Origin of the sequence: Mucilaginibacter sp. (assembly GCF_025362475.1) — a bacterium.
Taxonomy (GTDB): domain Bacteria; phylum Bacteroidota; class Bacteroidia; order Sphingobacteriales; family Sphingobacteriaceae; genus Mucilaginibacter.
Window position 1 is genome coordinate 115,343 of record NZ_JANYGH010000023.1, and the last position, 57,671, is coordinate 173,013.

The window sequence follows — 57,671 nt, forward strand, 5'->3', positions numbered from 1 at the left end:
TATTACGCGCAAAATGCAGGGTTTAACCAAACAGAATACCAAAACTTAACTAAGGAAGAAAAATCATCAAGGCAGGTGCGCGGTTATGGGCAGGAGCGGTTATTGCAACAAGCCCTAAATTACCAGGAAGCTCATAATGATAATTTTAACGGCAATATAGTAGGCGATGTTAACTGGCTGATTTTTGATTATAAAAGAGGCTATGCCACAGACATCGAGATGTCTGGAGTAATGGATATTTTCAGGATCCCCAAATTTGCCTATCATTTTTACGAAAGTCAGCGTAATGCTGATGAAAGCCAGCCTATGCTTTTTATGGCCAATTACTGGAACGACCCATCTGATACCGCAGTTAAAATTTATAGCAATTGCGATGAGGTTGAACTAAAGCTAAATGGCACTCTTATCGCCAGGCAAAAACCAGATACCGGGATAAATACTAATAATTTAAAACATCCGCCATTTACCTTTAAGGTTGCTAAATATCAGCCCGGAAGTTTACAGGCAACGGGGTATATTAATGGCCGAAAAATGATTACTTCAACATCGGCTACCCCAGGAAAGCCCTATAAAATTATATTAAAGGCAGATTATAGCGGCAAACCCTTTAAAGCCGGAGCCAACGATGTGATATTTATTTATGCTTATGTAACCGATAAAAACGGAATAACAGTTTCTGATGCCAAAAACCTGTTGAAGTTTTCGGTTAATGGCAGTGCAAAGATTATTGGTGACAAAACAGGCAATGCGGAAGCCGGAATAACACCTGCATTGATAATGGGGACGGATAAACCCGGGAAAGTTTTGATAAAAGCAACTGGCGATCAACTTGTTTCGGGCAACCTATCGGTGATTTTGCATTAACTTAGATAAACCTTTAAACCCAATACATTTATATGATAACGTGGAATAAATTTTTACCGGTTACCCTGGGTATTTTAATAAGCGGGATTACCGCGGGTTATGCCCAGGCTGCAAAACCATTGATGACAACAGAGCAGATTGATCCGCAGTTTAGGACTTTAGTAAGTAAAACAGCAAAGGCCAAAATTTTAGCCGATGGCTTTATGTGGAGCGAAGGGCCTGTATGGATAGAGCGCCATAACATGTTCCTTTTCTCTGATGTTAAAAAGAATGTCATTTATAAATGGACCAAAGAAAAAGGTAAAGAGATTTATCTTTCACCTTCGGGTTATACCGGTAAAATATCACGTGGAGGAGAGTTAGGCTCAAATGGTTTGGGTGTAAATTTAAAAGGGCAGTTGGTTATATGCCAGGATGGTGATAGGGCAGTATCCATAATGGATGCCCCTTTGGATAAGCCAAAAGCGAAATTCATCAAGCTGGCCGTCAGCTATCAGGGCAAAAAATTTGACAGCCCTAACGATCTGGCTTTTTTGAACAATGGTGATATTTACTTTACCGACCCTCCTTACGGCCTCGAAAAAAACGTGAACGATCCCCTAAAGGAAACCAAATACCAGGGTGTTTACAAAATTTCGGCGAATGGAAAAATAACCCTGCTTACAGATACACTTACACGACCAAATGGCATCGCTTTTTTTCCTGGCGGTAAAACCGTACTAATCTCAAATTCTGACCAGGGAAAAGCCAACTGGTATGCCTATGATTTGGATAGAAATGGTTTGTTTACGCACGGCCGGATATTTTACAGCGCAAATTCGGCAACCAAAACAGCTACAGGTATGCCCGACGGGATGAAGATTGATAAAAAAGGCAATGTTTTTGCTTCCGGGCCGGGAGGCCTATGGATATTTAACCGTACCGGTAAATTGCTGGGAAAAATGATATTTAATGATGTAGTATCGAATTGCAGTTTTTCTGCTGATGAAAAGACCCTCTATCTGACGTCCAATCACCGTGTTTTGAAAGTAGATTTAAGATAGGTAAAACGGTTACTCTTATCGAATTTGACGAGCAGGGTACTTTAAATTTGGCAATGATTAATGGTGTCGGTACAATTAACTAAAAAACTATAATAGTAAACAAAAATGGTTCAATGAACTTCCCGTCGCCCTTAATAAAACAGGCAACAACTTGTAAAGATGTTGCCTGTTTATATTGACCTTAATGCTATCAATCTGGTATAATATTAATAACCAAATATTTCCGCTAATGTTAATTTTTAAACCTCTCCACACTGCTTTAACATTTCACGCGTGATCTTTTTTTCTGAACCTAAAACACAGTAGATGTAATGTTTATCTCTGCCATATAACAAAATCAATCTTTTCATGCAACCTCAACAAATTTTGAAAAGGTCATTAACGTTGTGTTGGTAACGAATTCCATCAAACACCGATGAAGACACCTGTTATTGCTTTATTATCAACACTTTAAAACCCCCGGGCATATTTACATCTTTCAGTAACGGCTGTAAAACCTTGTTCATAATAATAGCCGGCGATTGATTTACAGTTGGGATAGTAATTTTATCCAGTTTTAAGCCATTTACATCATCAAATACCAAAGCAGGCCTAAAATCTTTTGTGCTCACTGTAACCTTCATGTTTTTAATTGTAATTCCGGCTGCATGCCTAACATAAAAACCCCAGGCCGGCAGTTCGCCAAACATGGTAAACTCAGGATATCCGGCCGCATTTTCGGTAACCTGACCCAGGTTATCGGTGCTGATAAAAGCTATATTTTTATCGGCACCACCAGCATAATTAAGCTCAATATTTTCCAATACCACATCCTCTACCGGGTGGCCGGGCAAGCCGGTAATAGATGCCGGAACAACGTTATGCGGTGCTACTTTTGGCGGAGGCCCCTCCATCGGATAGCCGATATCGGGCTTACCGGCAGGTATCTCTGCTTTAACATTTGCAATGTACACCCGGCGTAAAGTACTATATCGATTATCGGTATTACGGTGGCCCAGGCGTATAAATATAGCGTTGCCTGTATTGGTTGCCGTTACGTTGCGGATATCAATATCTTCCAGCACAGCGCCATCCACGCTTTCAAGCGCAATTGCCGATCGGTAAGTATTATAAACCTTTATGTTATTAACCCGGATATGTTTAAACCCACCTGTAGAACCGGTGCCTAATTTAAACCCACTTGCGCTTGAACGCAGGATACAGTTTTCAACCACAATATTGTTGCATTCGTCATTGGGGTCGTCTGATTTTAAACAGACAGCATCGTCAGCAGCGTTAAATGTGCTGTTGATAATTTTTACATTTTTACAATCAGTAATATCAATTCCATCATTATTCCAGTAAGCAGTGCTTTGTACCAATATGCTATCAATTAACACATTTTTGCATTTATTATAACTTTGCACCCATCCCGAAGCATCTTTTAAAGTAACGCCTGTTACTTTAACGTCATCGCAGTTGCTAAATGAAATTAGTGTAGGTCTGTTTTTTTCACCAGGCCTTTTAACTTTCCATTGAGGATCTGTTATTATGCCTTTGCTTAATAGTTCCAGTACGTTTTCAACTAATTCGCGCCCCTGCCCGTTGATGGTGCCGCTGCCGGTCATGCTTATATTTTGCTGGCCCCCGGCGCTAATTAACGCCATTAACTTATCGTTAAAATCCATCCTGTTAGTTGATCCTAACAACACGGCGTTATCTGTTAAATGGAGTTCAACATTTGATTTGATAATAATTGGGCCGGTAACATAATTACCATCCGGAATTATAACCCGCCCTCCCCCGGCATTATTTGCGGCATCGATAGCTTTTTGAATAGCAATGGTATTGAGATGATTTTTATCAGCCTTTGCACCATAAGCTATAATATTATAATCCTTTTTTTGTGAAAAAGCGGTAGTTACCACTAATAACAACAGTATGCTCGTAAAAATATTTTTCATCATTTTAAACGGTTAAGCTTTAAAAAGTAAACATCGCGCGGCAAAAATCCTCCGGACCAAGCCGGAGGATCATTGTTCCTTTCAAATTAATACCCCGGATTTTGTGGAAAAGTTTCGCGGTTTAAATCAATAACCGCCTGCGGGATGGGTCTTAGTAAATGGAACGCCTTTATTGCATTTGCAGCTTTAGCTTCATCGTTATAAGTTAACACCCGCGCTACCAAAGTACTTGTGCGCTTTAACTCAAACCATCTGAATTCTTCGCCGGTAAGCTCTCTTACTCTTTCGTCAAGTATATCGTCAATAGTTAAAGTTGATGCCTGCATTTCTGTACTATAGGCAATCCCGGTAAGCGGATTGTTCCCTGGCTTGGCTGCCCTTACGCGAATGGCGTTAAAATATTGTAACGCTTTAGGCAAATTACCTGTTTTAAGGTACGCTTCAGCTGCTATTAAATAAGTTTCTGCAAGACGGAAAACATAAGTATCGCGGGTGCCTCCGCCATCAACATACCCCGGTACCCCAGGGTCGCGGAATTTTTTAAACTGCGGATAGTTACGCTGACCAGATACAAATGGCGAATTACGATACTCATCCGGATTGATAACAACATACTTTTTCTCCGCTTTTTGTGCTGCCGTAAACGGCACTGTAGGGTAATAAATTAAGGTATCGCCTACTGCAAAAGTTTTACTGTTATAAGATCCTGCAACCTGTACATAAACCACATCATATACATTAGCTAAATAACGGCTATCGCGCGTTTTGTCAAACAAGCTAAACCAGTATGGATCCAGAGAGGCCGCGTTATTTGTTTTTCCGTAAAATGTACTTCGGCCAACCAAACCTGTATTTTGTGTATCCCACATAAAATATTGCTGTAAGCTGTTGCCTGATCCATTTGCACCTGCGTTGGTGTTGGTGCTGTACTGTACAGAAAATATCACTTCATTGTTTACCTGAAAATTGCTTATAGCAGGATCAAACAGATCGGCATATTTAGTTTTTAAGGAATAAGGACCCGCAATTACAGCCTCGGCATTGGTTGCCGCCAACTGAAAATCGGCATTACCGCCGCCATAGCTTTTATAACCCCGTGTTAAATAAACTTTTGATAATAAGTGTTGCGCAAAACCTTTGGTTACACGGCCAAAATCTGTAGTTGTAGCAGGCAATACGGCCAAAGCATCATTCAAATCCTGAATAATCTGGGTGTAAACGTCTTTTTCGGGAGTGCGGGTAAATATGAAGTTAATAACTGTAGTACGGGTTAAAACTACAGGCACATCGCCAAATGTTTCGGTTAGTAAATAGTAATAGTAGGCACGTAATGCTTTAGCCTCGGCCACGCGGATATTAATATTTGCGGCATTACCGTTGGTTACCTTTGTTGCCCAGTAAATACTGTTATTAGCAATATTAATTGCCGAATAAATCTGCCTGAAATAACCGTCTACATCGCCATTAAAAGAGTTGAGATTGGTATTATAGAGGTTTTCGCTATTATTATCATTAATGCCGGGTGACGAAAAAACATCGGTTCCGATAAAATAAAGCCCCCCAAAGTTAACTATGCCTCTTAAAGTACTATAATTGCTTTTTACCAGGTCCTCAAAGCCAGCGGGCGTATTATAATAGGTTTCGGCTGTTTGCCCTCCCAGGTTGTTTTCATCAGTAAATTTTTTACATCCGCTTATACTGAATAGCACAACAGCAAGGCTAAGCAGCAAATGTTTTTTATTTATATATTTCATAACGAGTTATGTTAAATAATGATCAATAATTATAAAGTTAAATTTAAGCCCAGCATAAAGGTGCGCGTTTTGAAATCCTGATTTAAAGCTGAGGTACTGCTTGGATTTTCGGGATCCCAACCTATAAACTTACTGAAGATGAAAGGATTGAATGCATTGGCGTACACTCTTAAATTGGTGATTTTCACCCTGCTCAACAGCTTTTTGGGGATGGTATATCCTAATGTGATATTGCTGATCTTAGTATATGATGAGTTTTGCAATACTGCAATACCGCCATATTGGGTTTCTAAAGCTGTGTTGGCCCATTTGTTACTTGGGTTGGTGGGTGTCCAATAACTGCGGTCAAAGGCGCCAAAGCGCGCCCTGCGCTGGTCGCCGTTCATAGCCTGGTTTAAAAACTCACTGCTCTCAAGCGTTCCTTGCCGGGTGTATACGGTAAAACTGAAATCAAAATTGGCAAAATTCATGGTGTTGGTTAAGCCACCAAACCAATTTGGTATATCGCTACCTAACACCTGGCGGTCGCCTGCATCAATTTTATTGTTGTTATTAAGATCCTGTATTTTGTATGTACCTGGCTTTTGTCCATAAACGGCAGCCTGAGCAGCTTCGTCGGCTTGCCACACGCCAATTATTTTATAGTTGTATTGTACGCGTACTTTTTGACCCAAAAACCTGGCTGCTCCAACGTCATCCTTACCAGTTCCATACAGATCAACAATTTTGTTGGAGTTAGCTGCAAAATTGATATTGGTAGTCCAGCTAAACTTACCCGACCGTACATTCACCGTATTCAGACCAATTTCTATTCCTTGATTTCTTACTGATCCAAGATTGGTGGTTTGGGCCGAATAACCATTTTCGGGAGGCACCGGCTGTGACAAAATCGACCCATTAGATGTTTTGCGATAAAGATCGACTGTTAAATTTACCCTGTTATTTAAAACGCCTAAATCAAGTCCGGCATTAAATTCGTCAGTTTTTTCCCAGGTAAGATTCTGATTGCCAAAATTTGGTGCAAACCCACTGGCCTGGATGCCATTGAAATCATAAGGTGTTTGATAAATAGTAGATTGGGTAACATACGGATAGAATATAAGATTTTGCAATGCCGCGTTGCCCGATTTACCATAGCTTAACCTTATTTTTAATAGATTAATAGGGGTAACATTCTTTAAAAAATCTTCTTCACTGGCTATCCAGGCAAATGCTCCCGATGGGAAATAACCCCATTTGTGGCCAGGTGCAAAAATAGAATTGCCATCAGCCCGCATAGTAGCGGTAAGCAGATACCTGTTATTGAAGGTATAATTAGCCCTGCCAAAATATGATGCAATAGTTTGTTTGGAGTAACCGCTGCCTATACCTACAATTGGTATTTGGCCTAAAACGTTTTGATAAGTACCTAAATTATACCAAAGCGACCTGTAAGGCAAACCAGTAACCGATATAGAGGAAAAATCCTGCTGATGATATTCAAATGTGTTACCTAAGGTAATATCAAATTTGCTTTTACCTATCTCTCTATTATAAGATAGCAGGTTTTCCCAGGTGTAGTTAACCCATTTGTTTGAACTGCTTTGCCCCTGTGCCGGCTTAGTGCCCGCCTGTTGTTTAGTAAAAGTATCATCATACTGCCCCTGGCGCTGGAAGGTAATATCCGGGCTGAATGAGGTACGTACCTTTAACCCTTTTATGATATTTGCCTCGGCATAAACGTTTGGCAATACATGTACATATTGCTGCTCTCTGATCTCGTTTTTAAATTCAAACAAGGGGTTAGTGATCTGGGCTTCGCTTTCATAAGCAAAAAAACGCGGAGAACCATCAGCATTATAAGCACTGCCGGTAGGGCGTAAACGGTAAGCCGAACGAAAAACTTCGGCGCTACCTAAGTGATTGTTTACAAAAATACTATATATTGAACCACCCGCTTTAAACGTGTTGTTAATAGTTTTATCTAACCCCGCTTTTAAAGTATATTTTTTAGAATCCTCGGCCTTAGTTGTACCCTGGTATACCTGATACCCTCCGGATAAAAAATAGGTAGTTTTTTCATCCCCCCCGGTTATAGAAAGGTTGTGGTTGGATTGTGAACCATTTCTTTTGATCAGGTCTATCCAGTTGGTATAGGTTCCGTTTTTAATATTGGTTAATTCAGTTGCCGAAAATATTTTATCATCTGCAATCGGGATAGCCGGATAACCGGATAAGGCATTATAATAATCACGTGCGTAAGTAACAAAAGTTGGCCCATCCATTACCGGAGGTAAATGATAAGGATTTACCACGCCGTAATAACCATCATAAGTGATCTTAGTATTACCCTTGATTCCCCTTTTGGTGGTTACCAATACTACGCCATTGGCACCACGTGATCCATAAATTGCCGTAGATGATGCGTCTTTTAATACATCAATCCGCTCAATATCGGCAGGGTTAATATCATTTACCGGGTTGGTAGCGCTACCGTTTTGACCAACGGGAATACCATCAATTACATAAAGCGGTTGTGTGCTTCCGGTTATTGAATTGGCGCCCCTGATCTCGATATTGAAATCAGACCCCGGTTTACCCGATCCGCGTTTGATATCCACACCTGCTATACGGCCCTGCATTGCTTCCTGCGTACCGGAGGCCCTGGCCCTAACAATTTCGTCAGATTGTAAAGAACTAACAGTTCCGGTAAGGTCAATCTTCTTTTTTGTACCGTAACCAATTACTATTACCTCATTAAGTGATTTTTGCTCGGCAAGCATCTGCACAGCCATTGGTTGGTTAAGGTTAACAGGCACCTCTAATGTTTGATAACCAACATACTTAAACACAAGTATATCGGTTTTGCTGTTAACGTTTATTTTAAAGCTACCGTCAATACCAGTTATAGTGCCGCTGGTTGTACCTTTAATGGTAACACTAACGCCTATGAGTGTTTCATTTTTTTCATCAATAACTTTACCGGTAATTGTAATATCTGCATCAGCATCCTTTTTTGATGATGCAGCTGTTTGCTCGGCATCAATTAAGATAATTTTGCTCTTAAAAACTTCGTACTTAATATGATATTGGGTTAATAATTTATCCAATACATCTTTAAGGTTTGTATGATTAAAATCAACCGAAATTTTATCGGTGGTTTTTATAACATCCTGGTTGTAAATAAATTCAACATGGTGTGTTTTAGATAGTGTTTTCAAAACGTCGGACAGTGTTTTATTCTGAGCCGTAAGACTAATCTTTTTATTAAGTACCCCCTGCGCCCTAATCGGCTTTGAGTAAGTGACACCAGCCATTAATACGATGATCAATAACTGAACAAATGTGATTCTCATAATCTTGTACCAGAAATGCGAATGTTGTAAACAAAAAATCATAAATTTGAGTTAGTTGTATTTTGTGAAAAAATATAATAAACGGCCCTATCACCAATTTTTATTGATGTTATCCGAGGGCTTTGAAATTTCCTGGTACAAGAGTGTTACAGCACTCTTGTACCTTCTTTGGAATAATAAAGTAGCTTATCGCTTTAAGATGGTTTGGGTTTTCTCATAAGTTTAAATCTTTAGGGTTATTTACTAATTTAATTGGTCTTTTTTAGTACAATGAGATTGTTGGAAATCTCATAATCGAGTTTCATTGAAGCCTTCAATACTTCTAAAACTTCGGGTAAGTTTAAATCGGTCAAATCTGCGGTCATTACCGCTTTATCCAATTCGCCAGTCCCGATCCTGATGTTTACCTCAAATTTTTTATTGAGCACCAATACAATATCTGCCAGTTTAGCATTATCAAAAGACAAATCTACGTGCCTGTAAATCGTCAAATCAGATATATCGGCTTGCTTACTGGTAATAAGTTGGGTATTTTTAAGAATAACCTGTTCTTTAGGATACAGTATCACTTCGCCGGCCATTAATTGCGCGCCGGCATTTGCCGCTTCGCTTCCTTTTTTACTTACCGATACCTTACCGGTAACCACCGTAACGGCGGCCGTACTAACATACTTGCTATCAACCACCCTGAAGCTGGTACCCCAAACTTTAGTTACAATATGCTCGCTGCTGATAATAAATGGCCGGTTTGGATTTTTCGTCACTTCAAAAAAACAATCGCCCTTCATAGCAACCTCCCGCGATTTAATCCGAAATTGCTTGGGCCAGCTTATACTGGCATCAGGACTAAGCCATACCACGCTGCTATCGGGCAACAATTGCTTAACAATATTGTGGGTGTGATTACTGAAGGTATTATCTAAACTTGCCACTTGTGCCTCTTCTACAGGCTTTAAAGCCTTATCCAGAAAAAAGAATTTAACAAAAATGAGCAATGCTGCCGCAGCCGCAACCCCTATCCACCATTTGCGGTACATCGGCCGTACTACTGCTGTTTCTTCGGCAAAGGTTTGCTGGCGAATGGCATTAAACATTTTTGCTTTCAGCAGCTCTTTTTTATCGTTTGATAAGTTTTGGGTATAACCGGCCTTATCGGTGTATTGCCTGTACCACCGGTCAATCGCTTCCGCTTCTTCGGGCGTACAAGTGCCGTTAAAATACTTATCCAATAATTCAGAAAGTTGAACTTTATCCATGGTAAAGAAAGTTTATAATCAGGCTTATAAAAGGTAAGTCGAAGCAAGGAGAGACAACCCTTGCTTTTTTTTGAAAAAAAAATTATTTCAGTAAAAAAAACACCAGGAGTACTAACATATCGCCGACAGCTAAACGAATATGCTGCAATGCTTTGGTAAGGTGCCACTCCACCGTTTTTTCGGATATATTTAAAATTACAGCTATCTCTTTATTACTTTTATGTTGTAACCGGCTTAATTCATAAACATTGCGGCATTTAGGGGGTAATGTGTTTATGATACCTTCCAGGTGTTTTTTAAGGTCGTTAAGAAAAATACTATCTTCCGTTGCATTATCCATATCGGGATTATGCTTGCTGGCAGATGCAAAAGTATTTTGCAGCAGTTCTTTACGATAATGATCTATAACCTTGTATTTTACTGCAGTATATAAGTAGTTTTTTAAGCCGGTAGTTAAATTCAAAACAAACCGCTTTTCCCATAGCTTAACAAAAAGATCCTGTATAATTTCTTCGCAAATGGCTGTATTTTGCAGCCGCTTGTAGGCAGAGTCAAATAACTTATCCCAATAGCGTGCATAAATAGTTTCAAAAGCGCCTACCTGGTCTTGCTTCAATAACGAAACAAGGTCTTCATCAGTATGCATTAAATAATTGCCCATTTAGATAAGCTACTTACACTGATTTTTAAACCAGGTTAATTGGTTAATGATTTCTAAAGTACTTTTTTATATAAACAAAGGTGGTATAATATTTCCTGAAATTAAATTAATTCGATTTTCGATCAGGTACTTTAACTGCATATTAACTAAACGATATTTAATTATCCCTGATGAGACAAGCAGCAGCAAAACCTACTCAGAACCCCTCCTTTTCCATATCATTTTCCCAAAGCCCCCGCAGGCTGGTATTGTGGTTGGGCAGCCCATTTCTTATCCGGTTTATCCTGCATGAAAATATCAAGGCTTCCTCCCGCCATCATGTTTTTATAATTAATGTAATTGTTTCCGCTTAATTTCCCGTTCCATTTCACCTGGTGGATGTATGCCGAACTTTTACTTTTTTTGTGGCACGTTATTACCAGCTCCTTCCCTTTCGGCAATTTCAATATTACCTTATCGAAAATAGGGGCACAAATAAGATATTCGCCCGATATGGGGTTCACCGGGTAAAAACCCATGGCCGCGAACATGTACCATGCCGACAATTGCCCGGCATCGTCATTGCCGCCAAGGCCACCCGGGCCATCACTATACTCTGTAGCAAGTATCTGGCGAACCTGCTGTTGGGTTTTCCAGGGCGACGGGGTGTAATTGTACATAAAAGGGATCTGATGGCCAGGTTCATTACCATGCCAGTATTCTTTTTTCAAAAACAAACTATCCAATGCAGATTCCAGCCGGGCGGGGCCTCCCATCAATTGTGTAAGGCCCGGAATATCCTGTGGAACATAAAATGTATATTGACGGGGCGTGCCTTCTGTAATATAGCTTTCTTTTTTATCGGGGTCGTAATCTGATATCCAACTACCGTTGGCATAGCGGCCCCGTACCAAACCCGTAGTAGCATCAAATACGTTTTTATAATAGCCGGCGCGTTTTAAAAGTGATTTATAATCTGCTGTTTTATTTATCTTTTTGGCGAATTGTGATAGCGCATAATCGTCATAAGCATACTCCATAGTGCGGCTAACCTGCTCTTTTTTATGAAAAGCATCGGGCACACTATCTTCCAGGGGTATGTAGTGATATTTTAAATAGCTATCTAATGCCCGGCGGCCTTTACCTTCTTCATAATCACTTTTATTTGCGGGTATGTCAAACGCGTTGTGCCGCAATAAGCTATAGGCTTCGTTTACATCATAATCCCTGATACCTTTAAGATAAGCCGAACTAATTACCGAGGCCGTATGATCGCCTATCATTTCTGATGTGTAATTGTTCCAGCACGGAAATATTGGCATCCAGCCTCCCTGCCTGCCCTTAATAATCAACGACCTGACCAAATCATTCACAAAAGCGGGTTTCAATATTTCATACAAAGGAATTTCGGCGCGGTATATATCCCACATCGAAAAATCATCATAATAGTCGCCTTTGGCCAGCTTTGCTGTTTTATAGTTGCCGGCAAACATAGGATAGCTGCCGTCCGCATCATTAAACAACCGGGGTTGCTGCATGGTGTGGTAATAAGCTGTGTAAAAAATATTTTTATCCTTAAGATTATCGGTGGTTACACTAATTTGGCTTAAGGCTTTTTGCCATACCGCTTTACAAACGGCAACCGCTTTATCAAAATTAAACCCGGGCATTTCTGCCTCTAAGTTCTTACGGGCGCCATCCAGGCTGGTAAAGGATGTGCCTATGCGCATCACCAGCTTATCGCCCCTGTTCAGTTTAAAACCTGCAAACGCACCTATTCCCGGCTTATCTTTTACACTTGTGGCAGTTAAAATCTTATCCCCTGTAAAAGTTCCTGCCCTATCGGCAATTTTTTCAAACCGGATCACAAAGTAGCCGCTAAAGCCAGCGCTTTTACCCCAGCCCTGGTAAATACGATGGGCAGGATTGTAACCACTAATTTCGCCGCTTTTTTCATCCACTTTTATGTAACCCTCATGCCTATCGCTGTTGGGCATAATTAACAAATAAAGGCTATCTGCTTTATCCATTGTAAACTGCATCATACCACAGCGTGGCGTTGCTGTTACAGCGGCATGTAAGTTATATTTAGCTAAATTAACCTGGTATAAATATGGGGTTAGCAGTTCGTCGGTATGTTTAAATGGAGTTTCGTAGCCCCTGGTGTTTAATTTACCGGTAAGGGGCATAATGGTAAAACTACCATAATCCTGCGTACAGGAACCACTTAGCCAATGCGAACCGCGAATGCCGTAAAACAGGCTATCTTTATAAAGATAGGGCGGCACACACTTATTTTCAGTAGCCTGGGTCTCGGGCGTCCACTGTGTCATTGCAAATGGTGTACTCACCGCAGGTATAGTATTGGCCTGTGACGCTGCATACCCCGAGCCATGTTTTAGTGCCGATGCTGTTGTAGCAACAGCGGTACCCGCCAAAGGCTGCACATATTTAACTACATCCTGCGCAAATATGGATGTGGTTACAACCGACAATAATAAAGTAATATATAAGCGTAACTTTTTATAAAGTATCATATCATTCATTTAACCCAGAGTGTATTTGATAATAAAATTCAATATTAACATCACTTTGGGCCATTGCATCTCTGTATTAAAAAAAATATTTTATTTCGGTATAAAAAGTACCACGGGGGTACGCTGTATAAGTACTATTGTTTCAGTTTTTCCAGCTCAGCCGGTGTGATTTTGATAATAGTACCGTGCCTGATGCCTTTAGGAAGATTGATCTGATCAGAAATATCTGTCCATTTCTTCAGATCTGTAGAAGTGATGGCGCCATATTTATGTTCGGTGTATTTATCAAAATAAACAATCCACTTATTATCAATTCGCAAAGTAGTTGGTCCTTCGGCCCAATATTTACCGGTTATAGGGCCCTGGGGCTTTGAGTAAGGGCCGGTTAAGTTTTTAGCATAAGCTATTTTGATATTTTTTTGCACAGGATGCAGGGTTTCATCTTTAAACACCATTACAAATCTCTTTCCATCGGGCACAATGGTTGCATCAATACTGCTAAAACCCGGATCGAACAGCATTTTTGCCGAAGTATAGGTTTTAAAATCCTTAGTGGTGATGTAATAAATACGATGGTTATACTTACTCTCGGCAAGACTATCCGTTACCGGGAACAAACCATCAACAGAAGTAGCCCAATAGATCATATATAGCCTGGTGACTGCATCATAAGTAATTTCTGGAGCCCAGCAGTTACGTGCACCTGGCTGTTGTTCCATAACTGGTAATTGTTGCTGCCCTGACCAATGTACCAGGTCTGGTGAGCTGGCATAGCCGATACCTTTATCTTTCCAGCTATCCGTCCAAACCATATGGAATAAGCCATCGGCACCGCGGATGATGCAGGGATCGCGCATCAACTTATCATTGGATACCATCGGCGTTAAAAATGAGCTGTCATTTTTTAAAGCCGACCATTTAAATCCATCATCGCTATAGGCCAGATGTAGTCCATCCTCGCCGTTATTTTTAAAATAGGCAAACAAATAAACCTCTTTTTTTTGATGAACCTGGGCATGAACAAATGCGCCAAGCAACATCAAAACAACAAAAACGATTCTTTTAAATATCATGGTTAGGGAATTTAAACTTAAAATAGCTGATAAGATTACAATAATGCACTTTATATTTCGGATCATTTTAAATCGTGACAGGATCATCTGATTAGTTGATAGGATTTACCGCCGACAGTTGCAAAAACAAGTTCGAAACCACCGGCAACCTTTTTTGGCTTAACAGCGGCGTTTTTTAACGTTAAAGGGGTTTTGGAATATACGCGGCATTCTCCCCCGTTTCTGGAATAAACCGAGGCACTGCTTACCTGGTTGTTTTGCCAGTTAATATCTACCACATATCCGCCCCTGGCAACCAAGCCTTTTACCCTGCCTGTTTTCCAGGCATCCGGTATGGCAGGCAACAAATTAACTGATCCATCCTGACTTTGTAACAGCATTTCGGCAAGTCCTGATGTTCCACCAAAATTTCCATCTATCTGAAACGGTGGGTGGGCATCAAACATATTGGGGTATAAACCGCCGCCTTCGTTATAATTATAACCACTTTCGCCGGTAAGCCTTAAAAGGTCTTGGTATAATTTATAGGCATGGTTACCATCAAGCAAGCGTGCCCATAAATTCACTTTCCAGGCCAAACTCCATCCGGTACTTTCATCCCCCCTGAGTTCCAATGACCTTTTTGCCGCTGCAGCAAGATCTGGCGTTTTTGATACCGATATTTCATTTGCCGGGTAAACGGAATATAGATGAGACACATGCCGGTGATGCGGATCAGGTGATTCAAAATCTTTAAACCACTCCTGTAACTGGCCCTTGCTGCCAATTTGATAAGGTATAAGCTTTGCTTTTTTAAGCGTTAAGGTATCCCTGAAAGCCTTGTCAACATCAAGCACCTTGCTGGCTGCTATTAAATTATCAAACAAGTCCCTTATAATGCCCATATCCATGGTGGTTGAAATGGAAACATCTGCAACTTTGCCTTTGCCATAAATAAAATCGTTTTCGGGTGACATGGACGGAGCAGTGACGAGGTGACCGCTGCTATCCGGGATCAACCAATCAAATGTGAACCTGGCTGCGTTTTTCATAATCGGATATGCCGTGTTTTTTAAAAACTGCTTGTCGCCTGTATATAAATAATGCTCCCATAGGTGCCGAGTAAGCCAGTCGCCCCCCATAGGCCAATTAGCCCATTTTGGATCACCGTGCCCAAAATCGCCAACCGGGTTAGCCAACGCCCATATATCGGTATTATGATGTGTAACCCATCCGCCTGCATGATAAAAATCTTTTGCAACAGAGGTACCCGTTACCGATAATGCCTTTATAAGATCAAACAAAGGCATGTGCATTTCGGTCAGGTTACAATCTTCGGCCATCCAATAATTCATTTGAACGTTGATATTACTGGTATAATTTGAACTCCATGGCGCGCGCAATTCTTTGTTCCAGATACCCTGGAGATTTGCGGGAACGCCAGCCGTTCTGGAACTGCTGATCAATAAATAACGGCCATATTTAAAGTACAAAGCTTCAATTCCAGGGTCTTTCCCCATTTTTGTGTAAGCGGCAAGTCTTTCATCGGTAGGAAGATCAGCCCTGCTGCCCTCATTATTATTCAATGTTAATGAAACACGATTGAAAAAACGGTGATAGTCTGCAAGATGAGCAGCCAGTAACTTTTGATAAGGCTTTGCAGCGGCTTTATGGAGGTAATTTAACGCGATAGCGTGCTCGTCGTTATCCGGGCATTTATCATAGCCGTTAAAACTGGTTGCGGCCGAAAGGAACAGTGTAACTGCGGAAGCTCCTTTAATTGTAATTCCGCTTGTATCGGCTGTTATTTTCCCATCATCACTTACGGCTTTTGTCAACAATTCATAACGCATTCCCTTACAAGGATCGTTATCGTCATAAACGATAGGTTCCTGTTTGTAATCGACATAACTTGGTTCAACGTGGGATGGTGCTTTTCCTTTAAGTATTAATAGGTTATTTTCTGTCAACTCCTTTTTAAAACGAAGCTGGCTTGAAGCAGTGATCTTTAAGTTTAACTGTTTAGGAACACTCGCTGTTATTCTAACTACAATAACCTGGTCGGGTGCTGATGCAAAAATTTCTCGTTTATACTTTACACCGTTAATGGTGTACACGGTGGTGGCAACGGCATCGTCAATATTTAAGTCCCTGTAATAAGCATTTGTTTTAGATGTATTTACATCTTGTTTGATGCGCAGATCTGCCAGGGGTAAAAAACTTTCAGAATATACCCCCTGCATTTTTTTGTTGAGATCATGTGCCAGGTTGTAATCGCCCTTAAAGAGGGCAGATCTTACCTTTTCCAGGTAACTGAAAGCCCCTGGGTTCGGGTTTTGTTTAGCAGGCCCGCCAGACCACAACGTGGCCTCGTTCAGCTGGATAAGTTCATCACCGGGATTCCCGAATACCATAGCACCTAAACGCCCGTTTCCTAAAGGCAAAGCCTCCGTCCACAATTTCGCCGGTTTTTTGTACCATAATTTATTACCCTGAGCAAAGCAATCAAAAGTTATTAATTGAACGGCAATAAAACAGACTAAAGTAAGCGTGCGCCTGGTTATCAAATATTTCATATAAGTTGAATTTTATTTAAGCACTTTAAATGTTATTTTGAATGCAGCCGCATTTTGCGTGGGATAAACCGCGCTATTATTGATTATCAGCGCATTCTTATTCTGTTTCCATTTAACTTTAACGTTACTGCCCAGAAGCTCAACTCCCGCTACAGTTCCATTTCCGGTATCGGATCCCAGCGAAGTGATAGACACCGTTTCGCCTGGTGCAGGTAAGCCAAGTGTTATGGCATAAAGTTTATCGCCCTTTACTGTAAACCGAATATCTTTTGAACTAAAAGGTATTTTTTGATCTACAAACTGGCCGCTGGCCGACCTGGTTGGTCCCTCCCCATAAACTTTCCACGGACGAGTGCCATAAATAGCCTCGCCGTTTACTTTAAGCCATTTGCCTGTGCCAAGTAACACCTGCGTTTCTTCGTCGGTAATACTACCATCAGGCCGGGGACCAATATTTAATAAAAGGTTGCCATTTTTACTTACAATATCTATAAGGTTGGTTATTACATATTGAGCCGTTTTAAAGGTATTTCCGTTTGCGTATCCCCATGAGGTGTTTCCGATGGCGTCGTCTGTTTGCCAGGGCAGTTTGTGTATCCCATCCAGCTTTCCGCGCTCCATATCAAATACAGCTGTGCCCTCCGGGAAGGCTACGTCATTTTTATAATTTAGTACAACGCCCTTATTCCATTCAATCCCCTTATTGTAATAATACGATGCAAATGATTTACGATAAGGCTCAAGTTCCGGTTGTTCTATCCACCAGTCAAACCAAAACAATTGTGGTTTGTACTTATCGGTCAATTCAATATTGCGCATTAACCAGTCGTTCATAAACTCGGTGCTCATTATTGGCCTCACATTATCGGGGCTTTTGCTAAACGGGTCATACACTTTTGCAGGGCCGTAAAAATCAGCAAAATCGGGATCTCTCACATCCGAATTAAACTTTGTCCCTTCTCCCATAAACCACCAGTGTTCTATCCTGTGAGATGAAAGTCCGAAAATCAGTCCATTTTTACGTATTGCGGCTGCCAGTTCACCTATAATATCCCGTTTGGGGCCCATTTCTGCCGCGTTCCATTTAGATAAAGCTGTTTTATACATTGCAAAACCATCATGATGCTCGGCAACCGGCACTACATATTTGGCTCCCGCTTTTTTAAATAAAGCCACCCAGGCATCGGCATTGAATTTTTCGGCTTTAAACATTGGTATAAAATCCTTGTAACCGAATTTGTTTTCCGGGCCATAAGTGGCTACCTGATGTTTATATTCATCACTCCCTTCACGATACATATGCCTCGGGTACCATTCGTATTTATATGCTGGAACGGAGTATACGCCCCAATGAATAAATATACCAAACTTGGCGTCTCTGAACCATTCGGGCGTCTGGTATTTCTTTAACGAGTTCCAATCGGCCTGAAAGCGTTCCTGGGCATTGGAACGTGTAATACAACAAATAAAAAAGCAAATAAATGCCAATGACGTTAGTAATGTCTTGTACATATTGGTAGATGCGTAAAATAGTTATAATTTATTTTTAATTTGGTTAGTAATGGCTGCTTCTGAAGGTAAATGAACTTTTTTTATTTCCATCCTTTACACCCTTGCGTTGTATACAGTATTCTTTTTTGATGTTAATTGTCTTTAATAAAGCCTGCATTGCTTTATTCTTAAACTGATTTCATTTACTAACTGCACTGTACTTACAAACCCTAAAATTTAGCTGGCTTGTTCATAATGATCAATAAGGACGAATTACTCACTGGAAAACAATTGGTTATTACCCGGATAGGGCTAATACATGTTAAAAAAGGAGTACAGCCCTAAAGCTATACTCCAACCAACTATTAACCATTGTAAACCAATTATCAGTACCCAGGATTTTGTTTAAGCTTGGGATTTATATCTATCTCTGTTTGGGGTAGCGGAAATATTAACCGGGTTTGTGTAATGTTTGTATATGCTGTCGTAGGAAGGTAAGGCTGCTGCTGCTTAATCTTAGTTCCAAAAGCTGTCATTACATTTATAGCCTGCCCGGTACGTACCAAATCAAGCCAGCGGTGATTTTCAAAAGCCAGCTCAACACGGCGCTCTTTTGCTATGGCGGTACGCAAATCTGCCTGGGCTACAGCGGTAGTAATGCCCAGCCCTGCCCTTGCCCTTACCTGATTAAGATAAGGAATGGCCTGGCCTGATTTACCTTCTTCGTTTAAACACTCGGCCAACAACAGTAAAACATCGGCATAACGGTAAACTATCCAGTCGTCGCCGGTATTGTTAAAGTTTGCATACGGCCCGTGAGTGTATTTTTTGCAATAGGTATCATTAACTGTATTGCCGTCGCCATCTACATAACTAAAGGCAATAGATGCTGCTTTACGGGTATCTCCTGTTTCATAGGCGGCAATCAAATCCGGGGTTGGCTTGTTCCAACCTCCGGTTGTTTTATTATCTCCAGACGGGCCTAAAATATTTTTTATGTTTGAAATATTAGGCGCAAACTGAAATGCGAAATTACTTTGCTGTCCTTGCGGCCCCTCTAAATACTGCACTTCAAAAATAGATTCGGCTGTATTGCGGCTGGCAAAAATATTTGCGTAATTGGGCACCAGGCTATAACCCAAACCGTTAACATCTGTCAAGGCGGTTTCGGCCTCAGGATATCGCTTTAACGTCATATAAACGTAGCCAAGCAATGTTTTAGCCGAACCTTTGGTAACCATACCAATAGTAGTTTGCTTTGCCGGCAATAAACCGGCGGCGCTGGTGGCATCAGCAATGATCTGTTTGTACACATCATCTGCAGTTGAGCGTGGTAAAGAAGCTTCTGCTACCGAGGTAACTTCTTTTAAATGCAGGGGTACCCCACCAAAATACTGCACAAGCTCAAAATAATAATAGGCACGTAAAAACTGCGCCTGCCCTTTTAAATTGGCTTTTACAGCAGCATCAATGGTTGAATTATCAATACGATCTAAAATAGCATTGGTACGGGCTATGCCAACGTAGCAATTCGCGTATTTGTTAAGGCCGTTCATATTGATAGTTATATCCAAAAAGCCCGAAATGTTCCATTTATCGCTAAACTGGCCACCCTGCAAACCGGGGCTGGCAAAATAAGTAGCATTGTCTGATCGCATTTCGCCCATTACATAGGCATCACTGTATATATTGCGCAAAGGCACATATGATCCTACAACTGCCTGGGTATAATCATTGGCTGTTTTAAAGTAAGTTGCTTCGGTTACAACCGTTTGGGGCACTAATTCAATGAAGCTTTTTTTGCAGGCAGATAAGCTTAATGCCAATGCCGCCGTTAATAATATCCTGACTCTCATAATTATATGATTATATCTTTTATTTTAAATTAACATTTACACCAAAACTGATAGTGCGCGGCACCGGGTATGAGGTATTGTCGATACCGATATTCAAAGGGCTGCTACCTTCAAGTCCGCTTACTTCCGGGTTGGCACCCTTGTATTTTGTAAATACAAACAGTTGCTGGGCGCTGGTGTAAACCCTTATACTTTTAATATAATTATTGCTTTTATTAAGCGGGATAGTGTAGCCTAACGTTACGTTTTTAACGGTAAGGTAACTGCCATCGGTTACCCATCTTGAATTGGTATACCTTGCCAAAGCGGTACCTACAACAATGCGGGGATGCACACCGGCACCAGGGTCTGTTGGCGATTTCCAGCGGTTAGCAACATCTTTGGTTACGTTAAATACACCATCCAGATTCTGAGTATACTCCAACGTACGGTTTTGCAGATCGCCACCATAAGCGCCAGATACGGTAACACCAAAATCGAACTTTTTGTAATACAGGTTATTTGTCATACCGTAGGTAAAATCCGGGTTAGGATTACCGATAAAGGTTTGATCTTTAAGGTCAATTACACCGTCCTTATTGATATCAGCATATTTAACGGTTCCAACCTGCGACGGAGAATCGCTGCCAAGGTATTTTGCCGAGCTATCAAAATCTTGCTGGTTTTTATAAACACCAATAAATTTATAGCCATAAAACATTCCTAATGGCTGGCCTATCATTTCGATATTTGAACCATTTGTATTTCTTGGCAAATAACTGCCGTAAGGGCCTAAATTCAGGATCTTGCTGCGAACAAAACTGATATTGAAATTTGTTGTCCATTTTAAATTGCCAACTAAATTTTGGCTGGTAATGGAAAATTCATGGCCATGAAACTGCAATTTGGCAACATTGTCAGATATATTGGAAAATCCTGATTCCTGTGGCACGTTAATCTGGTACAACAGCGAAGAGGTAATTTTACGGAAATAATCGTAACTAACACTTATGCGCCCGTTAAGCAAATTAAAGTCGGCACCAATATCCAGCTGCCTGGATTTTTCCCAGCTTAAATTATTATTACCGATGTTGGCAATAGAAGTACCTGGGGTTAAAGTTCCGTTAAATGTATAGTTACTTGTTTGGGTATTAGGTATGAACCCGTAGTTCCTGATATTAAAATTACCATTAACACCATATCCAGCTCTCAATTTAAGGTCGGATACGAAGGAGACCTTCTGCATGAAGGGCTCTTCAGAAACATTCCAGCCAATTGATACCGCCGGGAAATTTCCGTATTTGGTGTTCGGCGCAAAACGGGATGATCCATCCCTTCTGAATGAAGCAGAAACCAGGTACCTGTTTTTATAATTATAATTTAAACGCGAAACAAACGAAGCCAATGACCATTCCTGGATATCCGTTTGAGGATTATTAAAAAGCGTGGCGGCTGCCAATGATGGTATGTTATCATTAGGAAAACCATAGCCAGATATATAACTATTATCCTGGTGATATTTTTGGGCTGTATAACCTACCAGTACATCAAAATTATGATCCCCGAAAGAATGTTTATAATTCAGTGTATTTTCAGTAAGCCATGAATAATAAATGTTGCTTCTTGAAGACGCATTGGCCTGGTTTGGAGGTGGGGCAAACAACCCGCCGGATGTAGAAGGATTCCAGACTTTATTTTGCTCATTTACATAATCGATATTTAAAGAGGTCCTGAAATTCAGGTCTTTTATTATTTCCACGTTAGCATAAGCGTTGGATAATAAACGTCCCTTTTGCGTGTTATTCTTTGCTTCTGTTGCTACACGGTACCAATTGGGGTTACCAAAAAGACCAGGCGACTGTGAAGTTAAAGGCAAAGAACCATCGGCATTTTTATAAGGTGATAATGGCGAGCTGGTTATCGCGTTTTGAATGATACCGCCGCCAAAAATATTACCATCACTATTGCCGTTAGCCTGTTTTTCATAAGTTGGCGCTACGTTTAAACCAACTGTAATTTTACTATTAAACTTATACTCGGAATTAACACGCAGAGAATATCTTTTATAATTTGATGCGATGAGTACGCCGTCCTGGTTCAGCATGCCAAGGGTGGCGGTAGTGGTTGATTTTTCGGTACCGCTGTTTAAAGCCAGGTTGTAGCTTTGAATAGGCGCGTTACGTAATAAAACATTATACCAGTCGGTACCTTTACCTGCATATTGCGATGGATTTTGGTATTCAACAGGGATGCTTGTAGCCTGCCCGAGACGAATTTTTTCTGTAAACACATCTTGCTCATATTGCGCAAACTCCTGTGCATTCATCACATCCGGCCGCCCCTTTTGCGGAACACTCTGCACACCATAAAATGCGTTGAAAGTTAACGAGTTTTGGCCTGGCTTAGCATGTTTAGTGGTAATGATAACCACACCATTTGAAGCCCTTGAACCATACAAGGCGGTTGAAGATGCATCCTTCAATATGGTAAAGGTTTCTATTTCTTCCGGGTTAAGGTTATTAATATCGCTAACCAAAGGCACACCATCAACCACATATAATGGCTGGGAATTGGTGCCAAAAGATGCCGCGCCACGAATTCGGATCTGTATACCCTGACCCGGTATACCGGTTGTTTGATTTACCTGCACGCCCGGCGTTTTTCCCTGTATCATTTGCGTAAACTGGGTTACCGGCTGGTCCTGTACATCAGTAGCCTTTATAGAAGTTACCGCGCCCGTTATATCTCCTTTTCGTTGCGATCCGTAAGCCACAACCACAACTTCATTGAGGCTCTTGGAACCGCCTGTTAATTGAATATTTAATACAGATGCGTTATTAACGGCAACCTCTTTTGTTACATATCCAATGTACCGTACTATTAAAACAGCACTGCCGCTGCTCACTTTAAGCTTAAAATTGCCGCTTACATCGGTAGCAACACCGTTTGTTGAGCCCTTTTCGGTAACTGTTACGCCAACCAGGGCTTCGCCATTTTTCCCGGTTACCTTACCAGATACTTCAAAAAGTGGTTTACTATTTTTTTCGGTAGCTATCGCCATTGGGGATGCGGCGCCTACGAAAATCAAAACCAGCATCGAAAAACAGAAAAAGCGATGCCTGCCTCCTAAAAAAGAGGGTAAATTTGTAAAAAAAGTCATAATTTTGAATTAGGTTAGTTATTTAATTGATTGACTAAATGATTGTATTATCTATTCGACCAGGCAATAAAATCATTTAACTAAGCGGGGTATTTCTAAAATATCCTGCTTATGTTTTTTTCTTTTCTTTTTTCAAATTATCTTACTAAGGGTTAGCGTAGTACAGTAACAATTATTATTGAGTTACCTATACTGCGACAGGTTAAAAATGAATTCTATTACAATTGGTTTATGAGACGATTTTGAGGAAGGGACCTCATAATCATCTTTATCAAAAGTATTGCAGATCACATCTAAAAGGATATATAAAATGACATTTCTCTTATCTAATTTGATATAAATAACGATCCTGAAAAACAGTAAGGCTCTGATGTTTAGCTTCCTGATTACCGGATAATCCCCCAAAACAAAATCAGGAAGCTAAATTTAAAAATCAGGCGAATTATCCATTGTGCCTTACACCTGATTAACATCAGACACATATAAAACCTTTGGAGATTGAAAGAAATAAAAAGGACAGCTGAGTGTTTAATCACAAACTTGAGGAAGGAAGAGGGGCCGGTAATATCTGACGCCCCCACGGTTTAGAACCCAAAAATTGCGCTTACTAATCGCTTTTTTAGTTGGATGTCGCGATTTTGTTGCGGTTTGAAAAACATAACAATTATTAATTTACTGATTATTAAAAAGATGCAATCCTTTGCTGTTTCATCTGTTGTGCAACACAACGGTTTTTAAATTAACAAACCTTCACCACATCTAGCCCAAGCAGCTGACCAAGTTTTTGTAGTTTGGAGCTAATGTGACCTATACCTACGGCACAATGGTGAGCAGGCCCATGGCTGTTCCAATCGTTAACAAACCTCCTGGCCCCGATGGGGAATTTATAACGGCTGTTTGTATTGCCGATTTCTAAAATTGGCCCGGCAACCGATTCCCCCTCTGCCACCAGCAGCATCAATTTGCCACCAGCCTGTTCAACTACCGAAAGCAACGTAACAGGCCCGTTCTTTACTGACATTTCTACCGAAAGCCCCTGCCCCACCTTGCCATGGTAAACCAATAATGGTCTTACTTTGGTTTTTCCTTCTGCTATGGCTATATGGCCCGGGCCATCGTGGCCCATTAATACAACGTCTGCGTTAAAATCCATCGCGTAATATTCAGTAAACGAGCCACCGGCTCCAAAACTGTCCATAATTTTCATGGCCTGCGCATTTTTTATTTCATACTCACCCGCCACAGGGATTCCCCTGGCTGTAAGGAGGGAGTTACCCAGGATGATAGAACTGATGGTATCCTCGTTATCAAAATTCCCTGTCCCCTTGTAGTAATACGCCAGCGAACCAAGCTTATGGTTTTCTACCAGCTTATCAAGTGCCAATGAAGTGCGGGCAGCACGTTGCAATTCCACTACTGTACATCCCTCCTGCACATCAAACTGATCTTTAAATAACAGTACCCTTTCTTCAATTGCCTCGGATGATATGTCTTTACGCAAACTGGCCAGCTCATCTACCTCCAGCAACTCTATGTGCCCCCCAAAAGCGGCGTATTGCTGCGTAAGATCTGTATATATATCAAGCATCCCGCTGTAATAATGCCCCATGCATCCCAGGCGGTTAAAAGCCATGATGTTGGCAACTCTGGCCGCTTCAACCCATTCTGTTACTTCATCCCAACATTCCGGGTCGTTATGCAACATGCCTGTGATCTGGTGAAATTTGATGCCGGTACGTTTAAATACATTAGCAAGCTCAGGTACAGGGCAGGCAGAACAGAAAGCCAGCCACTCACCAGTCATACGGGTACGATCACTCATGCTGTTAAAAGCTGCGTAATCAATTGCAGCGTCCGGTGATAAGTTTAAGATGATCACCGGCACTTTGGCCCGCTGTACTACCGGTAATACTGTAGATGAAAGCGCATAGGTAGTAACGTATAAAAAAATTATATCTACATCCTCTCTGCGGAAAGCGCTACCGGCAGCAAACGCCTTTTCCGGAGTATCTATCAATCCAAGATTGATCACCGATGGATGTATATCGGCTATTTTCTTTTCTACCACAGATAAATAGCCTTCAAGGCGCTCTTTTAATTCATTAAACTGCCCCCAGTAAGCATCCAGGCCAATACCAAATAATCCGATTTTTAATGAGCTTTGCTGCATGTAATATATTTAATACTTGTTATTTTTAATTGATTAATCACTTTTACGCTATATGTAGCGCACATTTCTACTATTTTCCAGTTGTTTGAGATTCATTACTAACAAAAGAAAAATGATAGCTGCCAGATGCAATTTCGCATTTTAACCTGTTATTGCTAGCGCCAAGCAGTTTAACTCCTTTAACACTTGAGATTGGCTTACCTCCCTCTTGAACATCCCGCTTATTAATTGTTGGCAAATAAACTGTTGCCGTGGTATTTACAGGTACTGTAATATTAAGCGTCAGCTTTTTGCCCGCTCTTTGCCATTCACATTTAATGTCCCCGCTAACGGATGAATAGGAGCCTTTTACCCAACTCAGGCTATTTAACATTTCGGGTTTTATAATAAACCGCCTAAAACCCGCTCCCTGTATATCCGGACTTATTCCTACCAGGTCATTGAAAAACCATTCGTTGATCTGGCCAGACATAAAATGATTTTGAGAGCCGAAATTACCAACTCCAGCATCCCACTTTTCTGTAAGGCTGGTAGCTCCCATTTTTAGCTGGTAACCGTATCCGGGACGTTCTGATTGATTATTCATATCATAAACCACATCCGACCGGCCTTCATCGGCTAATGCACGCAGCAAAAACCGGTAGCCAACCTCACCCGAAGTAAAGCTATTGTGGTTTTTACGGATATCATCTACAAGCGCGGTTAAAAGTTGATGCCTGTTTTCGGTATCGGCTATATCGAAAAATAAAGGCATCGCGCTGGTAGTTTGCGAACCGGTTGCGTATAAACCTTTTTGCTTGTTGTAAAACGTTTTATTAAAAGAAGCCCGTATCGCTTTACTGGCCTGATCAAAGCTTTCAGCATCCTTTTGATTGCCCAATACCCGCGCAATTTTACTCATGATCCAGTTATCGTAATAGTAAATTGCAGTACCTGTAAATGAAACAGGCGTTAGCTGCGATCCCCAGGGTTCTTTAGGACCTATATCATACCAATCTCCAAGTCCGGTATAAATGATGTTGTCTTTTGCTTCGCCTGATAAAAAAGCCATGTAGCGCTTCATCCTGTCATAATAGCGTTCCAACAATGAAATATCTCCCGAAAACAGGTATTGCTGCCAGGGCACAATGATAAATGAACTCCCCCACTCCGGCGAATTGCGAAACCCGTTTGTCAGTTCGTGTGATCCGGCGATAAAATACTCGGGAGCTATATTGGGTATCAATCCATTATCTAACTGGGCATCAGCCATATCGTTCATTGTTTTCCTGAATAGCTGCGCCATATCAAAATTGTATCTCAAAGAAGGCCCGTTTAAATGATTTTCTTCCAGCCACCCCATTTTTTCGCGTTGAGGGCAATCTGTCATAAAGCTCATCATATTACTCCTTTGAGCCCAGCGCACCAATCCGTAAATGTTGTTGAACAATTTATTTGAGCTGGCAAATTTCCCTATTGGCTGGGATGCGGAATGAACAACTATATAATTTAATTCTTCAACTTCAGGATATACACCATCAGCTGAAGGATACAACACAACCTGCAGATACCTTGCCCCCTGGTAAAAGAATTTTGGGAACCATTTTTCTTTGCCCTCGCCTTTGAGTGTATATTGCCACCAGGCAGGCCGAACGCCATCCTGGGTTGCCGAACTCCTATCCGCAAGTCCATTTGCGCCCAAAAGTTCTGACGGAATCATCCTTACCGATGAACCCTTAGGACCACTCACCCTAAGCTCTGGCATCATCGAAGCATTTTGGCCAAAATCATATATGTAAAGCTTATTACTTATCCTGTTTATTTTAGCCGGCGCAATGGTATCTATTGCAACAACCGGCGGTGCCGCACATGATAAACCTTTTAGGCTTCCCCCCGGGCCATCGGTTTCTATAGCAGAAACCCATTTATCTCCCGTTGAAAAGCCTGCCTGATCCCACCGGTCGGGTTCAAGACTGGCATTATAATCTTCGCCACCATAAAAATTTGAATATGTAACGGGGCCGGATGAAACATGCCAGCTTTTATCGGTACAAACGGTCTCTACAGTATTATCGTCATATACCAGCCTGAGTTGCGCGATAGCTTTTGCCGGCCCGAAAGTATTTAAAAACTTAACATACCTCAGGGTATCCGGCTGAATATTGTACATGCCATTCCCTAAAATAATTCCCAGGGCATTATCACCGTTTTTTATTTTATCGGTGATATCAAAAGTATCATATAGAACTGTTTTCCCGTAATTCGTCCAACCGGGGCTAAACAGGTAATTACTCGCTTTTTTACCGTTAATGGTTAGTTCATATGCCGATAAACCACTAACGGAGATCACCGCACTTACCAGGCGCTTTTTCACTTTGAATTCTTTTCTTAAAAGCACAGAGGAGTAATTGGGTATGGTTTTATAATCCTGTGGCCTATCTGTAAGATTGCTCTTTTTAAAGCCTTCACTTTCATAGCTGTCTGATGCTTCAACTTTTTGGCCCGCCGCTATATTTTTGCCGTTGTAAATAATTTCTATTTGCCTTAAAGCAAAGGCGTATCCCGCCCCTTCAGCCGCAAGTTTACTTACTGCTAATCTTACATACCTGCCGGTAGTATTACCCTTATAAATTCGCGCCGGGGCATACCTTTCAGCTTTAAAATCGCTGGCGGTATAATCGGCAATGGTAACTGCATTTTCAAATGACGATTTATCTGATACCTGCAATTTAAACCTGCGTGGAAAGGCATGTCCTCCCCTATCTGCATAAAACAAAGGGTATAACGCTACCTCAGAAAAAGGCTGGGACCGGGCAAGGTCAATCTGTACCCATTTTTCCGCCCTTTCAGATTCGGCGTTTGCAGATTTGTAACCAACTGAACTTAACGCATACTTATCCGCGCCATCGGCACTTATCCATTTGGCTTGCCAATCACCTGCTTTTAATATGCCCATCGTCCAACAGGCAGGTTTACTCCATGCAGAAATTTTACCCTGCTGATCCCATACCCGAACTTTCCACCAACATTTTTGATTAGATGTCAAAGATTTTCCTGCATAACTGATATACGCCATCCGGTCACTAATCACTTTCCCCGAATTCCAGAGGTCCGAGCCCTGCTTAAATTCCGGGGTGCCAGATACCATGATCTGATAGGCTGTTTGCCTTGTCCCCCGTTCATTTATGTGGCTATTGATCAGCATATAGCTTAAACCGGGTTTACCAACATCTATCCCCAGCGGATCATGACGAAGCTCGCAAGCTAACTTTACCGGGAATATTTGAGCATAAGCCGCCAATCCTATTATATTAAGAAAACATAAGACCATTATTTTTTTTCCCGGTAATTGCATTTACTAAAATCTGTTGATGAATATAAAAAAACAGTTTGTATCATAAAGATACATGGCAACAATAAGTTACCATGTATTTGATATTTAAATTAAAAATAGGGGATTAAGGGCAGCCTCGGAATTAGGTAATGGAACAACCCTTTTTGAGGAAAATCATCTTTTAATAGATTCATGATCTGGAACTAATTATGATTTAGGATAAAGGTTTTTTTGTTGGCCAGCCGGGCTATACGGCATTACACTTATTCCCGGTTTAAAGAGGTAAATTTTTCTCATAAATTTAAATTGGCTTTAATTGGCTTATAACTACCTGATATTCAATAATAGATAACTACCTGGTTTTACAAAATCAAATCTATCGTGAAGTGAGCGTTCAGAATTATCCTTTTTGATAAATAGGTTATACTTTCTGACAAAAAGATCGGGATGCTTTATTTTCAGCTTATTTAACCTTTTATTTGTATTGCCCAACCCAGCAAAAAAAGGGAACAGGATAAAACAAATCGTACTGTTTTTTCACAAACCAATTATTCAAATGACAAATTATTGTAAATACCTGCCCGTAAATCCGGAAGATGAAGCATGGGGTTTAACAATATTGAATGCGGGGTATACTCACATCCCTAAAGCGGCTATTTACCCAAGCAAGGACCATCCTTCCAATTATTATTTTACCTGGAAAAATGGCCGGGTGTTGCATGAATATCAAATCATCTATATAACCCAGGGCGAAGGAGTTTTTGAATCTGAGCATTGCAAACTAAAGCCTGTTGAAGAGGGTAGTATAATTTTACTATTCCCCAATGAGCGCCATAGGTATAAACCAAATGAAAAAACCGGCTGGCATGAGTACTGGATTGGCTTAAAAGGTCCTATTATGGAAAACATTATGCTAAATGAGTTTTTCAGCATCAATTCGCCAATAATAGATATTGGGCTTAAAGACCCCTTATTTAACCTGTTTACAGACATTATTGAGAAAACCAAAAGTGAAAAGCCCGGATATCAGCCTGCTATATCCGGCGCGGCAGTCCATTTGCTTGGAACCTTGTTTGCCGAAATTAAACAAGCCTCATTTGCAGACGAAGATAATATACAGCTCATCGTTGATCGTGCCCGTTTTTTGTTACGCGATCATATGAACCAACGCATTACACCCGAAGACGTTGCTAAAGAACTACAGGTAGGATATTCCTGGTTCAGGAAAGCTTTTAAAAAGTACACGGGGATGGCTCCAAATCAATACCTTATTCAACTCAAAATTCAACAGTCAAAAGAGTTGCTGTTAGTTCCTGAAAACTCAGTTAAAAGTGTTGCTTACCTCTTAAATTTTGAATCAATACCTTATTTCTCCAAGTTATTCAAGATAAAAACCGGGCTAACACCGCAGGATTACAGAAACAATGGCTTGAAAAAATACGGCACATAAACGAACCTTATTTTACAAAACCTTTTTTTGGGATGATTTTCAGATAGCAACCAACTAACGGTTTTCTGTTTATATGCGACCACAAAATTCAATACACCATCCTTTGACAACGAAGGACGATATACATTTCTTAACTTTCTATTAATTATGAGGCTTATAAGGAGCACTTTAACTTTTTTTATTTTATGCAGCGCTATATCCTGCCTACATGCCCAGGACATCAAATGGAACGAAATTGAACCTGGAATTTGGAAAGCAACTGTTGGCAAACCAGAAAGCTTTAATCTGCTAACAGCTTCGGGCGCTATTGCGTATCATGCCGGGTTAACAGATATGGGAGGTACGCCATTTCCGCTTTTGGAAACAGATATTTATGCTAAGGTAACTGATGGCAAAACGTACCTGCGTTTTCCGTTGGACCGGACCGAACAGTTGTACGGTTTTGGCCTGAATTTTAAAACTGTACAACAACGGGGCAAAATATTAACACTACACGTAGATAACTATGAAGGACGGGATAACGGGCGAACCCATGCCCCTACCCCATTTTATATATCATCAAAAGGGTACGGCGTTTTTATAAACAGTGCAAGGTATATTAAAATTTACGCCGGTTCGGCAGTAAGAACAGATAGTAAGAATCCTCCCGAAGTGCAGGACAGGAATACGAATGAAAACTGGTCGGCACGCCCCTACTCTGACGGCGTGGAAATGTTGATACCTGCCGAAGGGGTAGAAATTTATGTTTTAGGAGGTCCAACCATGCTTGATGCTGTGCGCCGGTACAACCTGCTTAACGGCGGCGGGTGCCTGCCGCCGCGCTGGGGACTTGGCTTTACACAACGGGTACAACGTTTGTCAAACGCCTCCGATGTAGCTAATGAAGCGAGGGCATTCAGTGAGCGTGGGTATCCGCTTGATTTTATAGGGCTTGAACCAGGCTGGCAAAGTAAATCATACCCATGCACTTTTGAATGGGATAAAATCCGTTTCCCAGATCCCCGTGCATTTGTTCAGGGAATGCTTAAACAGAAGATACGATTAAACTTGTGGACCAATCCATATATTTCGCCCGAAGCAACTATTTACAAGCAAATAGCGCCATATACAGGTTCGCATAGTGTTTGGGTAGGCGCAGTTACCGATATAACAATGCCCCAGGCCAGGAATATTTTCTTTGGCGAAATGTCAAAAAATAAGATAGATATAGGTATCAGTGGTTATAAAATTGATGAAGTTGACGGCGGAGACGAATACCTATGGCCCGATGTTGCTACCTTCCCTTCCGGACACAGCGCCGAGCAAATGCGACAAACCTATGGTTTAATGATGCAGCGTTACGTAACGCAAATATATCACGAGAAAAACGAGCGTACTTTCGGGCTTGTAAGGGCCTCAAATGGTGGTGGCTCATCGTTCCCTTTTGTTATCTACAATGATTATTATGATCATCGCGATTTTATTACAGCGCTTATTAATAGTGGTTTCGCCGGCGTGCTGTGGACTCCTGAGGTTCGGGATTCCAAAACAGGGGAAGAATGGCTGAGAAGATTTCAATCCAATATATTCTCGCCTATGGCTATGATTAACGCATGGGCAAGTGGCACCAAACCCTGGTCATTCCCGGAAGTTGCAGACCAGGTAAAACAATTGGCAACCCTGCGCATGAAAATGATGCCTTATTGGTACAGCGAATTTGCAAAATACCATTTTAAAGGTACCCCCGTTTTTAAGGCCATGGTATTGGAGCCAGGCTTTGCAAATAGCGAACAAAAAAATAGTGTAGATAACACAAACCTTAAAGAAAACCCTTACGGCAAATTAACAACAGAAGAAATTAAAGACCAATATATGGCAGGAGAATACCTGCTGGTAGCGCCAATGTTTACAGGCGAAACCACCAGGAAGGTCATTTTACCAAAGGGTAAGTGGTATGACTTTTATACCGGCAAATACGTGGGCAACGGCGAGGTGATCAGTGTTACTCCGGGTTTGGATAAGATCCCCGTTTATGTAAAAGATGGCGGAGTTATACCCATGATGCCGGTTATGTTACACGCGCCATCCAAAAATGAAAAGGTTAACCTGGAGATCCGCTATTATGGGGAAAAGCCAGGGCATTATTTATTATATGACGATGATGGCGAAACCTTTGACTACGAGAAAGGCGCATACTCTTTCAGAGAGATCAACATAGTTTCCAAAAATGGCATTTTAAAAGGTACACTTTCAGCACCCGAAAAAGGAAAACCTAACACTATTGGAAAGGTAACTTTTAAAAAGATGGAGTAACCTGCTGGTTCTTGATCATTAAAAAGAGTTTACAAGGGCTATTGAACAAATTGTTGTACGTGGGATGCTTATTAACATAGCTACATGCTATTTTGATTACTAATTATCAAAACAGATAAGCTAAATATCAAAATGGGTAATATGAAATATTGCAATCCACTTAGATTTGGCATCAGGTACCGTTATAACCAATAATAACCTATTTAATTCCACATCAAACCACTTTGTTCATTTTTTAAGCCCATAATCATTCCATGAGTTTTTTTAAACCTTTAAAATGCCTTTTGTCCGTATTTTTTGTTTTTTGGGGACCGATCACCCAAGCACAGCAGGATAAACCAACTACAGGCGGCAATGTCCAAAAGCAATCGTCCAACCCGGCAGAGGTATTTTTGTCTCCTCCGTTAAGTGCAAGCCCTGGAGTATTATGGATGTGGATGGGATCTAACCTAAGCAAAACCGGTATAACCAAAGACCTGGAGGCATTGAAAAAAGAAGGATTTAACAGCACAACGATGTTTAGTCTTGCTGATGCTACTACTCCCTGGGCAGGAGAAATTAAAAAAAGCCCAACTCCCGAAATTATTTCGTGGACCGAACCCTGGTGGAAAATGGTGCGTCACGCGGCAGAAGAATCAAAAAGGCTTGGAATGGACTTCGGGATGTTTAATGGACCTGGCTATGAATCAAGCGGTGGCCCATGGATAACTCCGGAAAACTCGATGCAGGAAATTTGCTGGTCAACAGATACAGTAACAGGTGGAGTATCTGATCATATTAAGCTCGCCCGCCCAAAAGTAAACCCACGAGGTCATACCCCCTACCCGGTTTATAATGAGGAAACTGGCCTTGTTGAAATTCCTAAAATCGCAGCGCGAAGTACCTATTATAAAGATATAGCTGTATTGGCTCTGCCAGTTAGCGGCATTGTACCTGCTGATAAAGTAATAGACCTTACCAGTAAAATGCAACCCGATGGTCAATTAAATTGGGAAGTGCCCGCCGGAAAATGGATTATATACAGGTTTGGCCATACTACAACTGGCACGTTAATACAACCCGCCCAATGGAAAGCAACCGGACTTGAATGTGATAAAATGAGCCGGGAGGCTGTAACCTTTCATATTGACCACGTTGTAGGCGAAATAAAAAAACACCTTGGCGACCTGATAGGTACAGGATTTAAAAGTGTTCATTTTGACAGCTACGAAGCTGGTTATCCTACCTGGACGCCAAAAATGAGCCAGGAGTTTGCTGCCAGAAGAGGGTACGAAATTACTAAGTACCTGCCAACATTTGCCGGCAGGATCATAGGGACAGACCGCCGCGATTCATCATTATTTGTAAACGATTTTAATGTAACTGTAAAGGATTTGTACAGGGATGTTTACTTCGCCATTATAGCGAAAAAACTACGCGAAGCAAACCTTATATTTTTATGCGAGCCCTATGGCGGCCCCTGGAGGCAGGATGAGGTGATGCCCTATGTAGAGCGGGTGATGACCGAGTTTTGGACTTTCGGCGGGAGATATTCACCTTATGAGCTTCAGCCAACTGTAGCCGCGTTAAGAAAATCAGGACAGAATATTATTGAGGCAGAAGCGTTCACCAGCGATCCGCACGATAGCAAATGGGATGAAACACCGGAATGGCTGAAACCAATGGGTGATGCCGCATTTTGCGACGGCGTAAACCGCATGGTAATACACCGCTTTGTACAGCAGCCCTGGGATGACAAATACAAACCAGGACTAACTATGGGAGAATGGGGTACCCACTTTGACCGTACCCAAACCTGGTGGGAACCCGGCAAAGCCATGATAAAATATTGGCAGCGTTGCCAGGCATTATTACAATGGGGTACAATTGCACTCCCATCGGCAAATGATTTTTTGGTAAGTCAATCTACCGGGAATATAGTCGTTAAGCACATTCATCGCAAGCAAAAGCTTGTTGATGTGTATTTTGTAGCCAACGTTTCGCGCAATGCGGGCAAAGCCGTTTGCAGCTTTAATGTGATGGATATGCAGCCCGAGTTGTGGGCCCCATTAACAGGTACCATCAGAGATTTGCCGAATTTTAAAGCAAATGGCGTTAACACAGAAATCCCTCTTGATTTTGATAAAGCACAAAGCTTTTTTATAGTATTCAGAAAAAAAGCAGTTACTAATACTGCAGCCTATAAAGAAAATTTTCTACCAAGAAAGGAAGCCCTTGCTATAAATGGACCGTGGGAGGTTAAGTTCGATAAACAATGGGGTGGTCCTGCAAAGCCGGTGACTTTTAAAACGTTGCAAGATTGGACCCAACAACCAGAAAAGGGTATTAAATACTTTAGCGGTACAGCTGTTTATAAAAAAACATTTGATGCGCCTTTAAACAACAGCACAGATTCGTTATACCTTGACCTGGGTGTGGTAAAACATCTTGCCCGCGTTATTTTAAACAATAAAGACCTGGGTGTTTTATGGACCGCCCCCTGGAGTGTAAAACTACCAGCCAATTTATTAAAGCCAAAGGAAAATACACTTGTTATTGAAGTTACCAATGTATGGGCCAACCGTCTCATTGGCGATGAGCAGGAACCCGCTGACACAGAATGGCTGCCCGGCCACCGCGAAGGTCATTTTTTAAAAGAATTTCCGGATTGGTTCCTTAATAACCAAAGCAGGCCATCAAAAGGGCGTTACTGTTTTACAACCTGGAATTATTTTGATAAAAACTCGCCGTTGATATCCTCGGGTTTGCTTGGCCCGGTAACTATTACCAGTGAATAATTTTAATTCTTTTTAATAAATAAAATATATGAGCCGAAGTGTTAAAAATGTTTATGTATGTGGTTTATTGCTATTCGCGTCGCTAAAAATATCCGCCCAGGTCGCAGTATCGGCTTTACGGTGCGAATACAGGGATGCGCCTATGGGCATCAATACACCAAATCCGCAGCTTAGCTGGCTTTTGTCATCTAAAACCCAAAATGTTAAACAAACTGCCTATCGCATATTGGTTGCTGATGATCCATTGCTGTTGCAGAAAAACGAGGGAAACATTTGGGACACCAGGAAAACGGCGTCCGATCAATCCATACAAGTTATTTTCTCAGGCAAAAAATTAACAGCTGCAAAGGTTTATTACTGGAAATTGATGGTTTGGGATAATCATGGTAAACCATCGGCCTGGAGCAAGCCTTCAGCATGGCAAATGGGTTTATTAACTGCCGATGACTGGAAGGGTGCAAAATGGATTGCCTATGAAAAAATCCCCGATTCATTGCGTATTGTGCCCGCAATAGCTAACCCGGATGATAGCAGGTGGAATAAAGGCAAAGGTATTTTACCCTTGATGCGCAAGGAGTTTAGCGTAAACAAGGAAATTAAAAAGGCGACTATATTTATTACCGGCCTTGGTCAGTTCGATTTGAGTATCAACGGCAAAAAGGTTGGCGACCATTTTTTAGACCCAGGCTGGACCCAGTATGATAAGCATGCTTTATACGTTTCTTTTGATATTACTAACAACCTGGTAAAAGGCAATAACGTGTTTGGAGTGATGCTGGGGAATGGTTTTTATTACATCCCCGGCGAGCGCTATCATAAACTGAAAGGTGCTTACGGCTATCCCAAAATGATATGCCGTACATTAATTGAATACAAAGACGGTACAACAGAGAATATGGTGAGTGATGAAACCTGGAAGACTGCTCCTGGCCCCGTTACGTTTTCGAGCATTTATGGCGGCGAGGATTACGATGCCACCTTATACCGCGAGGGTTGGGATAAAACGGGGTTTAATGATACGCAGTATAGAAAAGCGGTTGTGGTATCTGGTCCGCCGGTACTTGAAGCACAGGCAGAGGAACCGTTAAAGATATTTGATCAGTTTACAGTTAAAAAAATTACGCAACCCAAGCCAGGGGTTTGGGTATATGATATGGGCCAAAATGCATCGGCCATTCCGCAAATAACGGTAAAAGGCAAGCGTGGAGCTGTTATAAAAATTACACCTGCCGAGTTATTGGATGATAACGGATTGGTTATGCAGGCACCCGTTGGAAGCCCTGTTTATTTTAATTATACGCTTAACGGCCAGGGTACAGAAACATGGCATCCGCAGTTTATGTATTATGGTTTCCGCTATGTTCAGGTTGAAGGCGCGCTGCCTGCAGACCAGGCCGGGAGTTCGCAACTGCCTGCCATTGTAGAAATCAAGAGCCTCCATACCCGCAATAGCGCTGCTACAATTGGATCATTCAACTGTTCAAATGAATTGTTTAATAAAATATTTAAGCTGATTGATTGGGCTATAAAAAGCAATACAGCCAGTGTTTTTACCGATTGCCCTCACCGGGAAAAGCTTGGTTGGCTGGAAGAAGCGCACCTGGTTGGCAGCTCAATACATTATAACTATGATATAGCTACGCTTTGCCGCAAAGTGATAAAGGATATGATAAACGCGCAAACCAAAGATGGCTTAATACCAGATATAGCGCCCGAGTTTGTGCAGTTTGGTGGTGGTTTCCGCGATTCGCCGGAATGGGGAAGCAACGGTATTATTTTGCCCTATTATGTTTACCAATGGTATGGTGATAAACAAATATTGCAGGAAAGTTATGATATGATGACCCGTTATGTTACCTACCTTGAAAAAAAATCAAAGGGCCATATCCTGTACTTTGGTCTTGGCGATTGGTATGATATAGGGCCGAGGGATTTGGGGCCGTCCCAGTCAACGCCATCAGGAATAACCAGTACCGCTATTTATTATTATGATTTAACACTGCTATCAAAAATTGCCCGGATACTAAACAAGCCCGAAGATGAAAAAAGATATGCTGCTTTAGGCACCGAGGTAAAAATGGCTTACAACAAAACCTTTTTTAATCCGCAAACAAGCCAGTACGGTACAGGTAGCCAGGCTGCAAACGCTATGTCGGTGTATATGGGGTTGGTTGCGCCCGGGTATAAAAACAAGGTGGTGGCCAACATTGTACAGGATATTCGTAACCACAACAACGGAATTACAGCGGGCGATATTGGTTACCGCTATTTATTAAGGGTATTGGATGATGCGGGCCGATCCGACGTGATATTTGATATGAATAACCGGTCAGACGTGCCGGGTTATGGTTACCAGATTGCGCAGGGAGCGACATCGCTTACCGAATCATGGCAAGGGAACCGCATATCCAGCAATAACCATTTTATGTTGGGCCATTTAATGGAATGGTTTTACAGTGGCCTTGGGGGCGTCAGGGCAGATACCGGATCAATAGGCTTCCGCCATATCATCATTCGCCCCGAACCCGTAGGTGATGTAGACGAGGTGAAAGTAAATTATCAATCCCCGTATGGTAATATTAGTAACGAATGGAAAAAAACAACCGCTACGTTTTATATGAACACAACTATCCCGGTTAATGCCAGCGCAATTATTTATTTACCGGCCAAAAAAAATAGTTTAATCAGGGAAAGTGGTAAACGCATAAGCACCAATAAAAATATAAAGCTTTTACGATTTGAAAATGGCAAAGCGCTCATTGAAGTGGGATCCGGCAATTACTCCTTTTCCGTAATTGATAAATAGCAAAATGAAAAGGGTATTGCAGGAAGAACAAGACGCTCGTAACACCTTTGCGTATAACACGTTCTACGATTTTGTCATAGTATCAATTTAAACCAAGTCGCAGCAAAGATTGCTGATAGCCCTTTATCTTTCTCATGTGTAAGCGTTAAGGTTGTTGCATTATGAAGGAGCGGCAAAATGCTGAGGCGCTATAATTAAACGTTTGAGCACACTACCTGTTAATGCATCAGTTGATTTCTCATCACTGGTAAAGCATACATTGTCGCTATTGCATTACTTTGCCCTTTCCCAGGCACTTGTCCGGCCCAATAAAGACATACCAACGTATCCCCTGATATTCAGCTTAGTACCCTTTAGTTTCAAGGGTACAGCTGTATATTTCACCTCTGGGTTTAAAACATTGTGTTGAACAAGCGGCAACTTTATTTAATTTTAATAACGACTTTTCCTTTGGCCCGTCCGCTTTCAACATAAGTGATTGCTTCTTGGATCGATTCGAACGGAAAAACTTTATCTACAACAGGTATGATAGTACCGGAATTTATAAGAGAAGTGATCTCCTTTAGCTGGGCCCCGCTTGCCTTCATGAACAGAAAGGAAAAGCCCACATTAAGCTGTTTGGCTTTTTTTCTTGCTCCGGCGCTCAAAAGGCGCATGATTAATTTTACGTACCAGGGGGCTCCGATTTCTTCTGCAAAGTCCCGATCAGGCGGGCCAGAGATCGAAATGAGTTTTCCACCCGGTTTTAACACACGCAGCGATTTTTCGAGCGTCTTTCCATCCTGGCTATTCAAAACCAGGTCGTACCCATACAGCACTTTCTCAAAGTCATCTTTCTTATAGTCGATAACCACATCTGCTCCGAGGCTTTTAACCAGCTCGGTGTTAGCTCCACTTGTAGTGGTAGCCACGGTAGCACCCAAATGTTTCGCCAGTTGAATGGCAAATGTGCCCACGCCACCGGAGCCTGCCTGTATGAATACTTTTTGCCCTTTTTTCAGGTTCCCTTTTTCGATCAGTGCCTGCCAGGCGGTCAGGCCCACCAGCGGGATAGATGCGGCTTCTTCCATGCTCAGCCTTTTCGGCTTAAGCGCTAAATCAGCTTCCTTAACAGCAATAAAATCCGCAAAAGTTCCAATCCGATGATCTGCCGGTCGCGCATAAACCTCGTCCCCAATTTTAAATTGTTGCACCCGGGCCCCAACCCTGGTCACAACACCTGCCACATCATGGCCCAAAACAAACGGGGTTTTATACGGTAAAATGAGTTTGAACTCCCCGTTGCTGATTTTGGAATCCAGGAGGTTGATACCGGCAGCGTGTACTTCCACCAATACTTCATCTGCCTGCGGTTCCGGTACAGGCATTTGCCCGATGCGTCCGCCATCCTTGCTTTTGTACTTGTCTATAATGAATGCTTTCATTTTTTTATTTTATATGTTTGATGAGAATGGTTTCTACGATTGTAATAGTCCGTAACTTTTCTTGGGATTAACCAACCCAAAAGCTATTCCTGGAAAAAGCCGGTTGACGATAAACAATGCTTTTGTATCACCTACACGGATGGTAAACTGATCCTTCTTGATACCTGCAATAAGCGCCTTTACCAGACCTTCTGTAGTCATTTTTTTGCCGTTCCTGTCAGCCGTCATTTCTGTAGCCACAACAGGAGGCAAAAGTTCAAATACTTTCAGGTTGCTGTTTATAATTTGCAGGTGCTTTCTCAATGTTTCTGTGTAAAACCGCAATGCTACTTTAGAAGCCGAGTAAGTTGCTTCCAGTAATGATGGAACATAACTGAGTATGGAAGTTGTGTTGATAATGGCGCCTTCCGCCCTTGATTTCAGCATATCTAGGAAAAGGTTATTAAGCCGGATCACCCCCAGGTAATTGACGTTCATTTCATACGCCGCGTCTTCAATATGCTGATCATTTGCTATTCCCAGGTTGATAGGGGCAGTTAACACTCCTGCGTTATTATATAAAATGTCTATACCGCCCAGTTGCTGTACCTGGGTTAAAAGCTTTTGGGCGTCACCCGCATCCGACACATCACTTTTAATGGCCGTGATAGCAGGATACAGTTTCTTTGCTTCATTTAACTTTTCCTGGTTTCTGCCGGTGATGATGACATTTGCGCCATTGGCTAAAAATTGTTTTGCTGCTTCCAGCCCGATACCTGATGCACCTCCTGTGATCAATACCGTTTTTCCTTTTAATTGCATGATTTTATTTCTTTTACTAAGTCTATTTAATATCGTTTTTGCTGACTATGATAATTGAACTAGCGTTGGATAATCCGTATAACCTTTTTCTCCCGGCGTGTAGAAAGTCAACGGGTCGGCCTGGCTGAGCGGCGCGTTTGATTTAAAGCGCTCAACAAGATCAGGGTTGGCAATAAAGGGAACCCCAAATGATACCAGGTCGGCATCACCATCATTCAATACCTGGCTGGCTGTTGCTTTGTTAAATCCACGGTTAATAATAATAGTGCCGTCATAAAGCGGGCGGTAGCGTTTGGCAACTTCTTCAATAGCCCAAGGATTGCCCGATACATCGGTAAAAGGTTCGGTCAGGTGCAGGTAAGCCAGGTCGTATTCATTCAATTTGGCAATGATGTAATCGTGCACAGCCACGGTTTCCTCGTCTAGCATCATACCCTGGATACCGTGAAGAGAAGGGTTTAATCTTACGCCTACTTTCCTTATGTCCATCACCGTGTGCAGTTCATCCAGGATGTCGAATAATATGCGCGCACGGTTCTTGATAGAGCCGCCGTATTGATCCTGGCGTTTATTGGAATAAAGATTGAAAAACTGGTGCAGCAGGTAACCATTGGCTGCATGCAGTTCAACACCGTCGAAACCCGCCTCCACCGCGTTTGCGGCAGCCTGTTTAAAATCATGGATGGTCTTTTTGATTTGCCCCGGTGTCATCGCCCTGGCATCTACCGTGTCCTTAAACCCTTCGGGCGTGAAAGCCTGGGCCAGGGGATTGAGTGCTGATGGTGCCAGCGGAAGCTCGCCGTCAAGCAGATCGGGGTGCGATAATCGTCCCACATGCCATAATTGGGCGAAAATCTTCCCGCCCTGCTGATGCACCGCATCTGTAACCAGTTTCCAGCCTTCAACCTGTTCTGCTGTATAAATTCCGGGTACATTAAGGTACCCTACAGCTTCACGGCTTACATAAGTTCCTTCAGTGATGATCAGGCCGGCAGAAGCGCGCTGCTGATAATAGAGTGCCGTCAGTTCTGTAGCCACATTGCCCGGATTAGCTGAACGGCTGCGGGTCATCGGTGCCATTACCATGCGGTTGCTCAGAGAAAGGCCATTTAAATTATATGGCTCGAAAATTATTTGATCATTCATTGTTTTGCTTTTAAATTGTACCAGGAAGCAGGTTTGCAGCCCTGGTTCATCGTTGTTTATTTGTTATTTTATACCTTTTAGTATATTTTTTATCGTTCTGATTGCTTGTCGTCTTTACTAAATAATGTCTGCGGAAGCGGACCGAGTACACTGTTGAAAAATAGCGCCCGTGTTTACAAAAAAACCTTTTAGTATATTTTATATTAAAAAAAATTATATCGCATAACTTTCTAACTCCGCTTTCAGGCTCCTGAGCAAACCGGCCATCGGCTTTGCCGTATTCATCGCCCTGCACATCACAACTGCTCCCTCAACTGCCGACACCGCTTTGAACGCATAGACAGCCGGATCAAGCTGGTCAGAAAATTCACCGACGGCAATGCCCTGGTTTAAAATACTCACAAACAATTCCTGTCCATGTCGGATGACTCCAGCTATCTTTTCTTTAATAGCCGGAAAGTTATCATCGGATTCCACCGCAATGTTAAATACAGGACATCCGCCTTTAAGGTAAGTATTCAAGGGATCTTTATAAAAATCGAGAAAAGCAAATACCTTAGCCTTCGCTGTTTTACCTTTGCTAATAGTTAACAACATTTTCTCGCCGTTAGTATTCAGCATGAAATCAACAACCTGTAAGGCAAGGTCTTCCTTTCCTTCAAAATGACCGTAAAGGCATCCTTTAGTCAATTTTGTGGCAGCAAGCACGTCGTCTATATTAGCGCCGGATATTCCTTTCTGATTAAAGATAGGCGCTGCTGTTTCCAGGATGAATTGCTTTGTTCTTTCGGCTTTAGTAAGCATGTCAATAGATTTTACGATACTAAAATATACTAAAAAGTTTAATTAAAAAGACTTTTTAGTATATTTTATTCTTTATGATAGGAGGATGACAATCATGGTGGTCCTGAAAATTAACTGAAGTCGAGCTACCTGAATAACCTGCTTAACAATAGGTTATAAACTGAGCCGTTTGCTTTTACTTATTATAATTTGCGAGAACACGACGCCCATCATTGGTAATTATGCCGTTTATAAATAACTGGAGCGCTTCAAATATATCAGCCGCGGTTCTTACAGTATTATTAAACAGGTAAAAGTCTGCTACCGATATATAGATGCCCGCAGTGGCCGGCACATCCAGACCAGTCCGGTACAATCCCATTGCAATGCCATTTGATAAATTTGATTCAATAACCGCCTTTAGGTGATTGATTTTAAATTCATGGAACGCTTTCATGGCCCTCGGGTACCTTTTCAACATCATGTCGTTAAAAAGGTACCGTAAGACGATCAAATGTTTAAAAAGACCTTGCTGAAAAACCAACTCCTGCACCGGGTCATCCGAGGCGTCGGTATTTGAGCTGATGATATTTTTAGATTGTCCTATCAGCTGGTCAACAACAGCTTCGACAAGGATTCCCTTATTGGCAAAACATTGGTAAACGGTTTTCTTTGACATACCGGCAGTACTTGCCAGTTCATCCATCGTTACACTGATAATACCGTGGTTGATAAAAAGCTCAATAGCAATATCAATCAGACGTTTTCTTTTATCTACCATTCCGGTTGCTTTAGTTGTTGACGGCTAACGCTTCAAGGATACTGTTTCTTAAGCTGGCTTCAGGGCTGATTTTCTGTTTTCGCAGTAACATAATTATATACCGCTGACCTTACACAAAAATCGGCAAATGCGGTAGCAACTGTGCTTGATGCCTGCTGGTAAGCAGTCTGAGCATCCAGTACCTCAGAAATGGTGGCCAAACCAGCCTTGTAATTATCCTGGTTAACTTTCAGATTTTCGGTAGCCTGTTCCAGGTTGTCTTTTGCATAGCTGATCTGCGTAAGCTGGTCCTGCATATCATACCAATAGCGTATTATGCCCACTCTCAGCTGGTTTTGTCCATCCCGGAAATCATTTTGAGCTATTTGCTCATTGATCCTTTGCTTCTGCATCTTTTGCTTACCCCGGCCCCATAAACCGCTGGAGATAGGAATACTTAAAGTGACAAAACTGGCGGGTGCAAAATTACTCCCGATCCCGCTGTTGATCGATCCCGTCTGCGATGCACTTAAACCGACTGCCAGGCTCGGCAGGTTGTCGGCACCCGCTAACCGGGTCTGTAGTTTTTCACCCACTATGCGTTTGGTTAATAACTGATAATTGGCATTGCGGGCCAAATTGGTATCGGGCTGCAAGGCAGGCAATACAGGGGTGCCGTTTTTATTAAGGGTGTCCTGCATCACCATGAGTGAATCAAAGGCAATGCCGGTGTACATAGAAAAATCCAGCAGGGCCACCCGGCGGCCATTTTGCAGCTTGCTTTTATTAACCAGCAACTGGCTAAGCTGAACTTTTACTTTGAGCAGATCGTTCCGGGCAATCAATCCGGATGCCAGCATATCTTTCTGCGTTTTTAGTACTGCGTTAAGCAATGTTTCATTGACCTGTATGGTTTTCTGTTGTTCCTGTATGTTTACCAGGTTCCAGTATTTCTGCTCGGTAAGCAATATTACAGAATCTGCTGACTGTTTTTTCCTGATCTGGCTAACCTGTAGCTGCAATGCCGCTAACTGGTTACCCGTTTTAATTTTGCCGCCAGCATACAGAGACTCCGTACCGGTTACGCCAAACAGGTAAAAGTTATTGATACCTTTTTCCAATAATGGCGGCGCGGCCGATACGAAGTCTTTAAACCCGAATAAACCCACCCCGGTTGCGCTGACCGATGGGAGATAATCTGACTTGGCTGCAGCCACATCGGTTTTTGCAGAGCTTATCCTCAGCTCACCATTTTTTAAAGCGTAACTGTAGGCTATGGCAGCCTGTTTACTTTCCTGCAGGGATATGATATGCTGCTGGGCCCCGGCCTGCAGACATGTAAAAGTGAATATTGATAATAGGAATGTTTTCATGATAATGAGCTTATGCAGTTACAAGTTCCGGTGTTTTGCTTTCCGGATGCTTTTGATCCTCCTTGCGGAAGAACAGCCAGTATAGCGTTGGCAGCACGAATAGAGTCAGCAACATGGATAACAGTAACCCGAAACAGATCACAGTACCCAACGGCCCCCATAAGGATGACCTGCTGATCACCATCGGTATTACACCCACAGCCGCTGCCGAAGAGGTTAAAAAGATTGGCCGCATCCTGCGTTCGGCAGAAAGCTTTGCAGCTTCAAAAACAGATTTACCCTCATGTAATCGTAGTTCTTCCGCAAAATCTATCAGGATGATACCATTACGAACTACAATTCCGCAGAGCGCAAGTAAACCGAGGAATGACGTAAAGCCAAAGGGATAGCCCATAATAAAAAGGCCAAAAGAGGCACCCAATAAGCTTAATGGCATAGTGGTAATACTCAATAGGGCATGTTTAAGGTGTTTAAAGTGCCATAATAAAATCAGGAATATCAATATGATACTTACACCAAGCGCGATACCCATTGGGCCCTGGTTCTCTCCCTGCAATTCCAGTTCGCCCCCGTAACGCAGGTCAACGCCGGCGGGAAGTTTTATTTTTTCGATGGCCGGTTGCAGTTCCAGCAATACGGCATTGGCAACAGCTTCCTGGGTTACGTCCATACGTACTGTCAGCGTACGTACACTGTTTCTGCGGGCAATCTGGCCATCATTCCACTCCGGGTTTACGTCTGCAACCTGCCTTAAAGGGATCAGGGATTTAGTTTGTGGGGCTACGATATTCAGGTCACGCAGGGCTGAAAGGTCACTCCGGGACGCTTTAGGCGATTTTATCTTTACATCTATGGCGTAATTGTTTTCCCAAACTTGTGTTGCTGTAATACCTTCTGAATGCATGGCTACTGCGTTGGCGATATCACTCTTGCTTAATCCAAGCCGTGCAGCTTCCGCTGTTTTTACATCTATTTTAAGGGTTGGCTGGATCTCGTTATAATCTGTCCGGGCCCAGGTAACCTGTTTATGCGTTTTACCAATGGCTAAAACCTGGTTAGCTACCTGTTTTAAGGCTGAAATATCATTTCCGCTGATCCTTACCTCGATAGGTGCCAGCGCATTGATCATGTTTAATTGTTTCATCCGAACATAAGCAGCCGGAAACAGGTTACTGTATTTATGCTGATAGTCAACAATTACCTCTGCGGTTGCGTCTTCAGATACTGTTTTGATCAGGATCTGTGCATAATTTTTTGATGGAAGATTTGGCGCATATACCGAGTGGAAACGCGGTGAACTACTGCCGATAAAGCTGGTATAATTAAGAATACGTTTATCCTGCTTTAATATCTTTTCCATTCCCTTCACCACGCTATCCGTTTGCGAAAGCCTGTAGCCCGATGGCAGGTAGATCTCCATTGCAAATTGGTTTCGCTCTACTTTAGGAAACAACTGTTGCGGCAGTACTCCCATAATCCCTATGCCGATCACTACTGACAGCACCGCAAAAAATACGGTTAGCTTGTAGTGTTTCATGGAATTGCCGATGTGGTTATTAAAGAAATCCTGTAATCGGTCCAGGAAAGATCTTTTTTCATCCGCCTTATTATGCAGCAAGCCTTTTTTGATGAACAGCGTATTGAAAAACGGCACTACCATCATGGAGATGATCAGCGACAGTGTCAAAGCGATCATGATCGTTACCGGGAACAGGCGGATAAAATCTTTTGCCGTACCGGTCATAAAAAATGCCAGTGGTACAAAGGTTGCTGATATGGCCAGCGTAGCAGTAAACACTGATGGAAACAATTCCTTGGCGCTGCTAATGGCGGCATCCCAAACGGACATGCCGTGGTCCAGCTTTTCTACGTGGTTATCAATTACCACAATAGGGTCATCAACCACAATCCCCAGTACCACAATCAACGCTGCAAGCGTAACGGTGTCCAATTCTATACCGGTCATATACATAATCCCCAGCGTTGCGGCTATGGTAATCGGTATAGTTGCGGCTGCAACCGCGGCAACCCTAAAAGGAAGCAAGAGTAAGGCAACGCACACCACGCCGATAAGCGCAAAAGCAAACTCTTTCATAAAGTGGCTGATCGAATCATCCACCACCTCCGGCTGATCGGCCAGTTTTACCAGTTGAATATCGGGCGGCAGGTGCTGCTTTACTTTTTCGATATGTTCTTCCAGTTCTTTACCAAACTGCACAATGTTTTTGCCGGTGATCATTTCCAGCGATATCACGATGGATTTGGTACCGTTTGATGTTACATAGCTGTCCGGCTCGTCATATTCACGTTTCAGGCTAGCTACATCACGAAGGCGCACCGAATTGCCGTTAGCGTCCTGCCGGATGATCTGTTCGGCAAGTTCGGCCTCGGTTTTATAATAGGTGCTTAAATGAATAGGCTCATCTACCACCTTTCCTTCTACTTTACCGGTGGCGTTAATAGCGCCTTCATTTTGCAGCACCTGCATCACATTATTGACCGATATCCCCTTTTGCAGCAGTTTATTATTATCTACATAAACGGTAATCTGCTCGTTCAGGTTGCCGGTATGGGATATCTTGGCAACATCCTGTACCTGCCTCAGTTCTGCCTCTATGTCTTCTACATTACGGAGCAGTTCTTTATAGGGCCGTGTCTTGGATTCTACGGACAAAAGCATGGCAGAGGTATTACCGAAATCACTATCGATATAGAAGCCTTTAACTTCTTTCGGAAGCTGGCTTTGCAGGATCAGCATCCCGTTTTTGATTTTGTTCCAAAACGCTTTGGTTTGGATAGCATTTTGGTTATCCGCTACCTCCACAAAGATGTACATTACGCCATCCCGCGAAAAGGAGTAAGTTTTTTTCTTGTTAACTTCGTTATTACTAAAAAGATATTCTTCTACTTTTTTTGTCAGCTGCTCTTCTACCTGTTTTGATGAAGCGCCGGGGTATTGCCCTACGATGAGACCCTGCCTGATGGTGAAATCCGGAAATTCGTTTCGTGGCATATTGAAAAGCCCGGATAAACCAAGCAGTACGAGTATGGCCGAAAGCGCAAGCGGGAATACATGGTACTCCATGGCCCATTCAATTAAATTTGAGTTCTTTTTCATGATATGGGCTTATTTACTGACAATGACAGGGGTTTGATCGGCAAGTTTCTGATAGCCGGAGGTGATCACCTGCTCATTTCCGGCAAGTCCGGATTGGATGGCAATACCATTACTGTAAAGCTGACCGGTAATTACATCTTTCCGCACTGCCTTATTTTGAGCGTTCATGATAAATAAGAAGTTAGTCCCTTTATCATCTACCTGCACAGCCTGTACGGGGACAATAACTTCTTTAATATTAGATGAGGCCACAGTGCCGGCAGTTTTGTTAAATATCACTTTACAAAGCATGCCTGGTCTTAACTTCATATCGTTATTGGCCAGCGATATTTTAAGGTTATAATTAGCGCTGCCGTTAAGCGCTAAAACGCCAACTTCAGATACCTTGCCCTGCAAAGGCTGATCCCCTAAGGCATCAATTTTTACCGTAGCCGGAGTTCCTGCTTTATAGTGGTTGATTTCACTTTCGGGCACTGCAACCAGCACCTTCACCGAACGGGTATCCAGCAACTGTAAAACCGACTGCCCAGGGTTAGCTACGGCACCTGCTTCAGCTTTCTTTTCACCAATATACCCGCTTACTGGTGCATAAAGGTGTGTATGGGCTATATTCTGGTAAGTTGCGCGGGCTGCGGAAGTTGCCTGTTCATAATTTGATTTTGCCTCCAGCATTTTTATTTCGGAAATGCTGCCTTTTTTAAATACATCGTTGATACGGGTGTAATTTTCTTTGGCGAGTTTAGCCTGAGCCAGCTGCGCGTTATACTGGTTGCGGTATACCGTTTCATCTACAGCACCTACCAGTTGCCCTTTTTTAACGTAATCGCCAGTTAGTACCGGGAATGACAGGATAGTTCCGGAAACCTGAAAACTTAAATCAATTGTCTTTTCAGCTTCAAGAGTTCCGTCGTAAATGATCCGGTCGCCGGTTGACATGGAATCCGCACTCAAATTGAATACGTTTACTGCTAAAGTGTCCGGCCCGTTCTTTTGCTCTTTTTTACCTGAGCAGCCGGAAATCCAGATAGCGGCCATCATCGCTCCTGCAAGTGTAAGTTTGATTTTCATATAATTAAATTGAACATTATTTGTATTTATGTCGATTGTTATTTCATTGTTTATTAATCCCACAACTGATTGTACTGAGCTATAAAAAATTAAAAAGTGAACTTAATATTTAACTTTTACTCTTATTTTGAAATCGCATCTGATTAAATAGCAACTCCAAATATCTTCGACAAATATACGCTATTTGTTTTTACGATGTTTTTAATAATTGTGTCATATTAATAATTCGCATATTCAGCTAAGCTTATAATTGGCAAAAAAGCCACAAACAAAAATTGTATTTTTGTCGAATCATGAAATCAGATCAAAACGATAGCATAAGGGAAGAGATCATCGCGGCAGCGGATGCGGTGTTTGAGCGTTACGGCTTTGTAAGGGTATCTATGCAGGATATATCAAATGAATGCAAAAAAGGGCGAAGTACGCTTTATCATTATTTTAAGAATAAAACAGAGGTGCTTGACGCTTTATGTCACAAAATATTTTCCCAATGCCTGGAGGAAAGCAAAGCCACGATAAGCAAACGACGTTCTTTTTCAGCCAATATAGAATCATTTAACGAGGTAAAGATCAAACGCCTGCGTGAAGTCGTTTTAAAATACAAGCTGGTTATAGAAGATATGAGGCAGGATCCATCGCTGTTGATCATGCAGTCCCGCATTATGTCTGAAGAGGAGATTCTGGTGGTGAAACTCATGATCAGCTGGGCATTGGAAAACAAGGAAATAGCAGAACTAAATGAGGAAGACAGCCAGTTTTTGGCGGAAACCTTACAAAGCGTTTTCAAGTGCTTTGATCAGGAAATTATTCTTTTTGGAAAGTTTCCGCAATTTGAAAGCAAAATAACCTGGCTGGCGCAAATAATGCATAAAGGCCTTATGTAATTGGTTTAGTTTTAGCCGGATAATCAGGTCTAATTTATTTAGTCAATATCGCTTTGCCCGAACTTGATATATTACAGTGCGTAAGCAATCATCCCACTCATAAGGCATTAGTTATCAAACCCATTTAGGGGTATTATAAATCCGCCCTTAACCCTGAACATAAAATAACTCAAACAGAACTTGCTGCCTTTTTTCAAGCGCTTTTTAGTGCTCAAACAATTCTGTTTCTCAGTTGATCCAGATTGTATCATTGAAAACATCGGATTTTTTTATGCCCAAGTCAAAAACTCAAGGGAAGCGGGACACCGTATTAGCAGAAAGAACATTCTGCAACTGAAAAACTATCGTGACGGTAGCACCAAGTTCACTTTTTATTTGAAAATTTCCGTCCAACTGCTTACTCAATGCCTTCATAATTTCCATACCTAAAGAGCTGGCTAATTTGGCATCAAAATCTTTCGGTAATCCCTTACCATTGTCTGATACGGTAAGTACAACAGAATTATTCCCGATAGATTGGAGTGCTACAATTATTTTGCCGCCTACTTTGCTAAACGCATATTTTATAGCGTTCGTTATAGCTTCGTTCAAAATGAGTCCGATTGGAACAGCCTGAGCTAAGTCTATTTCCATAGCGTCAACCAGTTGCTCAAAACGGATCCTGCGGGAATTAACATTGAAGACATCTCCAAGATATTTTATAAGGTCAGAAACGTAAGCAGCCATATCAATACTGGCCACATTACTACCACTATATAATTTTTGATGGATCAATGAAATTGTCTGTACCCTGTTCTGACTTTCTCGAATAGCTTCAAGTGCGTCAAGATTTTTCAAATAAGCAGATTGGGTATTCAGTAAGCTCATTACTATTTGCAAATTATTCTTTACACGATGATGCACTTCTTTCAATAACCAATCCTTTTCTATTACAAGGTTCTCCAACAGTTTATTTTGGAATTGAATTTCAGACTGTTTAATTTGTAATTGTACATTGTTTCTTTCTTTTAGCCGGTAGCGGCTATAAACAAGGCCTAATAATAACAGCAACAACAGAGATCCGATTATTGTCCAGTTACGGCTTAGCTGTGCTTGTTGAAACTGAATTTGCCGCAATTGCGATTGCTTTTTCAGCAAATCAATATTTTTCATTTGTAACAGCAACGCGTTGTTCTTTTTCTGAGTTTCAAATTGTACCTGTAATAACGACGTTTGTTTATTCCGTTGTTCATTAAAGTTAGAATCTGCGAAGGTCTTATATAATTGGTGATGCTTTATCGCACTATAATATTTACTAAGGCCAGAATCTGCTTTAAACCACAGTAGTTGTGATCTACTCATCCCAAGCCAAAAGTTTTCTTGTTTTGATTGGTTGTAATATTCTTTTATTAACGGATAGCTACGCCTATATTGGTGTGTTTCCACATAATATTTAATTAAAATAAATCCTACCTGGCCGCCAGGTTTCACATTTGCTTTGCTAAATAGCAAAGCTTCCAATTCATTGGCATAAACTTTGGCCATTTGATAGTCCCCAAAACCAAGATAAATATATAAAAATCCATAAAAAAGGTTGATTCGCCTCTCTGGTTGTTTATAAAACCCCATGGATGCCATACTTTTTAACAAAGAAAGAGCTTCGGAATACCTTTTCATATAATATAAGGCTTGAGCCATATTACGGCCAACCACATCAATATAATTTTCATCCTGATATTTCCTGGCTATGGTAAACGCCAGCTTTAAATATTGATATGCCCGGGTATAATTTTGGAAATTAAAATAGGTTATAGCTACCCGATTATATATTGTGCATAATTGTAATGTCTTGTCCTGCTGTTCTTCGGCTGTCTCAACAGCAAGTAAACCATACTTTAATCCGTTCACCACATCACCTTGAAATGTATAATTATCTCCCATTAGGCTATAAAGGCCCTGTAATTTTTTATAACCAATAGATTGGTAAATTGATAGCGCCGCGTTAAGATTTGCAAGCGGTTCGTCGACTTTTCCTTGTTGTTGTTGGAGGTCTGCCAAATCAATAAGTGTAGTAGCGGCACGCTCCTTTTCTTTCAACTTTAGAAAAACATCAATAGCTTTTTTATAATAAAATATTTTTTGTTCCAGAGCGCTTTCCGTATTGCCATAATGTTGACCAATGATTATGTAAGCATCTGCCACACCTTTAAAATCCTTTATTTTTGTGAATAACGACAAGGCCTTTTGCGATAATGTTAATCCAATATCATTCTTACCTTTTTTATTTGCAATTAGCGAAGCTATAAGAAGACAACGGCCTTGACTTTTGATGTTTCCCAAGTTGGTACTTAGTTTTTCTGCCTGATTCAAAAGAATAATCGCACTATCAATGTCACTTTTGTTTGCCCCGGATCTTAAGACAAGTTTTTTGCTTAAAGCCAGCAGTAACTGTACCTTGATGGTATCGGGCTCACTACGGCTAATTTTCCCCAATAGATCTTGAGTAGACTCATCCTCGAGGGTTTGGCAAACTGCATGAAACGATAATGCAAATAAAACAAAGGAGATGAGGAGTATTTTCAACATAACTTTTAAAGTTAATTGCCCCGATCAATTGGCCGCAAAAATTCGGCGCGCCTGGATCTGACTACATACCTTATTACTATAAATTTTACAAATATTAAGATCAGCTAAAATTTTTCTTAATAGTAAATTACCCAAGAATGTTTGAGCCTCAATGGGGATGATATACTGACAAAAGATAAGGCGGTTTCTGAACATTGTAAATATGTATAATCGCAAAAAAAATGACTATTAGTCGTCTTCTTATTCGGTCCATATGCAGTTATAATACTTTTCAACTAAATCCATGCCACCAGTATAAAATATTAAATATCAAAGAGTTAAAAATTAACCTACCGAAATAAGTTACGAAATATCATATCAAAAAAAATAGCTACGAAATATCGTAACTACCTGTCAAACATATGGGTGTTAATACAATAGCTCAAAAGCCCCTGTCAAACCCAGGAAATATTCTTTTTGTTCTACTTATCACATTTTATGTACTGCCGGAATCACCGTTGGTTTATCACTGTCTTTAACATACACTACAAGTAATTTTGCCGGTTGGGTAAAACTGTCATTTCTGGCATCACTATGAAGGCCGTTGGGCGTTTCATAAAATGAATCACCTGCTTTGTAATGGTAGGTTTTTCCTTCAAAAACAGAGACTATTTCGCCTGAAATTAAATAGCCGAATGTAGGACAAGGATGCCTGTGAGCGGGCGATTTACTTCGTGGCGGAAAATCAACAACCATCATTTCCACAGATTTATTGGTAAACCCTTTTTCTTTAAGCAGCTGTGTCAATATAACATTATGGGCAGTGGCCATGTACTTTGTACTATCGCCAACTGTTTGTTGGGTCTGCGAATACGCAGAAACGCCAGTGAACAGCATAATTATTGCAAGCATGCATCGCCTGCCATCAATTTTAAATTGTTTCATAATTGTATTGATTTTAATTGTTTACATGTTGACCATATCAACTTTTTTCACTTTTGTAGCTGCGCTGATAAGTATTTGTGAAGCATTGAACAAATCACATTGAGAATTCCGTCATTTTCTCTATATGGTAATCTATGCTCCAGCGGTGTGTTGGGAGTAGTGCCAGCAACAAACATGCAGCGCTATCTGTAAGAACGGAATAGTTAAAAGGCGATTTTATTCCTAAAAATACGGCCATACAAAGAGCAAAGGACAGCAAAAGCAAAAAACCACACATAGCCGCTTCTTTAATCCTAAATCCGATCAGAAATAACAACCCAATACCGGCTTCGCCTATTGTAGCTATAAAACCCAAAATGCCTGCCATTGAACGGTTAAAAAAAGGCATAAGGCTATTGGTATAAGTCACAAAGTTTTCCCAGTTTCCCCAATCCACAAAGTTTCGGCCAGCAGGGCCGAGCCAGCCCAGGCGGTCGGCCACCGGCAAAATAAACCCGATGCCTAAGGCCAATCGGAGGTAAAGCTGAGCTCGCTGGTAAGTATTTTCCATACCGTTATAATTTGATTACAAAGATATTTATGCAGTAAGCTTTCGTTGATTAATCATTTTCATATTGACATAGAAAGGATAAAACGGAAACTTTTTTGCCATTCATCAAAAAAGTCCGCACAAATCCGCGTGGGGCAATAAAACTTCAACACATCTGATCGAAACATTGACTGAGAGAACTTGCGCTGCAGGTTTAGCAAATAACACAAAATGCGTTCCGTTACGCCGAAAACTGTCTTAAGTGATAATCCAGATGCATAGAGCAGAGTTTACCCCATTGATTTACCGTTAGTGTTCCAAAATAGCAATGCGGATTCCACTGACTCTGCAGGGTAGCGTTGCTGGCGGCGTCAAGTATTTTGAGCAGTTGTTTTTTTTCATCTTCAAAATCAAACCTTGATTCGGGCGAAATTGCCATACATAAAGGTAACCGGAGGCCTTTTGGTTGGGCATTATATAAATTAATCACTATCCATTTGATAATGGTTTTGGAAAAAAAATAACTTTCATCAGGTAAATCATAAAAGCCTTGCCCACTGCCCATGGACAGATTAACATGGTGCAGCATTTGTTCTACCCGCATAGTGCCCCATTGCCCTGGTGTCCCCTCCTTTAGTTTTTCTATTCGGGCCTTAAGAGCCCGATATTTAATTTTCGTGAAAAAATCAGCGCCATTAACACGCTTTACTGTAATCGACTCGAAAAAGTATCCTGACAACGCTATAAAGGAACTCCAGAGTTGCTTGTTGATAATTGATCTCTTTTTTTTCATTTTTTAATCGTTTGGCGGTATTATTTATTATGGATTTGATAAAAGCAAAATCAATGTTTAGAAATGGCCACGCATTCCCATTGTTTTATAGTAAACAGGGAATGTTATGACAACTTATCAGGTAGCCACATTAGTTAACTGAATGTTTTCCCCGGCAACAACATTTTTGTGGTCAAGGATTTTTTTTACCGCATTAACTGCCAGGGTTATTAGCGCAAGCACCAGGATAACCGCTATAATAGTAGCTATAAACAAAAATATGGCCCGGTTGGTAAGCAGCTGACTTTGCATTCCGAGTGTCTTCCCCAATGAGGCGTTCGCGGCGGCGGCGGCCTGGTCTGCAGAAAACCCCTTGCTTGCAAACAATTGTTTAAGACTTTTTAATCGTTCATTCACCTGATCATCAACAACCGTAAGGTGAAACAGAAAGCTTTCTTTAAATAGTTGGTTGAAGTAAAGCTGAAGATTATAAAACCCGGCGCTGGCGTTCAATAACGAAGTGAAGCGGGTAAAGGCTGCTATTATTAACGCGGTATAACCAGTTGTGGCCGGTACAGCAGTAAGGGTAAATATCATAATTGGAACGAAAAGTATCCCAGAGGCGGCACCCTGAAAAAACATCGGCAATATCAGATCGGTAAATGCCAGATCCGGAGTAAAGATCAAATACATCCACAGATGGTATACTAATGACATAGTGAAACCGGCAATCAGGAAGTATATGGTGGCATCTTTTTTTCGTATAAGAATCTGTGCAGTGATGATCATGAAAGTAATTAAACCGCCAACATTACAAAGTCCCAGGATCATCTCCTGTGTCGAACTCCATTGCAAAACAGATATGGTATAACCATAAATAATATTAATGCTTTCTTTTGAGCCGTAGTAAAGTGCCAGCAATATCAGGCCCATCCAGAATTTTTTGTATTTGAATACCTTTAAATCGATGAGTGGTCTTTTAACCAGGTATTGTCTGCAGAGGTATAATACCGCACCGGCAACAGTAATCATTGTTGATTGCTGAATGCGGATGTCTGTGAACCAGTAGTATTTTGAACCATATACAATAGTGTAAGCCAGACCAACCGATCCCATAATAAAGAAGACTGTACCTACCCAATCAATCTGGTATAAAGGGTACTTGCGAATATTTGACCGAACATTGAAACCAAATAACAACACCAGTATAACAAGAACCTGGAAAATAATGAGGTAATAATAGAGGTTTGTAAAATCGGAGTTGAGTGTAACTGCCGAAGCGATGAGTCCCAAAAGCACACTGCTGCTTAATACCGTACCGTAAAATACAGTTGAGCCTATTGCGCGACCATGCTCCGGCCTCAAAAAAGTTGGTATAATCACCAACATACTTCCTGATAAACAAGCGACTACACACCCCTGAAAAAAACGAATAAAAAAGAATATCGTGATATTAGTATTGACTATAAATGCAACATTTAACAGGATAGAAATAAATGTGATAAATAACAAGTAATTTCTTGTTTGGAAGTACCTCAGGAATCTGAACTGTATAGGCAGTACAGTTATAATAGCCGCATAAGTCAACTGTACGCCCCAGATTGTATCCTCCGGTTGGGCACCTAAGTATGACAATACATAATTCTGACTTAGCGCGATTGACGCAAATTCCATAATTGAAGACAATAGAATAAGAAATAAAGTGATCCTTACACCCCAATTCCATCTCAGCAACCAGGGCTTAATATATTCCGGCGCGGTCATATTACTTTCTTTTTAACTGATACCAATACATTCATCCCGGCTTTAACCGGCTCAATATCGGTGCTGGTAAATTTTATTTTAACCGGCACGCGTTGTACTATTTTAACAAAATTGCCGGTAGCATTATCAGGAGGCAGTAATGAGAATTTGGCCCCTGTTGATGCAGATATGGCTTCTATTTGCCCATGGTAAACTTTATCGTCAATGGCATCAACCCTGATATCAACCGGCTGGCCAACGTACATGCCATATACCTGGGTTTCTTTAAAATTAGCGGTGATCCATTTTTCTTTTTCATCAACTATTGATACCAAAGGCTGACCAGCCTGAATCTGTTGACCTTCCTGTATGGTTTTACGTCCCATTTTACCGGCATATGGCGCTCTAATAACGGTATATTCCAGGTTAATATGTGACAGGTGAAGCAGCGCTTTTTTTCTTTTTAAATCCGCTATTAACAAAGCCTTACGTGACCTCAGTTCGGCAATTTTAGCGTAGCTTGTTTTAAGGTTATTTTGGGTGGCGTTGTAATCGCTCAATGAAACATCATAATGTGATTGTACTACTTCAAGGTCTGATCCTGTGATAGCCTCTTCCTTGATGAGGTTTTTATAGCGCATGATATCGGCATGTTGTTGAACCAAGCGGGCTTTTGCACCATCTATCTGGTCTTTATTAACCAGTGTACCAGTTTCTGCAGAAGTTATACTGGCAGAGAGTACAACTAATTGCGCGTTTGCATCATCAACAGCGGCTTCGGCTTCGGTCACGTGCTCACGGTATTCGCGATCGTCGATAACAACCAGCGTATCTCCCTGTTTTACTACCTGATGCTCATCAAACTTAACTTGTTTAATGTAACCGCCCGCACGGGCCGATACCGGGTTAATATATGATTCTACCTGGGCATCGTTTGTTTCCAGGTATTTACTTCCCGTTAAAAAGTAATTGGCAAAGTATATCATGGCACCTATAACCACGATGATAGCTACACTGGATAATATAATATTACCGGGGTGAGCTTTTTTAGTATTTGGAGTTTCCATATATCGAGATTTGGTATTTTTATGATCTGTTTATAATTTTCCTGAAGTGAATAATAACCTGTAGTAAATAAACTGGGCACTGGTTTCTGCCTGCACCAGGTTATACCTGGTTTCCTGGTATAAATTGTCAGCGTCCAGCAAATCGGTCAATAAGGCCAGTTGGTTAAAATATTTAGCACTTACAATTTTATAGTTCACCCTTGCCTGTTCAATTGATTTTTGGGTAACAGCTATCCGGTTTAAGGCTTCGCGATATTTAATGAGCAAGCTGCCAGCTTCCTGTTTTATGTTATCGCTGATGTTTTGTTTTACAAACTCAAGCTCTTGCAGCCTGATGCGGCTGGCCGATGTTTTGTGCTTGTTTTGGTAAATGGATGAAATATTATATTGAATTTTAAAACCTACAAAACCAATGGAATA

Annotated in this window: 35 protein-coding genes (2 of these 35 running past the window's edge); 7 read left to right on the forward strand and 28 right to left on the reverse strand. The window is 41.4% G+C overall.

Features of this window, described 5'->3' with window-relative positions:
• Both Q0R88_RS08710 and Q0R88_RS08715 read left to right on the forward strand, forming a co-directional pair.
• Window positions 1–864, forward strand: the final stretch of a protein-coding gene (locus tag Q0R88_RS08710) for a glycoside hydrolase family 2 TIM barrel-domain containing protein (RefSeq protein ID WP_295715112.1). The gene continues 1,494 nt to the left of window position 1, outside the view; the window shows 864 of its 2,358 coding nt (coding positions 1,495–2,358); its start codon lies off the left edge, out of view; its stop codon occupies window positions 862–864.
• A gap of 32 nt (window positions 865–896) precedes the next feature.
• Window positions 897–1,907, forward strand: coding sequence for an SMP-30/gluconolactonase/LRE family protein (locus Q0R88_RS08715; RefSeq protein ID WP_295715114.1), 1,011 nt, complete (start codon window positions 897–899; stop codon window positions 1,905–1,907).
• 428 nt (window positions 1,908–2,335) lie between these two features.
• Here the strand turns inward: Q0R88_RS08715 and Q0R88_RS08720 are convergent, their stop codons facing one another.
• The 13 genes from Q0R88_RS08720 to Q0R88_RS08780 form a co-directional block, all read right to left on the reverse strand.
• Window positions 2,336–3,853 (reverse strand): glycosyl hydrolase family 28 protein, encoded by a 1,518-nt coding sequence (locus tag Q0R88_RS08720; protein WP_295715116.1) that lies wholly within the window; start codon window positions 3,851–3,853, stop codon window positions 2,336–2,338.
• A gap of 83 nt (window positions 3,854–3,936) precedes the next feature.
• Window positions 3,937–5,604: a RagB/SusD family nutrient uptake outer membrane protein gene (locus Q0R88_RS08725; protein WP_295715117.1), complete on the reverse strand. Its 1,668-nt coding sequence runs from the start codon at window positions 5,602–5,604 to the stop codon at window positions 3,937–3,939.
• A 29-nt stretch (window positions 5,605–5,633) separates the two neighbouring features.
• Entirely contained in the window at window positions 5,634–8,939 is a 3,306-nt protein-coding gene (locus tag Q0R88_RS08730) for a SusC/RagA family TonB-linked outer membrane protein (protein WP_295715119.1), read from the reverse strand.
• 248 nt (window positions 8,940–9,187) lie between these two features.
• Window positions 9,188–10,195: a FecR family protein gene (locus tag Q0R88_RS08735; RefSeq protein ID WP_295715121.1), complete on the reverse strand. Its 1,008-nt coding sequence runs from the start codon at window positions 10,193–10,195 to the stop codon at window positions 9,188–9,190.
• An 82-nt stretch (window positions 10,196–10,277) separates the two neighbouring features.
• On the reverse strand, window positions 10,278–10,856 hold the full coding sequence (locus Q0R88_RS08740) for an RNA polymerase sigma-70 factor (protein ID WP_295715123.1): 579 nt from the start codon (window positions 10,854–10,856) through the stop codon (window positions 10,278–10,280).
• A 218-nt stretch (window positions 10,857–11,074) separates the two neighbouring features.
• A complete protein-coding gene (locus Q0R88_RS08745; RefSeq protein ID WP_295715125.1) occupies window positions 11,075–13,372 on the reverse strand; it encodes a GH92 family glycosyl hydrolase in 2,298 nt (765 codons plus the stop codon).
• Between the two features lie 134 nt (window positions 13,373–13,506).
• The gene (locus tag Q0R88_RS08750; protein WP_295715126.1) at window positions 13,507–14,445 is read right to left on the reverse strand and encodes a glycoside hydrolase family 43 protein; all 939 of its coding nucleotides are present in this window, start codon (window positions 14,443–14,445) and stop codon (window positions 13,507–13,509) included.
• Window positions 14,446–14,528: 83 nt separating this feature from the next.
• On the reverse strand, window positions 14,529–17,000 hold the full coding sequence (locus Q0R88_RS08755; protein ID WP_295715128.1) for a glycoside hydrolase family 95 protein: 2,472 nt from the start codon (window positions 16,998–17,000) through the stop codon (window positions 14,529–14,531).
• Between the two features lie 12 nt (window positions 17,001–17,012).
• Entirely contained in the window at window positions 17,013–18,512 is a 1,500-nt protein-coding gene (locus Q0R88_RS08760) for an alpha-L-fucosidase (RefSeq protein WP_295715130.1), read from the reverse strand.
• 365 nt (window positions 18,513–18,877) lie between these two features.
• Window positions 18,878–20,347, reverse strand: coding sequence for a RagB/SusD family nutrient uptake outer membrane protein (locus tag Q0R88_RS08765; protein ID WP_295715132.1), 1,470 nt, complete (start codon window positions 20,345–20,347; stop codon window positions 18,878–18,880).
• Window positions 20,348–20,366: 19 nt separating this feature from the next.
• Window positions 20,367–23,486: a TonB-dependent receptor gene (locus Q0R88_RS08770; RefSeq protein ID WP_295715133.1), complete on the reverse strand. Its 3,120-nt coding sequence runs from the start codon at window positions 23,484–23,486 to the stop codon at window positions 20,367–20,369.
• Between the two features lie 739 nt (window positions 23,487–24,225).
• A complete protein-coding gene (locus Q0R88_RS08775; protein ID WP_295715135.1) occupies window positions 24,226–25,656 on the reverse strand; it encodes an arabinose isomerase in 1,431 nt (476 codons plus the stop codon).
• A 70-nt stretch (window positions 25,657–25,726) separates the two neighbouring features.
• Window positions 25,727–28,966 carry a family 78 glycoside hydrolase catalytic domain gene (locus Q0R88_RS08780; RefSeq protein WP_295715136.1) on the reverse strand — a complete coding sequence of 1,080 codons (3,240 nt, stop codon included), beginning with the start codon at window positions 28,964–28,966 and terminating at the stop codon, window positions 25,727–25,729.
• A 559-nt stretch (window positions 28,967–29,525) separates the two neighbouring features.
• On the opposite strand from Q0R88_RS08780, the gene Q0R88_RS08785 reads away from it, so the two are divergent.
• The 4 genes from Q0R88_RS08785 to Q0R88_RS08800 all read left to right on the forward strand — a co-directional run bounded on the left by Q0R88_RS08785 (window position 29,526) and on the right by Q0R88_RS08800 (window position 38,294).
• Window positions 29,526–30,419: an AraC family transcriptional regulator gene (locus Q0R88_RS08785; protein WP_295715137.1), complete on the forward strand. Its 894-nt coding sequence runs from the start codon at window positions 29,526–29,528 to the stop codon at window positions 30,417–30,419.
• A gap of 147 nt (window positions 30,420–30,566) precedes the next feature.
• The gene (locus Q0R88_RS08790; protein ID WP_295715139.1) at window positions 30,567–32,711 is read left to right on the forward strand and encodes a TIM-barrel domain-containing protein; all 2,145 of its coding nucleotides are present in this window, start codon (window positions 30,567–30,569) and stop codon (window positions 32,709–32,711) included.
• A gap of 254 nt (window positions 32,712–32,965) precedes the next feature.
• Window positions 32,966–35,488: a glycosyl hydrolase gene (locus Q0R88_RS08795; RefSeq protein WP_295715141.1), complete on the forward strand. Its 2,523-nt coding sequence runs from the start codon at window positions 32,966–32,968 to the stop codon at window positions 35,486–35,488.
• 28 nt (window positions 35,489–35,516) lie between these two features.
• Entirely contained in the window at window positions 35,517–38,294 is a 2,778-nt protein-coding gene (locus Q0R88_RS08800) for an alpha-L-rhamnosidase (protein ID WP_295715143.1), read from the forward strand.
• Between the two features lie 422 nt (window positions 38,295–38,716).
• Here the strand turns inward: Q0R88_RS08800 and Q0R88_RS08805 are convergent, their stop codons facing one another.
• The 8 genes from Q0R88_RS08805 to Q0R88_RS08840 all read right to left on the reverse strand — a co-directional run bounded on the left by Q0R88_RS08805 (window position 38,717) and on the right by Q0R88_RS08840 (window position 48,767).
• Window positions 38,717–39,718, reverse strand: coding sequence for an NADP-dependent oxidoreductase (locus tag Q0R88_RS08805; RefSeq protein WP_295715145.1), 1,002 nt, complete (start codon window positions 39,716–39,718; stop codon window positions 38,717–38,719).
• 33 nt (window positions 39,719–39,751) lie between these two features.
• Window positions 39,752–40,519 (reverse strand): SDR family NAD(P)-dependent oxidoreductase, encoded by a 768-nt coding sequence (locus Q0R88_RS08810; protein ID WP_295715147.1) that lies wholly within the window; start codon window positions 40,517–40,519, stop codon window positions 39,752–39,754.
• 45 nt (window positions 40,520–40,564) lie between these two features.
• A complete protein-coding gene (locus tag Q0R88_RS08815) occupies window positions 40,565–41,665 on the reverse strand; it encodes an alkene reductase (RefSeq protein ID WP_295715149.1) in 1,101 nt (366 codons plus the stop codon).
• Between the two features lie 213 nt (window positions 41,666–41,878).
• A complete protein-coding gene (locus tag Q0R88_RS08820; RefSeq protein ID WP_295715151.1) occupies window positions 41,879–42,469 on the reverse strand; it encodes a TetR/AcrR family transcriptional regulator in 591 nt (196 codons plus the stop codon).
• Window positions 42,470–42,644: 175 nt separating this feature from the next.
• Window positions 42,645–43,229: a TetR/AcrR family transcriptional regulator gene (locus Q0R88_RS08825; RefSeq protein WP_295715152.1), complete on the reverse strand. Its 585-nt coding sequence runs from the start codon at window positions 43,227–43,229 to the stop codon at window positions 42,645–42,647.
• Window positions 43,230–43,288: 59 nt separating this feature from the next.
• Entirely contained in the window at window positions 43,289–44,581 is a 1,293-nt protein-coding gene (locus Q0R88_RS08830; RefSeq protein WP_295715154.1) for a TolC family protein, read from the reverse strand.
• Between the two features lie 10 nt (window positions 44,582–44,591).
• Window positions 44,592–47,699 carry an efflux RND transporter permease subunit gene (locus tag Q0R88_RS08835; protein ID WP_295715157.1) on the reverse strand — a complete coding sequence of 1,036 codons (3,108 nt, stop codon included), beginning with the start codon at window positions 47,697–47,699 and terminating at the stop codon, window positions 44,592–44,594.
• Window positions 47,700–47,708: 9 nt separating this feature from the next.
• On the reverse strand, window positions 47,709–48,767 hold the full coding sequence (locus tag Q0R88_RS08840) for an efflux RND transporter periplasmic adaptor subunit (RefSeq protein ID WP_295715159.1): 1,059 nt from the start codon (window positions 48,765–48,767) through the stop codon (window positions 47,709–47,711).
• A gap of 293 nt (window positions 48,768–49,060) precedes the next feature.
• Between Q0R88_RS08840 and Q0R88_RS08845 the strand changes: the two genes are divergently transcribed.
• Window positions 49,061–49,651, forward strand: coding sequence for a TetR/AcrR family transcriptional regulator (locus Q0R88_RS08845; protein WP_295715161.1), 591 nt, complete (start codon window positions 49,061–49,063; stop codon window positions 49,649–49,651).
• Between the two features lie 288 nt (window positions 49,652–49,939).
• Here Q0R88_RS08845 and Q0R88_RS08850 read toward each other — a convergent pair whose 3' ends face one another.
• The 7 genes from Q0R88_RS08850 to Q0R88_RS08880 all read right to left on the reverse strand — a co-directional run.
• A complete protein-coding gene (locus tag Q0R88_RS08850; RefSeq protein WP_295715164.1) occupies window positions 49,940–52,216 on the reverse strand; it encodes a histidine kinase dimerization/phosphoacceptor domain -containing protein in 2,277 nt (758 codons plus the stop codon).
• A 468-nt stretch (window positions 52,217–52,684) separates the two neighbouring features.
• A complete protein-coding gene (locus Q0R88_RS08855) occupies window positions 52,685–53,140 on the reverse strand; it encodes a cupin domain-containing protein (protein ID WP_295715166.1) in 456 nt (151 codons plus the stop codon).
• Window positions 53,141–53,234: 94 nt separating this feature from the next.
• Window positions 53,235–53,690: a hypothetical protein gene (locus Q0R88_RS08860; RefSeq protein ID WP_295715168.1), complete on the reverse strand. Its 456-nt coding sequence runs from the start codon at window positions 53,688–53,690 to the stop codon at window positions 53,235–53,237.
• 220 nt (window positions 53,691–53,910) lie between these two features.
• A complete protein-coding gene (locus tag Q0R88_RS08865; protein ID WP_295715170.1) occupies window positions 53,911–54,462 on the reverse strand; it encodes a DUF1569 domain-containing protein in 552 nt (183 codons plus the stop codon).
• Between the two features lie 117 nt (window positions 54,463–54,579).
• On the reverse strand, window positions 54,580–56,205 hold the full coding sequence (locus Q0R88_RS08870; protein ID WP_295715172.1) for an MFS transporter: 1,626 nt from the start codon (window positions 56,203–56,205) through the stop codon (window positions 54,580–54,582).
• Complete coding sequence (locus Q0R88_RS08875) at window positions 56,202–57,251, reverse strand: HlyD family secretion protein (RefSeq protein WP_295715174.1); 1,050 nt, start codon at window positions 57,249–57,251, stop codon at window positions 56,202–56,204. The genes Q0R88_RS08870 and Q0R88_RS08875 overlap by 4 nt, the downstream gene beginning before the upstream one ends.
• A gap of 30 nt (window positions 57,252–57,281) precedes the next feature.
• A protein-coding gene (locus Q0R88_RS08880; RefSeq protein WP_295715176.1) for a TolC family protein crosses the window boundary here: on the reverse strand, window positions 57,282–57,671 show its end. The gene runs 960 nt beyond the window's last position; only the last 390 of its 1,350 coding nucleotides appear in the window; its start codon lies off the right edge, out of view; it ends in the stop codon at window positions 57,282–57,284.

Coding starts and splice junctions, on each gene's coding strand:
- Q0R88_RS08715 (WP_295715114.1), top strand. CDS start 897: ATGATAACGTGGAATAAATTTTTACCGGTTACCCTGGGTATTTTAATA.
- Q0R88_RS08720 (WP_295715116.1), bottom strand. CDS start 3,853: ATGATGAAAAATATTTTTACGAGCATACTGTTGTTATTAGTGGTAACT.
- Q0R88_RS08725 (WP_295715117.1), bottom strand. CDS start 5,604: ATGAAATATATAAATAAAAAACATTTGCTGCTTAGCCTTGCTGTTGTG.
- Q0R88_RS08730 (WP_295715119.1), bottom strand. CDS start 8,939: ATGAGAATCACATTTGTTCAGTTATTGATCATCGTATTAATGGCTGGT.
- Q0R88_RS08735 (WP_295715121.1), bottom strand. CDS start 10,195: ATGGATAAAGTTCAACTTTCTGAATTATTGGATAAGTATTTTAACGGC.
- Q0R88_RS08740 (WP_295715123.1), bottom strand. CDS start 10,856: ATGGGCAATTATTTAATGCATACTGATGAAGACCTTGTTTCGTTATTG.
- Q0R88_RS08745 (WP_295715125.1), bottom strand. CDS start 13,372: ATGATACTTTATAAAAAGTTACGCTTATATATTACTTTATTATTGTCG.
- Q0R88_RS08750 (WP_295715126.1), bottom strand. CDS start 14,445: ATGATATTTAAAAGAATCGTTTTTGTTGTTTTGATGTTGCTTGGCGCA.
- Q0R88_RS08755 (WP_295715128.1), bottom strand. CDS start 17,000: ATGAAATATTTGATAACCAGGCGCACGCTTACTTTAGTCTGTTTTATT.
- Q0R88_RS08760 (WP_295715130.1), bottom strand. CDS start 18,512: ATGTACAAGACATTACTAACGTCATTGGCATTTATTTGCTTTTTTATT.
- Q0R88_RS08765 (WP_295715132.1), bottom strand. CDS start 20,347: ATGAGAGTCAGGATATTATTAACGGCGGCATTGGCATTAAGCTTATCT.
- Q0R88_RS08770 (WP_295715133.1), bottom strand. CDS start 23,486: ATGACTTTTTTTACAAATTTACCCTCTTTTTTAGGAGGCAGGCATCGC.
- Q0R88_RS08775 (WP_295715135.1), bottom strand. CDS start 25,656: ATGCAGCAAAGCTCATTAAAAATCGGATTATTTGGTATTGGCCTGGAT.
- Q0R88_RS08780 (WP_295715136.1), bottom strand. CDS start 28,966: ATGGTCTTATGTTTTCTTAATATAATAGGATTGGCGGCTTATGCTCAA.
- Q0R88_RS08785 (WP_295715137.1), top strand. CDS start 29,526: ATGACAAATTATTGTAAATACCTGCCCGTAAATCCGGAAGATGAAGCA.
- Q0R88_RS08790 (WP_295715139.1), top strand. CDS start 30,567: ATGAGGCTTATAAGGAGCACTTTAACTTTTTTTATTTTATGCAGCGCT.
- Q0R88_RS08795 (WP_295715141.1), top strand. CDS start 32,966: ATGAGTTTTTTTAAACCTTTAAAATGCCTTTTGTCCGTATTTTTTGTT.
- Q0R88_RS08800 (WP_295715143.1), top strand. CDS start 35,517: ATGAGCCGAAGTGTTAAAAATGTTTATGTATGTGGTTTATTGCTATTC.
- Q0R88_RS08805 (WP_295715145.1), bottom strand. CDS start 39,718: ATGAAAGCATTCATTATAGACAAGTACAAAAGCAAGGATGGCGGACGC.
- Q0R88_RS08810 (WP_295715147.1), bottom strand. CDS start 40,519: ATGCAATTAAAAGGAAAAACGGTATTGATCACAGGAGGTGCATCAGGT.
- Q0R88_RS08815 (WP_295715149.1), bottom strand. CDS start 41,665: ATGAATGATCAAATAATTTTCGAGCCATATAATTTAAATGGCCTTTCT.
- Q0R88_RS08820 (WP_295715151.1), bottom strand. CDS start 42,469: ATGCTTACTAAAGCCGAAAGAACAAAGCAATTCATCCTGGAAACAGCA.
- Q0R88_RS08825 (WP_295715152.1), bottom strand. CDS start 43,229: ATGGTAGATAAAAGAAAACGTCTGATTGATATTGCTATTGAGCTTTTT.
- Q0R88_RS08830 (WP_295715154.1), bottom strand. CDS start 44,581: ATGAAAACATTCCTATTATCAATATTCACTTTTACATGTCTGCAGGCC.
- Q0R88_RS08835 (WP_295715157.1), bottom strand. CDS start 47,699: ATGAAAAAGAACTCAAATTTAATTGAATGGGCCATGGAGTACCATGTA.
- Q0R88_RS08840 (WP_295715159.1), bottom strand. CDS start 48,767: ATGAAAATCAAACTTACACTTGCAGGAGCGATGATGGCCGCTATCTGG.
- Q0R88_RS08845 (WP_295715161.1), top strand. CDS start 49,061: ATGAAATCAGATCAAAACGATAGCATAAGGGAAGAGATCATCGCGGCA.
- Q0R88_RS08850 (WP_295715164.1), bottom strand. CDS start 52,216: ATGTTGAAAATACTCCTCATCTCCTTTGTTTTATTTGCATTATCGTTT.
- Q0R88_RS08855 (WP_295715166.1), bottom strand. CDS start 53,140: ATGAAACAATTTAAAATTGATGGCAGGCGATGCATGCTTGCAATAATT.
- Q0R88_RS08860 (WP_295715168.1), bottom strand. CDS start 53,690: ATGGAAAATACTTACCAGCGAGCTCAGCTTTACCTCCGATTGGCCTTA.
- Q0R88_RS08865 (WP_295715170.1), bottom strand. CDS start 54,462: ATGAAAAAAAAGAGATCAATTATCAACAAGCAACTCTGGAGTTCCTTT.
- Q0R88_RS08870 (WP_295715172.1), bottom strand. CDS start 56,205: ATGACCGCGCCGGAATATATTAAGCCCTGGTTGCTGAGATGGAATTGG.
- Q0R88_RS08875 (WP_295715174.1), bottom strand. CDS start 57,251: ATGGAAACTCCAAATACTAAAAAAGCTCACCCCGGTAATATTATATTA.